Below are 57,671 nucleotides of genomic sequence, written 5' to 3'. Positions count from 1 at the left end.
ATTTCTGATTAATTAGCCATTATCCCTAAAAACTAACCATACGAAAAGCAACTTGTAACTTTAATGCAAGTTGCTTTTTAATTTTTAATAAATTCTTGTATCTCTCTCCCTGCGCATCCTTTATGATGAATGACTGCAGTAACAGTAGCTCCTGGGTTTAATTCCGAAATTGTAAACTTATCCTTTTCAACAGCTCTTAATTCTCCATTTCTGTTCTGAAAGATAAAAAAGTGCTTATCGGCCAATTCTTTCTCTTTTAAAAAGATCAATTCTTCATTGAAAATTTTTCCTCTCATCCTTGTCTGGTAAATAATTCATTTTGACGTCAACAGAAAATATGCCAATTCATCAACCTACTCCCTAAACAACTAGTTACCTGACCACTACCAAATAGTAAATAACCACTTACAATACAAAATAGTAGAATACTGAGCGAGAAGAATTAACAATTGAGTAATTTTTTCCACCGATTAACAAGAGAATCAAATCCTATGTAGGTATTTATACTAATATAAAATTAAAGAAATCTCTTTTTCTTTATGGTAGTTTAAGCTTATGATTCATTAGTTAAACAACTCCCTAATTCACAATTCTTAATCAGGTTAAAATTGTGATTAACCCGTTTGGAAAGATGCCGCCAGATCCCCATTCTGGCGGTTTTTTATTTAGTCTTTTGAGAGTTTCTTCTGAACACGCCATTTGCCCAGCAGAAATCCTAAAGCAAAAGGCAAACCAAAGAAAATAGCAGTTAATACAACCACTAGAATTATAATTACCCACGAAATACTTTTTATCAGTCTGATTAAGTTGTCTGTTGTTTCTTTGATGAGAACCTGTCCTGACTCTTCTAAATCTGCCTTTAATAAAACACGCTGTTCAGCCAGGTACCTTTGCAATTCATCACGCTCCTTAGACAACTGAACAATGCTATTTTGCATACCATAAGTAAAGTCATTGGCCATCGGCTCCAATTCTTCCCTTAAGCGAACAGCTATCATACTAAGCATTTCGGGCGATTCTTTCATTATTACAGCTAAACTGCGCATGGTAGCGGCCATGCTATCAATACGAGCCACATAAGGTGTTATTAATGCCGAATCTTCCATAGTGGTAAGCAAAAGTTGTTTTTGCCATTCTAACTGCGACGAGATTTGCTCATTATATATTCCCAAACGATCAGTAAGATCATTCATTACTTCTGCACTTGTACCAACCGTTTTTGTGTAGAGTGAATCCGGAACATCCAGATGAGCAATTAAATCAGGACGTACATCATGGCGTTCAAAATTCCACTTTTCGGTAATAGGATAAAATTCGTAATTCTCTACAAAGTCTTTAAGCTGATTAAAGTTTTCTTTCTCGCGGGTTCCTTGCGCTAACTTCTCAATCTTCCACACCAGCTCTTCACTTATCTCTGATGCCATATAGGTATATTTATCAAAATAGTCTTTTCCTTCATTCTCGAAGAAATGATTCATTTGACGCGCCACAAGCCAGGTTTCAACCAGCGCAACTTCCACATCTGTTTGATAGGCAGCACGCGAACAGGCAGATGTTGATCCGCTCTTCCAATAGATTGTTTTGGTTTTCAAATTCAAATCGTCGGTTGACTGATAAATAGAATCAGCTATTTGAATAACCTTACCCGAAAAGTCTTTGTAGAATGACCGTACAGCCATACGGGCATTTAAATCCTCAGCTTCTAAGGGAGTAGCAGCATTTTCCATATTGAACTTTACCAGCGAGCAACTGGATAAGATAGCACTGGCTATTAGACCCACTAACAGAACTTTCTTCATTTTTAACGTTTTATCCTCAAGTTAAAGCAAAGGGATGAAATATTAAACTCCCCCGTTAAATTTTATTGCTCCTGCTTTCTTGGAAAAAAACGTTCAGAATAAATCATAAACACTATTGCCACCATCAGGAACACGACTCCGAAAGCAAACGCTGTGCCAAATCCAAACCATTCGTAGAGTTGGATTCCGATAATAGGAGCTGCTGCAGCTCTCAATCCGGTTAAAAATAAGTGCACCGATTGATAATCGGCAGCTTCATCAGGTTGACAAAAATAACTACTGCCTATACCCCAAAGTATGGGCATACTTCCCATAAATATACCATTGAAGAAAACAGCTAACAGAAGTACATAATAGATTTTCACTCCCAGTATCTCAGTATGTACCTGAACATGCTCTGTAAGACCAGTAAAAAAGATAAACAACATTAAAGCACCAAATGTGATAATTGCAAAACGACGGGGATCGCGCGAACCTATCAACTTTCCAAACAATGGCAAAAACATAATGGCTATCAGATTAAATGCATTGTTGTAAAAAGCCACCGATGAGTAATTCAAATCGAGTGCATCCTTATAAAAAATGGTGATTACCGCATGTGTGCTCATCCAGGCAAAGCCATACATCAGAAATCCATATTCCATATGACGAAAAGGCTTGTTGAGCTTTAATATCCTCCAGATTCTGATAAAAGAATCACCTACCGCCGACCATAGAGGTTTGGTTGGGGCTTCAAACTTCTGAATAAAATCCATTTTGGTGAGCTGAAAAACGGAAATAACACCAAATATTCCCACCAAGGGATAAAACCATTTATATGAGTTAGGATCGATATCAAGTAGTAATCCGGTAATAAAAGTAGATATCATGATAGCTATTTTATTAACCGTTGTGGCATACCCAAACAATTTCCCAAAATTATCGTGTTGATAATTACCCTTTAAATATTGATTGATAGATGGGATAACGGTAATTTTTGATGTATAAAACAACAAAAACACCCCTAAAAACAGGTAATGATAAACTGGTGCCAGCCCTTCGCCAGTTACATTCGGAAACAAAGCAAATCCAACCAAAGGTAAACGTGTTATGATACCCGAAATACGCAAGAATTTTTTCCGATTCGAGTAACGGCGCATCACCTCGTTGGCCAACATGGCAAACAAAAACACTACCATGCTAAATTGAAACAGAAAGGCAAGCTGAACGTTTGAACCTTGTAATGACTTAATAAAGATAAACTCGTTAAGCACCAATGCTCCATTCGCCACACCTTCCATTATACTGTAGAAAATATGGTATTTAAAAGCCTTTCGTTCTGTTTGATTTAATTGCCTAAGTGATTGCATGTGTAATTTTGAGGGTGCAAAAATAGATATTTTTAACCCAACAACGATTAAAGAAAGAAGTTTAATATTAGGCAGTATTAAGGAACGGTTCTTTATTTGCAAGATACCAATACAGAACCGTTCCCTACCATGAATATTTTATTTCTCAGAACCCGAAACAGGCACTAGCTGTGCACTTAAATCCGGATCATCCATATCTTTATCCAACGGATACATTGGACGATGAATACGCTTGTGCCCCAAACGTTCTAGATCCTGATCCACACCACCGGGTGTTAAGGCCATAATCCAATCGCCACGCATATTGTATAATTCCGGCACTAAATACCCAATTTTAACAACCACAATATCTGCTTCGCGTGGATACAATCCCAGGTTAGTAAAGTCTTTTTCGTAATGATAGGGTTTACGTCGACCTGTTACAATAACATCAACACTACCTACACGAACAACCACTTCTACATCGGCATTTTTATCGCCTTCAACAATCTTTTTAATGGTTCCTTTTAATCGCACCGGCGGTGCATAACGACTATCCACTTTAGCTCCGGCTACAGCATCAATCTTTCCACCTTCTCCAATTTTAAGCGCTTTAGCAACAAAGTCAGGTCCGGGAATGGAAGCATAAATCAAGTGAGGTCCATTTGCTTTTTTAAATTCGGGCCGTTTTAATATTTCCGTTAATGTCCAGGTTACATCCCCTGCTCCACCGGCTGTTGGATTATCACCAGTATCACTTATGACGAACGGTTTCTTTTGACTTTTTACAGCCATATCCAAACTTTCTTCTAAAGTTGCAACAGGTGCCACAAACTCAAACTGATCACGCACATCCCAAAATGCTTTGGCTAAAAACTCAGCTCCCTCGCTTACTTTTTGCTTATCATCGCCCGTAACCATCACATAAGCACGATTCCGAGGCTCATCAGCCCAGGCATATCCTACCCAGATAGCAGCGTCAATAACACAATCCTGATCAGCAATAGATGGAACTTTAGCATACAAACTTTTACCTGGTTCAATTCGTGTACTTGTTTTCTCTCCAGGTAATAAGATGGGTACAGGTATCCATGCTTTGTAAGCCGGCTTACCTTTTCCACTTTCCAAACGATCCAATAGATGTACCAAGGCTCTTTTCTTCGATTCCAATGCATCTTCGTGGGGCGCCATACGATAACACGTCATTAAATCGGTATTTTCTGCTAATCGCCAAGATACATTTCCATGTAAATCCATCGAAGTAGAAATAATACAATCGTATCCTACCACTTCTCGGACTTTTTCAATAAAATCACCTTCCGGATCATCCAGACCAACCACACTCATGGCTCCATGTATATCAAAGAAAAGTCCATCATAAGGAAGATTCTGCTTAAGAAGCGTTAGTGTTTCGTTTACCAATGTATCATACGTTTCGCGCGTAACAATACCACCCGGAATAGCATGCCCGCGCAATGTTGGAAAATACTCAGCTCGTTTACGTGTTGCCGAATCTGCATCCATAAACGGATAATACGAATAAATATCTTCGCCTCGTCGCGTTCTAAAAGCTTTTACATCGGACTGTGCCGGTGAAAAGGTACTTGATTCAATTGCCAATCCGGCAATAGCTACGCGCGGTAATTTCTTGTCGGCTTTATTGGAAACACCACAGCTTGCCAATAATGCCACAAGGAATAAACCAATCCCTGTTTTCTTCATTTTAAACTATTTTATATATGTAATACTTAAGGTTCCGATTAAGGATCTTTCAACGATGCGGAGTAGGAAGCTGTGTTTTGATTGACTTGAGATGCTAAAATACAAAAAATGGCCGAAGTCATTATAACTCCGACCAAAAGAATATGAAGATCTTAATCTAAAATTCAATTAAAAGTATAGGCTACATTTAAAGCGAAACCATCTCTACCAAACCTTAATACCTCATTAATATTGCTTGATTTTGTTTGTTCATATTGCATCTCAAGAATCAAGTATTTATTACTAATTGGAATAGAACATCCAATTTTTACAATAGGGCCTAACTGAAAAGAAGGAATAGATTGATCAAACGCTTGATAAAACTCATTTAGTTTAAAATCTTTGTTTTGAGAAACAACATACACCATTGATAATCCAGCGCTGATATAGGGTTTAACCGCTCCTTTTGATAAATAATAGTTGGCCAGCAATGGTAATTTAAGCATATGAGCACCCATATCTACATTCAACTCTTTTACCTGATTATTAATAATTGAATTTTGGTCGCTTAGCATATAAAAAACATCATGATAATGAAGTTGAATATTCCTATCTGTTGCTTTGCTTATATTGTAAGATGATAGTTTTTGATATTGTAAGTCTGCTTCCAGAAAGAAGTTATCGGTAGTGGCAAATACATTTTCAATTATTAATTTGATTCCGGCACTATAACTAAGTTGATTATCGGTTTTGGTATATCCTCCAAAATCAAGTTTATTTATTTCGCCACCAACCATAGCAGCCCATCTTACTTTTGCTTTATTAGGAGCCTTTTTGTAGATAATACAAACTTCATCGTTACAAGCTATATCATGGTATTGTTTAACCAAATTGGTTAGCGATTTAGAGGTTAATCGGGTATTATTTATTTCCGATTCCATATTGGCATCTCTAAATAAATACCGTAATATTCCAATATATTCTTTCGCATCAACCTGATAAGTTACATCAAATGAATCCCTATATGTTCTGGTAGTATTTTTCAACTCATAAAAAACACCCTCTTTTTCGATAAAATATCTGTTTAAATGATCTTTATAATAATACAAACTCACCTTACTTTCAGTAAGATATTCAACAAATACTGGTTTATCCGGATTAATAGCTTCTATTTGTTTTGAAACATAGTATTTGCCATTTTGATAACGATACCCATAAATTTCATCGGGATGAAATTGTTGAGCTTCTGAATTTTCATCACTCCTAAAATAGCACTTCCGCGTATCTAACTTACTATTCCAGTTTTCAAGAAAACCATTAAGTGTATCTGTTTCGGATAGGAGAACAAATCCTTTTTTCCAATCATTTTGAGCAACAGAGCTCAAACAAATAAAGAACCATAATAATGGTAGAACAACATTTCTTTTCATTAGGTAAGATTAATAATTAGTGAATTACAATTAACATTATTGCAACTCATCGAAAACATAAAAAAGCCGAAGTCATTACAACCCCGGCCCTAAAGTAAAAACAATATATCTTAGTTTATTTTTTCTTTACTGCATTATAGATAAAGTAAACTCCCGCTAATACAAACGGAATACTTAACCACTGCCCCATATTTAAGGCCATATCTTGTTCAAATTCTTCTTGATTGTTCTTTACAAACTCAATAAAGAAACGTGATGCAAAGATGCCTATCAAAAAGATACCGAAAATCAAGCCTTGCTTTTCTTTTGCTTTTGTTTTCCAATAGGTAAAGAATACAATTACAAAGGTGGCCAGATAGCAAAGTGCCTCATAAATCTGCGTAGGATGTGATGGCGCAGAATAAATTGGTTCCGCTCCATTTGTCCATGCATGCATATTGGTTATAAACTGAAAGGCCCACGGAACATCCGTTGCATGACCATAGATCTCAGAGTTCATCAGGTTACCCAGGCGAATAAACATGGCTGCCAGTGCAACTGGTATAACCAAACGATCCAACGTCCAGATCATGCTTTTCTTGGTAACTTTCTTTGAATAAAAATACAAAGCAACCAAAATACCTATGGCTCCACCATGGCTGGCTAAACCTCCTTCCCAGATTTTGATAATATCGCCTAAATTCTGCGAATAGTAATCCCAACCGTAGAAAAAAACATGTCCCAGTCGTGCACCTACAATGGTAGCAATTACCACATACATAAAAAGCTTCTCTAACCAGTCTTCATTGATATTCTCCGACTTAAACATCTTTTCCAGTATGTAATAGCCCAACATAAATGCAATGGCAAAACACAAACCGTAATATCGCACATGTAAAAAACCCAAGCTGAAAATCTCAGGATCAACGTTCCAATGAATATAGTTTAGTATCATATTTATATTTTCAAGATTTTAGTATCAAGTATAAAGATTTTAGTATCAAGACCATCTTTGTGAGATCTTGATACATATGTCTTTTATCCTGATACTAATTTTACGCTTCGTTTTTACCGTGACACTGTTTGTATTTCTTACCACTTCCGCATGGGCAAGGCTCATTACGTCCCACCTTCTTCTCAACTCTAACAGGTTCAATCTTCTCAGGTTTCTTAGGTGCTCCCTGACCGTTTCCTCCGCCTCCGCGTGAGAATTCGTCTTTACGAGTTTGCATTTTACTATAATCCTGACGCTTGCGCTCCTGCGCTTCGTGAACACCATCGGCATTCTGAATAGGAATATGTCCTTTAGCCAATAACGAAACAACCGATTTATTATTACGCCCAATCATTGCCTTAAACAGGTTAAACGATTCGAACTTATAAATCAATAACGGATCTTTTTGCTCGTAGCTGGCGTTTTGTACAGCCGTGCGCAAATCATCCAACTCACGTAAATGCTCTTTCCAGGCATCATCGATAGTTACCAACATAGATGCTTTTTCGAATGAGCGAACCAGTTCTTTTGATTCTGTTTCGTAAGCCTTTTTCAGATTTGTGGTAATCTGATAAACTTTTTGTCCATCACTGATTGGCACCACAATGTTTTTATACATTTCTGATTTTGTCTCGTAAACATCTTTGATTACTGGATGAGCCTGCTTGGCAATCATTTCGCTCTTACGCATGTAAGCATCCCACATCTTATTAAAAAGTTCATCCGACAAATCATCTGTTTTTCCTTTCAGGAAGTCTTCTTCTGAAAATGGTGGCTGAGCAGAGAATACACGAAGCATTTCCATCTTCATTCCTTCGTAATCACCGTTCTCGTGATATTCTGCAACGATATCAGCACAAGTATCTAACATCATATTTGAAATATCAACCTGTATACGCTCACCATATAAAGCGTGTTTACGTTTAGTGTAGATAACTTCACGTTGCGAGTTCATCACATCATCATACTCCAATAATCGCTTACGAATACCAAAGTTGTTTTCTTCCACTTTCTTCTGAGCACGCTCGATTGATTTGGTGATCATGCTATGCTGAATCATCTCGCCATCTTCCAAACCAAGACGGTCCATATATTTTACAATTCGGTCTGATCCGAATAAACGCATCAAATCATCTTCCAACGAAACAAAGAATTGTGAAGAACCCGGATCTCCCTGACGACCGGCACGACCACGCAACTGACGATCGACACGACGAGATTCGTGACGCTCGGTACCCACAATGGCCAAACCGCCTGCATCTTTTACTTCTTTGGTTAATTTGATATCGGTACCACGACCGGCCATGTTGGTGGCAATGGTTACAATACCTGCCTGACCTGCATCAGCCACGATTTCAGCCTCACGCTGGTGCATTTTCGCATTCAGTACATTGTGCTTAATACCACGCATCTTTAAGGCACGGCTTAACAACTCCGAAATCTCAACCGATGTGGTACCCACCAATACCGGACGTCCGTCGTTAACTAACTTAACAACTTCTTCAATTACGGCATTGTATTTTTCACGTTTTGTTTTGTAAACAATATCTTCACGGTCATCACGTTGAATAGGACGATTGGTAGGAATTACCACCACATCCAATTCGTAGATGTCCCAAAGCTCGCCTGCTTCCGTTTCTGCAGTACCTGTCATACCCGACAGCTTGTGATACATACGGAAGTAGTTCTGTAAAGTGATGGTTGCATAGGTTTGTGTTGCCGCCTCAACCGTTACACGCTCTTTAGCTTCGATAGCCTGGTGTAAGCCATCAGAGTAACGACGACCTTCCATAATACGACCTGTTTGCTCATCCACAATTTTTACCTTGCTGTCCATCACAACATACTCTACATCTTTTTCGAATAAAGTATAGGCTTTTAACAACTGGTTGATGGTATGAACACGTTCCGACTTAATGGAGAAGTTCTGAAGAATCTCATCCTTTTTAGTCGTTTTTTCTTCCTCAGGAAGATCTGATTTTTCTAACGCTGCAATATCTGAACCTACATCCGGCAATACAAAGAATTCAGGATCTTCGGATGAACCGGTAATCATATCCAGACCTTTTTCCGTAAGCTCTATCGAATTGTTTTTCTCATCAATAACAAAAAATAAAGGATCGGTTACTATATGCATGTTTTTATTGTTCTCCTGCATATAGTAATTTTCGGTTTTCAGCATACCAGCCTTGATACCCTGCTCACTCAAAAACTTGATTATAGCCTTATTCTTAGGCAATCCTTTGAAAGCACGTAATAATAGTAACGAGCCTTCTTCAACCTCTTTTTTGTCTGATGATTTCAGTTTTTGCTTAGCCTCAGCTAAAACATGCGTAACCAGTTTCTTTTGAGCATCTACAACCTGCTCAATTCTTGGTTTTAACTCTCCAAACAACTGATCATCACCCTTAGGCACAGGACCTGAGATAATCAGCGGAGTACGGGCATCATCAATCAGTACCGAGTCAACCTCATCGACAATGGCATAATGATGCACGCGCTGTACCAAATCATCAGGCGAGATTGCCATGTTATCGCGCAAATAATCGAAACCAAACTCGTTGTTGGTACCAAAGGTGATATCTGCCTTGTAAGCTGCACGACGCTCTGATGAATTCGGACGGTGCTTATCGATGCAATCAACCGATAAACCGTGGAATTGATAGATAGGACCCATCCACTCCGAGTCACGTTTTGCCAGGTAGTCGTTAACGGTTACCACATGTACACCACGGCCTGCTAATGCATTCAGGAACACAGGCAACGTAGCCACCAATGTTTTACCTTCACCCGTTGCCATCTCAGCAATTTTACCGTTATGCAATACCACACCACCAATTAGCTGCACATCGTAGTGCACCATGTCCCAGGTGATTTCGTTACCTCCTGCCAGCCATGAGTTAAAATAAGTAGCTTTATCGCCGTTAATCTCAACAAAATCTTTACTGGCAGCCAAATCGCGGTCGAAATCGTTGGCTGTTACTTCAATGGTCTCGTTTTCTTTTAAACGACGAGCTGTATCTTTTACAATAGAAAAGGCGGTTGGCAAGGCTTCTTTTAAGGCATCTTCCAACTTCACTAAGATATCCTTCTCTATCTTATCAATTTCGTTATATATTTTTTCGCGCTCCGAAACAGCAATCTTTCCTTCTTCAATCTGTTTCTTGTAATCAGCTATTTTATCTTCATCAGCTTTGATAGCGCCTTGAATCTGAGCTTTCAGTTCTTGTGATTTCTGACGTAACTCATCATGAGTTAACTTCTCAATTTGTGGATACACCTCTTTGATTTGCTTCACAATCGGTGCCACTTCTTTCATATCTCTGTCTGACTTATTACCCATAATCTTAGACAGAAACTTAGCTATTGCCATTTGTATAGTATTTAATTGTTTTTTGAAATAAAATAATGAATCATATGGCGCTCAAACATAGCTTGAGCACAAAGGAAGTTATGCACCAGGGCCTGCACGTACAGGACGAATTGCATCGTATACCAAAAGTTGAGAATGATGATTTACATCTTTAAATTCAATTGGTTGATAACAAACTTGCTGCTGTGCATAACAAACAGAAGCTGTAATCAATTGATTTGTCGGTAATTTTTTCTTTACTGATAATACCTCAAGGATGAAGTTTTGTACCTCGGGCAATTGATATAAAACGGATGTTTGATTCAGATTAGAAGTAACCTCCAAAGCCATCTCCCACTCAATACCTTCTTCAACCGAAGATGGATTGATCTGATGAATCTGATCTAGTATGATTTCCCGAACATCATAAAATGCCTGCGTGCGACTCTCCTGCCCTTCGGCATCGGTCACGTATGCAGCTGTAAGCATCATGGTAACGCTTAGCAGCCTCAGATAATTTATTTCTATGTTTGATCGGTTTATCATTCCGTTTTTAAAAGCCGTGTAAAGATGCAAAAAAGATTTTGATTGAAGCAAATTATAAGGTGCCTTATCTATTAAATAATTATTTCATCCGATGATCTCCATTCAGAGTTACTAAGGAACGGTTGTTTATTTACATCTCGTAAATAAATAACCGTTCCCAGTCAACCTTATCATGAATCCAATTCCTTATTTTTCTCTTCCACTTCCCAAAACGGATATTCATATTCCTCTTCGGGCCATTCTTTAATAACTCGCTGCGGTCCCTGCTTACGATAAATAACTGCTAAAGCCGCTCCAGCAACCGATCCCCATAAGTGCGACTCCCACGAGTAAGGTACATTCATTTGTAATGGAAAGATACCCCATATCATGCTGCCATACAAAAACACAACCATCAACGAAATAGCCATTAAAGGAATGTAACGTCGTAAAAAGCCACTGGCAAATAGAAAAGCTGCCAAACCGTAAATCACTCCGCTGGCGCCAATGTGCCATGCATCGCGCGCTCCCATCCATACCCATAAGCCCGTCATCAGATAGATATAAATAAACACCTTAACAGAAATTCCACGATAGAAATAAAACAGTGACACCCCCAAAACAAACAGCGGAACTGCATTGGCAAAAAAGTGATCCCAATCGGAATGAATCAACGGAGCCAATAATATACCAGGTAAACCTTCGAGAGAAAGTGGCCTTACGCCCCACTCCACAAAGCTAAAGCCTTCGAGAGTTTCAATCAGTTTTAAGCTAAAGGTGATGATCAGAAAGAATAGTGGAATAACCAAAGCCGTCTTTAGTTTCTTCAGTTCTATATCTGATGGTTTGGTCATATGTTTGATTTTAGTATGAATAGCTTTCCGTAACTGATCAATTATTAAACCAAACATAAAGATAAGCCAGAATGGCAAGAAATGGGATGTTTTAATGACAATTTGGCTAGGAAAAAGCTAATAGCTATTAACAAAAAAGGAACGATTCTTTATTTGCATAATAGCGATAGAGAACCATTCCTTATTGCATTTTTTAAAGGCTAACAGCCAGAAGCCAGTAGCTTTTTCTAACCCACTTCTCTCTTCAACACTTCTAAAAACCCTTCAATATCTTCTTCCTGCGTATCAAACGAAGTCATCCAGCGTACTTCCGAGCGATTTTCGTCCCACACATAAAAGAAATATTCCTGCTGCAGCTTTTCAATCGAATCGTTGGGTACAATGGCAAAGATTCCATTTGAATCGACAGGCTGAGTCAGCTGAACATTTTTGAGTTGTTTTATGCCTTCTTCCAGCTTTTTTGCCATTTTATTGGAATGCAATGCATTCTCCCGCCACAAATCATCGGTTAATAAAGCTTCGAACTGAGCAGCAGTATATCGCATCTTCGAATGCAGCTGTGTACTTTGTTTACGAATGTATTTAACGTTTTCGGCCAGTTTAGCATTGGCAAAAACTACCGCTTCGCCAAACATCAAACCGTTTTTAGTTCCGCCAAAAGAAAGCACATCCACTCCTGCTTTGAATGTAATATCAGCCATAGAGCAATTAAGGGCAGCCGCTGCATTTGCTAAACGGGCTCCATCCATATGCAAATACAGTCCCAGGCCATGCACATAATCAGCTATTTCTTTTACCTCATCAATAGTATAAACAGTGCCTAATTCAGTAGCCTGTGTTATTGAAATTAACTTTGGTTGTGCATGATGTTCAAACCCGAAACCATGCATGTATTGTTTAATTTGCTCAACCGTAACTTTTCCGTTATTAGTTTCAATAGGCAGCAATTTACAACCCGATAATTTCTCCGGAGCTCCACATTCATCCACATTAATATGAGCCGTGCAGGCACACACCACGGCATTAAACGAGTTTGTTAATGCCTGAATGGATATTACATTAGCCCCTGTTCCGTTATACACAAAAAAGGTTTCCACCTCATCACCGAAAACCTTTTTAAATAATAGTTGTGTTCTTTCTGTTATTATATCACCTCCATAACCAATTGCATGTCCTTCGTTGGCCTTTAACAAAGCCTCCATTATTTTTGGATGAACACTTGCATTGTTGTCACTGGCAAATCCTCTAATGTGTTTCATTTATTCTTTTTATCTAAACTTTGGGTTGCTAACAAATTTTCATACGCCTCAAAAGAAATACACCGATAACCTAAATCGGCCTGATCAATAAAGTAGAATACTCCTCCCCAGTCGTGATGAACGGCTAAATATATTTTTCTAATATTTCCAGTCATAAAGATAGTTCTTTCAACAGTACGACCATCCAATTCAAAAATTTCATCGGTTCTACCTTGTGGATACCTCTCTTTTAACGGCGGTAAGTCAATGGTTGACTTTTCTTCTTTCTTATCAATAGTCTGTGATGGTTGCTTTACTATCTCTTCTTTTTTAACAAGCACTATTTCTTGTTTTGGATAATCTCTTTTATCTTTGCGAACCACTGTTTTTTTCTCCGGCTTTTTTTTCTTTTGACGCATTTTATCAATACGATACTTCACTTTCAGAGAGTAATCACGATCATCGGCAAAATCTGACAATGTTTTATCAAACTTTATTTTAGCAACCGGTTGATTAAAAAACACAGTATCTACTCCTTCAAATGTTTTAAAGAGGCGAACTGGGAGATAGTAAGGCTGAATAGTTTCGAAATGAACTTCATCAGGTATAATAGTTGAAAACTCTATGATCTTAGAAACATATCCAGGTTTAGAAAAATTAAACAGATAGGTTTTATTGGCTTCTAAATAAGTCTCAAAATTGCCAATGGGAGTTAATTTCAACTCTTTCTTAGAGCCATTACATTCTATTGCAACAGATACATCATCATAATCTGAACCGACCTCAACGATTCGACCTTCAACTTTGTATTGTGCTTTAACTGTATGCAGTCCCCAAATGATAAGAATAAATAAAAAGCCGGTTTTTGCGCCGGCTCTTAAACTCTTCATACGGCATCAATTTGCCTCTAAAAATAATAAAATCAATCATTAAAAACCAATAGCAATGTATTAGAGTGGAATAACATTTTTTTGGCAATATTGGGATTGAATAATTTACTTATCAGACTTCTTCTTTTTCTTGTAAATGAAAGGACATCAATATTTTTTTCCTGCACATAACTTTCCAGAGCTATATATAAATCCTCATGTTCAATTAAATCGCAATCTACTTTGCTTTCGCCATAAATCTTTTTAAAATGCTCTTTTAAGCCTTTTAGCCTCACATCGTCCCATTTTAAATCTTCTTTTGAGCTAACATGACCACAGACAACATTCATCTCCAAAGGTTTTGCAATTTTTTCCAGTATTTTAATTGCCTTGAAGTCACCATCCATAAAATCGGTAGCATATAAAATATTCTTTAGCTGATCTATCCCTTTGTACTCAAAATTTTCGGGCACTGCTAAAACAGGTACTTTAGCTCTTTCCACCACTTCGGCCGTAACACTACCAATCAGATCCACCACTTTCTTATCTCTTCCTCTTGTACCCATTACAATAACCAATGGCTTATATACCTTACTGTAGCTGATTATTTCTTCTTCAGCCACACCTTTAACCAACTCTGTTTTAATGGTTAGTTTTTTATCACCCAACTTTTCATTTTCCTGATCTAACCATTCCTGCATCTCTTTCATTCCAACCCTAGCCTTATCTTCCAAATCAGAAGCTAAATCTTCCAGATTCATTTCATAGGCAAAAGTATCGGAGAAAGGCATTGTGCTTAATATTGGATTGAAATAAGTATGTAGTATCGTTAGTTCAGCCCCCAGCACAGCAGCCCAATCCAAAGCTATTTTAGCGGCCTTCTTTGAATATTCTGAAAAATCGACCGGCAATAAGATACGTGGAGGAACATTTTCGCGTTCAGGTAATTTAAACTCTTCCTGCATCATACTTTCCAATACTTTCAAGGCTCCTTCAAGGCTCTCCTCAGGCACTCTAACTTTTACACCTGATGAAATGGCTCCCTGAATAAGGTTTGCATTTTCAAGAAAGCATTCAATATCTTCCGATTCAAGAAGCGACTTAAGAATATGAGCCCTTTCGAAAGACAGTACAGCTAATGTGATGATTTTTCCTTCCATTGTGGCATATTTAATAGGTTAGACCTTAAACATTCAAAATTCATCTCTTAAGAGAGACTTTGTATAAAAGGTAAGCCTTTAGAAGGAAAAAATCAAGCTTGTACACTATGAAGCACCAATCCTTGATACAGAATGCACCCCTTTTACATTCTTCACCTTCTTAACTAGAAGATTAAGACTTTCGATATTATCCACAAAAATGGTTAATGTACCCTCAAAAGTACCTTCATGAGAATCGATGGCTAATGAACGAATTTTAACCTTAGGCTCTTTTGATATAACCTGAGAAATATTTGTTACAATACCAATATCATCATTTCCAATTATTTTAAGTGTTGCCTGATAAACACTATCTGCAGCGCTTGTCCATTCTGCTCTTACTACCCGATAACCAAACTTGGTTTTCATATCGTAGGCATTTGGGCAGGTATGACGATGAATTCGAATTCCTCCGGATGAGGCCACGAAACCAAAGATATCATCACCAAATATAGGATTACAGCATTTAGCCAATTTATAATCTACATTAGTCAGGTTACGGTCAATCATCAACACATCATCATCGGGCAAATCCTCTTCTTCAGCCACAAAGTTTTTTGCACTTCGTTCCCGATCATCTTCCTGCTCCTTCTTATCCTCTTTTTCAAGAAACTCTTTGATGCGAACTAAATCCAACTCTTCCATGGCTATAGCACGCATAAAATCGTGATTGGTTTTAAAGCCAAAGAACTTCACCAATTGATTCAAAAGCTGATCTGTCAGTTCATGCTTCCAGTTCTTTAATCGGCGGATCAGCATTTCACGGCCCAGCTCAGCCTCTTTATATTGCATCTCACGCAGCGACTGCTTCAGCTTGCTTTTTGCTTTAGAGGTAACCACAATATTCAACCAGTCTTTTTTAGGTTCCTGAGTACTGCTGGTCATTATCTCAACATGATCACCATTCTTTAAAACATGCTTAATAGGAACATTTTTATTGCCAATTCTTCCCCCAACACATTTCTTACCCACTTCTGAGTGAATCTCAAATGCAAAATCCAATACAGTTGCACCTTTCTTCAAACGACGTAAATCGCCTTTAGGAGTAAAAACAAATACCTCTTCGTCGTATAAATCGAGTTTAAAATCTTCAATAAAATCAATGGCATTCAATTCCGGGTTTTCCAATATTTCACGAACATTGGCCAACCACTCATCCATACCCTTTTCTCCTTTAACCCCTTTGTACTTCCAGTGCGCAGCCAGTCCTTTCTCAGCCACCTCATTCATTCGCTCCGTTCTGATCTGCACTTCCACCCATTTATTTTCAGGTCCCAGCACAGTTGTATGCAACGACTCGTAACCATTTGACTTAGGAACTGATATCCAATCGCGTAAACGACTTGGGTTAGGTTGATACTTATCTGTAACAACCGAATAAACCTGCCAGCATTCTGCTTTTTCATTCTTGGGTTCACTATCCAGAATTACGCGAATAGCAAATAAATCAAATACCTGCTCAAATTCTGTTTCCTGGTTCTTAATCTTATTCCAGATAGAATGAATGGTTTTCGTACGGCCTTTTATTTCAAACTTCAGCCCTAAATCTGATAATTCTTCTTTTAAAGGTTTTATAAATGAATAGATATATTGATCACGATCTCGTTTTGTTTCATTTAGTTTTTTAGCAATAAAGCTGTACATCTCACGATTGGTAAACTTCATTACTAAATCTTCCATCTCTGATTTAACAGCATATAAGCCCAAACGATGCGCCATTGGGGCATATAAATACCCAACTTCACTACTAATACGTTGCTGATCCTCGCGACTATATAAATTAAGGTTTCGCATTAACCGTAAGCGATCGGCCAGAATAATTAAGACCACCCTGATATCTTGAGCAAAAGTCAACATCAGCTTCCGGAAGTTCTCATTTTGAATAGAAGTGTTTTTAGCATACAATTCTGCAACCTTAACCATACCCGTTGTAATGGTTGCCACTTGTTCATCAAAATTACTCCTTACCTCCTCTTCTGTAATCTCTTTTTGCAGAACTGGTTGATATAACAAAGCACATATAACGGCTGTACGCCCCAAACCAATTTCTTTGGCAAGAAGAAGAGCAACTTCAAGTGATTCTATCAGATATAGTTCATTTGCATTATTTCTACTTAATTGTTTTTCTTCATTCACAAGGACATTTAATGCTTTACGTATTAAACGTGCATCCTGCGTATGCCTGAACGAAGAAGTTGCCCGTAACAACTCTTTATACAAATTCAGAATTTGCTCTCTCTCACTCTTCTCGATGATATTACTGGTTGGTTTCATTACTTTAAATGATACTTAGTGGTTAATGGTGCGTAAAGGTACAATTTATCGTGTTTGATTTTTACATTAAAGCGCTATTTTAAAGGATCAATTTGTTTGACATACTCAGGAAGAATGATTATATTATATTCATTATTAATCCATAAATATTAAACACCATGAAAAATACAGGATTATTTCTAGGAGGCTTATTTACAGGAGCGGCTTTAGGTGCCTCAATTGCGTTACTTTATGCTCCACAAAAGGGTTCTGAAACTCGCGATCAGTTAAAAACAAAACTGAAAGAAATGGAAGCTGAGTTAGAAACTCTACGAAACAAAATTAAAGTAAAAGGCGGTGAATTAAAGGATGAAATGAAAAAGAAAATGCATGACCTTGAAAACCGCATTGAAACTTTAATTAAGGAATACAAAAATACATTGGAACCAACTCATGGAGCAAATTAAATTTTCAGCCGTCAAATCACTATGTACACTTTTAACCTAAGAATCCCGGATATGAATTACTCCGGGGTTCTTTCTTACAACACACATCTATGAAAGAACAACTGAGCGATGAAATAAAAGAGGCAAAAGACGATTTTGAGGAATACGTCAAAGCCCAAATCGACCTGATAAAACTTCATTCAGCCGAAAGCATTTCCCGCTTTTTTTCAGGTTTATTAATCAAAATGGTATTATTCTACCTTTTCTTTTTTGTTCTGTTATTTGGTTCTTTAGCTATAGCCTTTTGGCTCAATAAATTACTTAACAGCGAAGGATTAGGTTTTGTTATTGTTGCTGCTTTCTATTTAGTAATAGGACTTGTCTTTATGGCTGTTCGAAAGAAAATGGTTGAAAAACCAGTGATTCAATCAGTAATTCAATTATTCTTTCCAAATTACATTGATTATGACGAATAATACCAATAATAAATACCGACATATTGAATCTTTTGAAGATTTTGAAGCAGAAAAAATGAAACTTTACTATCAGGTAAAGTTCAGTGAGAAAAAACTGCAACTAAAATACTTAGAATTAACCATGTTACTTAGCCCGGCTAAGCTGATTCCGTTATTGGTTTCTGAATGGTTAAGTCCAATTATGGCTTTTATAAAGAATTTTATCGGACAGTTTTTTCATCGAAAAAGAACAACGGAGTCAGATATTAAAGAAGATGAGTGAAATTTTACCTGCAATTGTTTCATTAATTGATTATAATACACTATTTTTGCAGCCGATTTCACGTAATCTCTTACTGAACGAGGGAGTCATGTAATATTGCGTGGGAAAGTTTCATCCTATAAAAAACGGAAAAATGGATTTGATTAAAGTAGCTGAAGCAGCTTTTGAAACTGGCGTTGAAATGCCAAACTTCGGCCCTGGTGATAACATCGCGGTATCTTACAAGATTAAGGAAGGTAACAAGGAACGTATCCAGATTTTCAAAGGCGTTGTAATTCAGATTAAAGGAGAAGGTAAAAACAGAAGATTTACTGTTAGAAAAATGTCTAACAACGTGGGTGTTGAAAGAATTTTTCCATTTAACTCTCCATTCATTGAGAAAGTTGAATTATTGCGTCAGGGTAAAGTACGTAGAGCTAAATTATTTTACTTACGCGGTCTTACCGGTAAGAAAGCTCGTATCAAAGAGAAAAGAAGCTAAGCCATTATATAACAATGGTGAAAATAAAAACCGGCTATTGGCCGGTTTTTTTTTATGTCTGTACTCTTGATTAACCTTATTTATCTTCCAATTCCCTGAAGAAAGCGTCCATAAAAGTAAAGTGCGATAACCAATACGAACATGTACTATCAGTTCCTTTATGCGGGTTAACTCCTCTTTGACCTAAAGCCTGATAACAACCTCCTTCTTTTTGATCATACACCGACTTTCTTAAGTTATTTTCTCCCAAATACCACAAATGCGTTTTTGATAACTGACTTAAATAAAGTGGTTCTCGTGTAATCCGATAAAGCTTTGCATAACATGCCACCATCATAAAAGCTTCATCTGAAGATTGCTCATTATTACCTCTTACAATCTTTACATCCTCTTTTTTGTAGCCTTGAATAGCAGGATTAAAAACACCATCAATAAACAATAGTCTCTCAATAAATCTGCAAGTTCTTCGGGATGCTGATAAATACCTGTTATCACCTGTAACATTGTGAGCATAAGCTAATGCCAATGGCACCAATCCATATTTATTACTTAACCTCTCTTCATACCACTGCCATTTTATACCTATCTCATCAGGAATTAACTTCAGAATAGAATTGGCATACCTTTTCACCTTTTCAATTAATTCTTCATCCGGAAAACCACCTTCTAACACATGGGAAATACCAATAATCATGGCTGCTTTTGAAAGAACTTCCTTAGGCTCATCTTTCTGATTTATCAATTTATTAAAAAGAGAATAAGCTACATCTCTAATTTCTGCCGACTTGCTCCTTTTGAACAAACTCCCTAAAGACCATACAGCTCTTGCTTCTCCAAACTTACAGAAACCTTCTTTTTTTGCTCTATTAAACTCCATTCCCTTACTCCAGCTACCGTCCTCATTCTCCATATATTTAATAAAAGATAAACTTCCTTTTAATATTTCGTCTTCAACACCACCTTCAGTAGCCATAGCAAGCACCTGAACCCCCATAGCATTTTCTCGCAATGAATATCCTTTATTATAATCTACAATATCATTAAAGCAACTGGATAACAATGCCGTACCATCATACATCTTAAGTAAATGATTAGGAGTCCATTCTGGTAATAACTCAGGTAAAATCACTCTTTTCTTTGGTGGATCAACCGTTGTCTCTCCACTAACCGAAGTCTCAATAATTTTTAAAAGTCGAGTACCAACATTCTCCCATGAAAATTGTGAACCAAATAAAGCTGTCATTTCTTTATAAGTCGACCTCTCAGATTTACTACGCATGGTATTAACTACCAATTGCGCTAACTCTGATGATGATTTAAAAGCAAAGAACTGCCCCCTATCATCTTCCAGAAATGATTTAGCAAACCATGTGGGAGTTGATAAAATAACACTTCCAGCCCCAACTGCTAATGACAAAGCATCGTTTGAAAGTTTTTGCTCATTAATATCGGCATTTACATATATTTCAGCTTCTTTAATCATCCGCACGAGCTCTTCATCGGATAAGGAACGATCATCGAAAATAACTTTATCAAAAACTCCCCTTGATTTAGCCTGCATCTGCAACGATTTTCGATACTCTTCTCCATGTATTTCCTTTTCTACATGACTGGTAACACCCTGAATTACATATACAAAATCTGGATAGTGATTAAGAATGGCCGGTAAAGCATTAATAACTGTTTCATAACCATTTTCAGGTTTTAAATATCCTGTTGAAAGAAGAACCTTCTTCCCTTTGATATTCAAATCATTAAACTTTGATAATTTCTCATCATCAAAAATAGCCGGAACTCCATATTCCAATCTAATTAATTGATCGGGATTTACCTTGTAAAAATGCTCCATAAAATCGATGGATAACTGACTCTTAACAAAAACTTTTAAAGACCTTGATGCCAAGGATAGCACCACTGATCGCTCGTTATGAGATGGATCATTAATAACTGAATGACAAAAAGTTAATAAAGGAATATTCAACTTATTAACGAAGCCCAGAATATAACGAGAATCATACCCATAATAAGCATTGGAATGATACTGCAATAAACAAACATCAGCCGATTCGTTTACAGTACGGGCTAAACTAGTGAAATGCTCAAATGTGGTAGCTTCATTTCTACCATCATCGCATTTATATTTATGAATTTCAATTACTTTAATTTCATTACCAACCTGCATGCGCAGAGCATCGGCCATTAAATAAGTATGATTAGCAATAGCTTCATTCACCTCTTTTGAAGGACTTACAATAACTATTCTCATAGAATCGATTATAAAACGAATTAGTTAAAACACCTTGTTTTCAATAATTATAAAATTACGGATTTTACCCTTAATAAAAACAAAAGGGCCACATATTTGCAGCCCTTTTGATATATGGTTATTTTCTTTACTTAAATATATTCTTTAACTTCTTAGTTATATCTTCAACCTTCTTTTGAGTATCCGGATCCTCTAATAGCTTTTTCACTGCCTTTTCAGCTTCTTTCTCCAGTTCCTTACCAACTTCCTTTTGAGCTTTTTCAAGGTTTAACGAAAGCTGTGGATCTTTAACCGTTCCTTTAACAATCACATCAACCAAGAGATCTTCGCCTGAAGTAGGCAGACTAAATCCCATTAATCCAGCCATATTAGCAACTTCGGCTCGAGCCACGGGCATGGTTATTCTATAATCTATTGATTGATCAACACCTTGCTTACCTTCCACTTCAATGGTCTTGCCATAAATTTTAGTGGTAAAAGGCTCAACTATAATATTTCCTTTGTCTATTTTAAATTTAATATTGAAGTCTTCCGCCTTCATTACTTTATACCTATCATCACGAACCAGAGCTGCAATCCCATTCTGTATTTTTGAACCGGAAACCTGAACTCCTTCCGATTTTATATTACCTCCTCCATCAATACTTGATATAACAGGCATAAAATCCTGTGCTAAAACACTGTAATATTCAAATTTAGGTGAAACCATGCCGGCTGCATTTTTTGCAATAGGCATCATCGAATCAACCACACTAAATGAATTAGCAGCTTTGTTGATATCAATATTACTACCCACAAAAGCAAAATCAACAAAGGGACGATTCAAATCAGCTGTATTGTATTGACCATTCACATTCAAACTTCCACCCAGCGTATTCATGTCCAAGTCATCCAATACCACTGCTCCTTCTTTAATCACAATTTTACCTTTAGCATTTCTAACATCAAGTTTATCATACTTTAGTAACTTAATATTTGAAGTTAGAATTAAATCAAGATTCTTAGGCACTTCAATTATTTGCAACCCACTTGTATCTTCTACTGCCACCAAACTATCTTCTGCTGGTTCATACAAAAACTCATTAGTATTAATATAACCGGAAGAATGCCCTAACTTTCCTTTTAATACACCATCGCTCATAGCATAGGACAAGTAATTCTCTAACTTACCTTTTAACGAAAAATCACTTTGCCCAATTTTGGAATCAAAAGATTTCAACTCCATATATTCTGGGGTAAATTCCATTAATGCTTCTTTAATTTCAACCTGATAAGGTAATTCATTATCGCTATAACTAAAGCCCGACATAGATAAATTACCGTTTGACTGAATTTCATCATATCGTCCTTCCTCAATCAAAGCATTATTCCCGTCTAATGTCATATGTGCTTCAATTAATCCACTCATACTAACACTATCCATAGGAATAGCATCTTCCAATGATGCCAGATCAATTTTACCATTAACCAAACCTTTAAAAGTTAAGTTACTCACCGGAGTTGTAATTAACAAAGAAGCGTCAAAAGGATTACCACCCAACTCAAAGTGAAATTTCTCCAGATCAGTTACCGTATTATCTGCTTCACCACCAGGGTTCGTTACATTAAGTGCTACATTAATATTATCAATAGACTTTGGAAGATCGGGATATTGTATCATTCCTTTATTTACAGCTAAGTTTAAATTAAAAGAGGGTAAATGATCCTCATCAATATAATCGCCTTTAACCGTTCCATTAAGAATTAATTCACCATCAGTTTTAAGATTTTCAAAATCCTTTAAATATACCTCGGGAACAAGTGCTAATAGGGATTTAAAGTCGGTATTTTTTGTACCTAAAGAGAGATCGATACTATACATATTCTCCGAAACACCAACTGAACCATCCAATTGAAGTGCCATCTTATTTATCCTAAGCTCATTCTCCATAAGAGCAAAAACCATCTTTTCTAAATCAGCACTTATAGTACCATCCAATCCCAGTTTGGTGCTATTTAAATATTTAATACCATCATAGCTCACCGTAACTCCTTCAATTTCTGTCACTACATCAATATTGGTAACAACATCAGACATATCACCAGAAAGATTCATATCAAATCCTTCAACCTCACTGACAAGTCCCATTGTATTATCGACAAAACGAACAGATGCATCTTTTACCTGAAAAGAGTTTAATAAAACTTTAAAGCTCCCACCATCACTATTCTCATCTTTTTCTTCCACTACTTCGCCATCACTTTCTTTCAGAATATTCCAATTAGCAGTTGAATCAGCTAAAACAATTGCATTCACCTTCATCTGATCCAATAAAATTGACTTCACTTCCACTTCACCCGAAATAGCACTCCAAACATCCACCTTCACCGACAGTTCCTTAAACGACAACAAAGTATCTTTATCAAAAGGTTGAATACCTGTCACCTTCAATCCATTTAATCCAATATACATATTTGGAAACCCCTTCAAAAAAGAAAGCGATAAAGATTCATAATCAACCTTGGCATTTACCTGTTTATTAATTTCTGTTTTAACAAATCCCTCTATTTTACCTTTAAATACCATAGGTAGTATTAAAAGCAACAGGAATAACCCAAGTATAATTCCAAATGTAATTTTCAGTAATCGACTCATATTATAAATAATTATTTTATATCTGTTTGCAATCATTCAAATTTATAAAAACCAAACGTTTTGATGGTATATTATATTTTAAAAGCCGTAAAAAGATGTTGTACCATGAACATTTTTTATTTTTGTTTTCTTGATTGAAATCTTAAACTCATAAAACAAATGTATATGCAAGCTAAAATAGCCTTACTATCATTGTTTATTATTCACCAGTTAACCTGTTCATCACAAATCAAAGGCGATTGGGAAGCAGGCGTACCGGAAGGTTGCACAACCATTACTGTGGGTAAAAATGCTACTTACGATGGCTCTGTAATGACTTCACATACCGATGACAGCCACAGAACACGGTCGTGGGTTAATATTGTACCGGAAGAGAGACACGGAAGAAGAGATAAAGTAACAATGTATAAGCGTGAGAATGATGACTCACGAAAAATGCCGGCTTATAAACATACAGAAGTTGGAAAGATACCTCAGGTTAGAGAAACCTATGGCTATATTAACTCTGCCTACCCCTGTATGAACACCAAACAATTAGCTATTGGAGAATCCACCTTTGGGGGAAGGGAAAGTTTAGTATCTGATAAAGGCTTGATAGACTGTCAGCGTCTTATAAAATTAATGCTGGAAAGATGCTCAACCGCCCGCGAGGCCATAAAAATGTCAGGTGAACTAACTAAAAAATATGGCTATAGCGATTATGGGGAATGTCTTACTATTGCTGATAAAAAAGAAGTATGGCATCTGGAAATCGTTGGTCCCGGTACAAATAATGTGGGATCAATTTGGGTTGCTCAGCGGGTGCCTGATAACCATATTAGTGTAAATGCCAATGCAGCACGTATTCAGGAGATTGACACTACCAATACCGATTATTTTATGTATTCGGATAATATATTTGATATGGCTCGTGATAGTGCCTGGTATAATCCCGATGAGCCATTCAGGTTTGCTGACGCATACGCACCCGAAGGTAGAGAATCAATGGCCGCTACCAGACGCGAATGGAGAGTGTTAAGTTTAGCTGCTCCTTCTTTAAAACTTGACCCTGAAGCCAGAGATTTTCCTTTTTCAGTAAAGCCAGATAGCAAAATTTCCTTAGAGAAAATGGTTGAGATGTTTAAGGATTATTACGAAGGCACACCCTACGACATGGTTGGTCATCTAAAAAAGGTAACAGAAGATGGTGATACTATCCCACACCCTTATGCCAATCCATTTATGCCATACGATAAATATGATTTACATGATATCAGCGGTGGCTGGGGCAAACTAGGCGAAAGAACTATAGCCAGATGGTATACCATGTACGGAACAATTACACAAAGTCGTGATTGGTTGCCAGATGAAATCGGAGGAATAGTTTGGTTTGCACAAGATAATATTGCTACATCGGTATACATTCCTATTTACTGTAGTGTAACTGATTTACCGGAATCATACAAAACACCTGGTCGAAACGGATTCAATCGCAACTCAGCATGGTGGGCATTTAATAGAATGAGTACTTTGGCTGCTTTACGATGGAATGATGCCAGACATGATGTGGATAAAGTATTATTGCCGTTGCAGAAAGAAATCTTTTCAAAACAAACCGAAACAGAGCGAAAAGCCATGAGCATGAACTCAAAACAAACCAAGGCTTATCTAACCAGATATACAATTGATTGGGGAAATAAAGTAGTTAGTAAAGCCTGGCAGATTGGCGATGATTTGTGGACTAAATACGATGAGAAATTTTAAATAGATATTACCTATATAGAATAAGCTGCGGTTTAGATTAATCTGAATCGCAGTTTTTTTTATGACTTGGGGAGGTATACTTTAAATACCGTTCCCACTCCTACCTCACTCTCAACCTCTATTTTACCGCCATTTTTCTCAATTAATTCACGCGATAAATTAAGACCAATTCCGGTTCCTTTTTCCTGAGCAGTTCCTGATGTGGCCATAAATTCACCAATATCAAAAAGCGTATCTAACTTTTTAGCATTAATTCCAACCCCTGTATCTCTTATTGAAACAATCTCATATTTGCCATTAGAGAAACAAGAACAATTTACTTGCCCTGCGGCATTCGTAAATTTAATACCATTATGAATCAGATTTCGAATCACAAAACGCATCATCTCCATGTCAGCATCAATAATAACATCATTACCAATATTATTTACCAGTTCCACACCTTTTTCATTTGCCTGAATAGCAAAACTATCAAACGCTTCGTGTATTAATGATGATAAAGTCAAATGCTGCTTTGCTACTACCATATGACCTAACTGCGACTTGGCCCATACCAACAAATCATCCAGCAACTTATAAACATTTTCGCTGGCAGATAGTATTCTTTCAACATACTCCTTTATCTGATCTTTGCTGTAATGATCCATATTATTCTTCAGCAAATTAGAGAAACCCAGGATGATATTAAAAGGATTTTTTACATCATGCGCTATAATCGAGAAAAGCTTGTCTTTTGTATTATTTAGTCGCTTCAGATGATCTTCGGTTTGCTTAACAGTGGTTATATCCATCGACACCGATTGAAACTCAAATATTTTATTATTCGAATCCAACAAGGCCCTATCTAATCGATGCATCCATCTGATTGAACCATCTTTTAACACAACTCGTAAATCTATTTCACTAAAAGGATATTCCGGTGTAAGCTTTTTAATACTACTCCATACTTTATCCCTTTCCTCTTCTGGTATATGGTTCAAAAAACTGGTTCCAACCAATTCACTTTGTTCAGCATCAAAAAATTTGCAGTATTGATTATTAACATACCGCAGAGTACCTTCTTCATCAAACCTACTAATTAATGCAGGCGAATCCTCAACCACTCTAAAATACCTTTCTTCACTGGTTTCCAATGCCTTAATAGAAGACAAATAGTGACTCACATCATAGAAGAAAATACAGACGTAATCTTTCCCAAAGGGAAAAGATCTGAATCGAAGATATTTACCTATATCATTTAAATGTGTCTCGAACGAAAACTTACGATCGGTCATTATTTTTAACCGATCGAGGGTAACCACTTCTTCAGGTAAAAAATCTTTGATAGTTAACCCAACCAAGCCCAATTTATCAGTTATTCTTCCGGCTGAAGGGTTGGCTTTAATAATAAGAAAATCATCAAGTGTATTAGCTGATGAGTAGATAGGTTCTACAATGGCAATTCCAATGGGTGAGTTTGAAAATAACTCTTCAAGGAAATAATGATCTTTCTCAAGCTGATCGGCTATGGCCCTCTCATTTGTTACATCTTCTTTTACAGCCAAGAAGTAAGTAATTTTTCCATCGTCATTTTTAACAGGACTAATATTGGCCTTCTCCCAAATGTAATCACCTTGCTTGGTTCTGTTTCGAAAGACACCTTCCCAACTCTCACCATTTCGTATTGTATTCCATAAATCTTTATAGAATTGTTTATCGTGATAACCTGTGTTAAATATCCTAGGGTTTTTCCCAAGCGCTTCTTCCTTTGTATAACCATATCGCTTTTCAAACGCTCTATTTACATACAAAATGGTCCCATAATAATCAGTAAGAACAATAATTCTTGCAGACTGGTCCAACGCATTCTTTAACTCACCCGTTATCCCCATATACCTCTTCTCGATTTGGATTACCTAACCAGATAAAAAATACCGCATCAAAACCATCTATGAAAATTTGGTATTCAAACGAGTACTTTCCCTTTCTTAATCAAGTATTACAACAATAATAAATAAGTTTGAAAGTGGCAAGTTTAAAATGATAAGAATTAGTTAATATTAATAAAACCGGCTAAAACTCATTTATGGCTGACAAAACAGGCAGTACAGTTTCTTAACAATGAATAGCACAATAGGCTGATATTTTAGAATTCTTATATTTGCCATCTATTGAACCAATCAAAAAAAAAATTGAATATGAAAAAACTAACGGCCCTTGCAAGTGCATTGGCAATAGCATTAATAATTTCGTTACCGGGAAATGCCTGCACCAATGTGCTGATTACAAAAAATGCATCGGTTGACGGATCTACAATGGTATCATATGCAGCCGATTCGCATGATTTATATGGAGAGTTGTACTATTGGCCTGCAGCAACTTACGAAACTGGCTCATTGTTAAAAGTATATGAATGGGATACAGGAAAATATCTGGGAGAAATAGCACAGGCAAAACAGACTTATACAGTAATTGGCAATATGAACGAACACCAGGTTACCATAGCCGAAACAACATTTGGAGGCCGTTCTGAATTACACAATCCTGACGGACTTATTGATTATGGTAGTTTAATTTACATTGCTCTTCAACGCTCTAAAAGTGCACGAGAAGCGATTCAAATAATGACAAGTCTGGTTGAAGAATATGGATATTACAGCTCAGGTGAGTCATTCTCTATTGCCGATAAAGATGAAGTTTGGATTATGGAGTTAATTGGTAAAGGCCAAGGTTATAAAGGTGCCAATTGGGTAGCCATTCAAATTCCTGACGGTTATGTTTCGGCGCATGCAAATCAATCAAGAATTACCACTTTTGATTATCAAAAAGAAAACAGATTTGATGATCCAACTGCAAATGTTTTTAACTCCAAAGATGTTATTGATTTTGCCAAAGAAAAAGGGTATTTCGATGGTAAGAAAAAGGATTTTAGTTTTGCTGATGCCTATGCTCCTCTTGATTTTGGTGCTGTACGATTTTGCGAAGCGCGTGTTTGGAGTGCATTTAATATTATGAATCCGGCTGAAATGGGAGAATATGTGGAGTATGCGCAAGGTAATTCAACTAATCGCATGCCTTTATTCATCAAACCTAATCGCAAAATTTCACATCGTGATGTGATGAATATTATGCGCGACCATTATGAAGATACACCACTGGATATGACAAAAGATGCCGGTGCAGGTCCTTACAATATCCCTTATCGTTTTCGTCCGTTAACATGGGAAGTAGATGATGCTACTTACTTCAACGAACGTGCAATTGCCACGCAGCAAACCGGCTTTTCATTTGTAGCTCAAATGCGCAATTGGTTACCCTCTCACATCGGTGGGATTTTATGGTTTGGTGTGGATGATGCCGCTTCAACTGTATATATGCCTATGTATGCTGGTATAGTTGATGTTCCGTATTGTTTAGCTCAAGGAAACGGTGATTTACTTAACTTCACCTGGGATTCTTCCTTTTGGGTATTTACTTTTGTAAGCAACCAGGCATATGGTCGTTATAGCTATATGATTGAAGACATCAAAAAAGTGCAAAAAGAATTGGAAGATAACTTAACTACTTACACGGTGGCCATTGATCAATCAGCAAAAGCATTATATGATCAAAACCCGGAATTAGCTCGTCAGTTCTTAACTGATTTTTGCTGTAATCAGGCTGAAATAGTAACTGAAAGATGGCGTCAGCTTGGTGAATTTTTGATGGTAAAATATAATGATGGTAATCTCCACGAAGAAGAAAACGGAGAATTTAAGCGTAACGAACATGGAAATCCGGCTCATGCAAAGTTCCCGGGATATTCAGAAGAATATTACCGAAATGTGGTGAAAGATGCAGGAAACAAGTTAAAAATGCGTGAATTACCTAAAGATGAATAATCTTACTAATGTTAAAATATAAAAAATGGCCGGTGAATCATCTCCGGCCATTTTTTTATATGCTTACTCGTTAAAAAAATTACAAACTTACTTTAATGGTTCTTTTACCATCAACTACAATAAGAAACAAACCATGTTTGTTTAACGGCAAATCCATCGCTTTACTTCCATTAGCTTTATTTGATAATACCTTTTGTCCGGTAATATTATAAACATCTACTTTATAAAATACGGTTGATGATGTTATATGCATAACACCACCAGTGTAAAGGCAATCTAATTCGTCATTCGAAATGGTGTTAACAGCAGTTGCATTCCCCCAAATCAAATCAACAAATTCCGGATGATCAACAAATGGATTTCTATTTTCTTGAAAAGTATAAACAACATTATTCCGGTTAACTTCAAAATCATCAACCGGATCTTCCTTATGCCACTTAAGTAGAACCGATTGAATACCATGTATTGGTTGCTTATCAGTTGAAGGCAGCACCATTTCAGTCAAATCCAAATCAGGTTCTCCATCATCACCGTTATAGCGCGTTGCCATATAAAAGATAATCCGTGCAACGTCGCCTTTTACTTCATCTCGTGGCTCAAAAGTATAATCCGTCCCTTTGTAACATCCTGTAAAATAATTGTTATACCACACTTCACTACCTCCTTCTCCAAAGGCACGATTACTTCTGGTACTATTTACCGAAGCAGAGCAAGCTTTCAGGTTATGACAATCAGTTCCGGCTCCTTTATCGGTTCCAAAATCGCCCCGCGACTTAGCCCATACATGCTCTCGGGTCCAACCATTTCCACTGTTGTATTCCTGTTCCCCATTTACACTCTCTCCTGAATAAATCAAAATCACATTTTCATGATTACTTTCATCAGCATCAGCTTCTTTTAAAATATCCCAGGTATCAGTAGAGCTGGAGGTGTAATAATACTCTTTGTGTCCTTTAATCAGGTTATATAAGGCATCTTTCAGTTCAATACCTTCTAATCCAATTGTTGAGGAATAATATCCCTCTGGTATCTGGCCATAGGAATTCACCCCTACCAGACACAGTAGTCCTAAAATTATTCTTTTCATAGTTTCCCAATTCTGAGAAACAAAAGTAACAGTTTTACAACTTCACCCCACTCTTTATGTTTAATAAACAATTGATTGAAAATAATTTAACATCGAACATTAGGCTATTTATAAACACTTGTAAAATTATATGAAAATCAGAACCTCTAGACTATTTAGTCTAATATCAATCAGTATAGAAAAATATTTTCATTGATAAATAAAAAGCCTTATAAGTTAATGGCGAACTCATAAGGCTTTGTAATAATAACCAATAGTATTTTTTATCATGTAATAAGGTTACGAAAATAGGCTACTCAATATAGATAAACAATCCCCATTTCTTGGTATATTTATATCCACCCTTTAATATCTATCATGAGTGATTTAAAAACATACGGTTACAATACTTTTTCAGAAATATTTGTAAGTGTTTCTACTGAAAATATAGGTCGCGTCACCACTGTAAACAAAACCAATTATAAAATAATTACTGAAAGTGGATTTAAAACCGGAGAACTAACGGGGCAAATGCTCTACTCCTTATCTCCATCTGAATTACCTCAAACAGGAGATTGGGTAGAAATAATTAATTACGCCGAAAGTTGTATTATAACAAAAGTGCTGCCCAGAAAAACAACTCTTTTAAGAAAAACAGCAGGACGAACAAGCGATGTTCAAATACTGGCCACTAATATTGATACTGCATTAATTGTGCAAGGTTTAGATAGAGATTTTAATATTAATCGACTGGAAAGAATAACCGTTGCTCTATTAGATGCCAAAATTAAATGCATAATTGTAATGAATAAAATCGACCTTGATCCAGATTGGCAAAGTAAAGTTGAGAAAGTTCAAAACAGACTTCCGGATATTACAATCATTGCAATTAGTGCATTAAACAACACCGCTATCGATACAATTCAAAAGCAACTTATTCCTCAACAAACCTATATAATGATTGGATCATCCGGTGCAGGAAAGAGTACTTTATTAAATCAGTTGGTGAAGAAAGAAATACAACAAACTCAAACCATTAGCACAAGTGTTGGTAAAGGGCGACATACTACTACGCATCGCGAAATGTTTGTTCTTTCAAATGGAAGCTTATTAATTGATTCACCAGGCGTAAGAGAATTTGGACTTGCTCTCTCCGATTCCGATTCTGTTACTACTTCTTTTAGCGATATTAAATACCTTTCGGAAAAATGCAAATATAAAAATTGCACTCATACTAACGAACCGGGTTGTGCTATATTAAGTGCCTTGGAAGATGGTAGTTTACTTATTGAAGAATATAACAGTTATCTAAAGCTAAGAAACGAAGCCATTCATTATCAACAGACAGTGCAAGAGAAGAAGAAAAAAGGTAAAAACTTAGCTAAACTGATTAAAGACATGAAAAATAAAAATATGAAAAAAAGGTATGACTAATCACTCTATGACCTTCATCCATCTCTTGAATACTTAAAATGAGATACAACCCAAAATTAATTAAGAATTCTTAACCATAATTCAGTTAAAAATAAAGACATTATCATAACCGTATAGTTACATATACAAATATTCTCTATTCATTCAACTAGTTAAAACATACATTCATAACAATCTATTCCATCTTCGTCAATCAATATTAACATACAATATTAATTTACTTAATTTTAATAACGAAGCATTAATATCAAAACACCCAATTATTTGTATTGAATGTGGAATAGTAAGTTACAATCAATTTACCAGGCAGTTATACCTGCAGAAATGCATTTTCGAAACCGTTTTGCACTTAAAACTATTGCTTTAGGTGTAATACTGGGGTTTATTGCTACACTCTTTAATCTCATTATTGGTTTACAAACGAGTCTAACTATATTTACTTTTGCCATTACCCTATTCTTTTCCTGGTTATATTGGGTGGCACGCTTTAAAAACAAATACCTGATAGTTAGAAAGTCATTCACCATTTTTATGTTATTCACCTTAAATGGACTCTGGCTTTTAAACGGAGGATCAAATGGACCGACCTTGTTAATTTTTCAGGCCGTATTTGCTTTGGGATTATTTATTATACCTGCCAAAAGCTTTTTAAAAACGAGTATAATTTTTGCTATTAACATCACAGCTCTGTTTATTTTTGAATATTATTTTCCCAATGTTATTCTGGGTTATAAAAGTGAATTTCATCGCTTACTCGACATCTACCATATCTCTATTATATTTTTAATAAGTGAAATACCATTAATTTACTACGCCAATAAAAACTATAAAGCTGAACAGATTAAAGCAGAAAAATCAGAACAGGTGAAATCAGCCTTTTTAGCTAATATGAGTCACGAAATACGAACACCAATGAATGTACTTCTTGGTTTTTCTGAGTTATTACGTGATAAGGAAATTAATGAAGATGAAAAGAATCAATATCTCGATATTATTCAGCAAAACGGAACTTTGCTCCTACGAATATTAGACAATATACTGGATCTATCGAAGCTGGATGCAAGAACCGTTTTAGTAAAAGAAAATTCAATTAATTTAGACTCATTTCTTGAGAATGTGAGAATATCTCACTCCAATAAAGCTATTCAGAAAGATCTGGATATTAAGGTAAAAAACAATTCACTACTACAGAATTCTTTAATAATAAGTGATGACAACATACTTCTTCAAATCTTTAATAACCTCGTAAATAACGCAATTAAATTCACTGATAAAGGAGCTGTTACAATTGGTTATACAATTAATGAGAACGGATCCAAGATACAGTTTTTTGTAAAAGATAGCGGCATTGGAATTCATCCATCTATCCTACCTTTTGTATTTGAACGTTTTCGCCAGGGCGATGAACGTTTAAAAAGAGAATATTCCGGTGCTGGATTAGGTTTAACTATATCCAAAGCCTTGGTTGAACTTTTAAATGGTAAAATTTGGATTAAAACAGCTGTTAATGTGGGAACAACAGTGTATTTTTCTATTGATTTAAATATTGCTAAACAATTAGATAACAATCAAGTTTTAAGTTCAGCAATGGCGTTATAAAATCTATTTTATCAAAGAATTGAAATTTCCCAAATTCTCCTCTTCTGTTTTAGGCAAACTAAAGTAGAAGGTTGTTCCTTTTCCTTCTTGAGAATCAAACCATATTTTACCTCCGAGTGACTCTACCAGGCTTTTACTAATTGATAATCCCAGGCCAGAACCTCCTTTCAACTGATCTACCTTAACAAAGCGTCGAAAAATATTCTTTCTATTTTCCTCAGAAATACCAATACCTGTATCCTTCACATAAAACAATAATGTATCATTGGCATCTTCATATCCCACTTCAATTGAACCAATAAAAGTAAACTTATAAGCGTTATTTATGAGGTTAATTAAAATTTGCTTTATCCGCTTACGATCACTATTTAATGCAAATTCAGCACATGAAAAGAGATTCTCAACAAAACGTAATGAAACAGTTTCACTATTCTTTTTTGATTCATAAAGATGTTTTAACTCTGAAATCAAATCACTTAACTGAAAGAAATTAGAATGAGTAGTAAGTTGATGACTTTCTATAAGAGAAGCATCCACCAGGTTATCCATCATTTCCAATAAATACTGGCCATTTTGAAACACTATTTGATAATACCTTTCTTTTTCATCTTCATCTTCTACCATGTTGTGCATCAACAATTCGGTATATCCCATTACAGCATTTAAAGGAGTGCGTACTTCATGACTAATATTGGCCAGGAACATTGATTTTAACTGGTCAGATTCCTCAGCTTTCTCTTTTGCTTTATGCAACTGCTCAATGTTAATTTCTAATGATCTTTGCAAAGCTTTTAAACTATCTATAATCTGTTTTAATCCCTTTACCACCAATGCCAACGGAATTGATGCTACAGCTGACATTGGTAGAATATTAAAACTTAACACATACCAATGCCCGGGTTCAATTAGGCTAATTCGGTAATTATTGAAAATACCATACCACAACCCAATACCAATCAAAACAATAACAAGTAAATTAACTATTACACTAAGAACAGCACCTCTTAATCCGAAAAGTAAAGCTGCCAAAATAGAATAACCTATTAAATAGATAAAACCGGCCCCATCTGTACCCAATGATATTAATAATGAAACACCCAGAAAAAGTGCCATATAGGTTACAACATAGTACTTTATTTGAAGCGGAATTGTATTAAATACGATTACAAAAACTATTGAACTATAGGCAATAGATACAACAGATGCAACCAAATAATAATTAGCCTGAATACACCAGGTTACTCCAAATATATATGCGAGACTACCGAGAATAAGAAACAGAAACAACACTCTGAGGAAGATGTATTCTTTCCAATATTCGATTCCCTCACTTAAATTATGATTTATTGGAGATAATCTATTTATTATCCATTTTTTCATAAACCATGCATGCTTGGATTATATATGTTAATACCCAACACATGCTAATCGTAACACCTTTTTTGTATATTTATTTTCTGTGGTTGATAAACAAAACAATTACAGAGATAAACGCAGCAAAAAGGCAGACTAACAGCTTATGATTCTAAAACTATAAGAAAGAATATCAGCAATATAAAAGAATATAAGGTTTCTCTTAAAAATAAGTTAGTTACACAAGGAAGAAAACCTAATTTATTTTAATCACCTCTCATCCCCTATTAAAACTCCGGAAACACACCAATGACTAAAACTATTACCTTCCTGATCTCCTTGATCAATAATCACTTTCACCTCGTGCTTTCCTTTTGTCAGGTTCTCTAAAGGAATAATATAAGGTAGTGTGACACTTGCCGGACACCAATTTGAACGACTCAAATCACTTGATGACATTCCGTTAGAGAAATTGCCTGATGATGGATTATATAAACGATACGTAGCACAATCGGTACGCCATGGAGTAACCGAATAAACAAGTTCTCCATCCAATAGAATTTGATTTAGTTTGGGATTGAACTCATCACCTCCTCCCCAGCCACCATGGCCAGTTGAAGTGTAGATAAGCTGCGTATGGTCCACATCATTATCCAATTCGAAGTGAACCGTTAGAGTATCATTATTAAAAAAACGTCCGTAATTCTGACCTGACATTTCCATGACATTTACGGTATAAAATAGTGGTTTGACAATTTGTTTCTCTGACTTTGATTCATCTTCATCCGGATAAAAATCTAATTGCAGATTTATCTTATGCCCACCTTTATCGTAATTTCCAACAAAAACTCCTAAGGTAATTTCATCTTGATTTTTAGGCACAACTTGACTGATCTCTTCTTTGTATATAGCCTTATCAAACCATGGATAGTTATTAATCTCGCGTCGCATATTAAAATGCCCTACACCAAACGAAGATGCAAATCGCATTAGCTCTACAGGCGTTTCATAACTTGCCTCACTAATCATTCCCTGGTATTGTTGCCCATCATTATCAGTAAAAGATGGAACAACATCCAGCCCTTTGGTAAATGCATCCAGCATTGATTGTGCCTTTGAATTATCTTTTATCATAAATACAGATCCTACCCGATCGTAAGCATCACCGTTTGAAGCACAAGATAGTTGAGCAAATACTTTAGCACCTTTATGCCATACTTCTGGTAATGTAATTCGTTTTAAAATAACACTTCCATTTGAGAAATGATAAACACTATCTTTTACCAATTCGGGACTTTTTGCGGTTGGTTTGGATGGTTCAAAATTTATAATTTCATCTTCAAAAACGGGTATCGTAATATAACGCGATCGAATCATCAGTTCTTCCATCCTCGATTGTTTAACTTCCATAGCTGCAGCTACAGGATAATCTGGAATTTTGGATAGCTTTACTTTATCGATGGATTCGATTTGATACATGTAACTATTATTGATTCTAACTTTTAGTACCAAGGCATCCTTTTCGGGCAAAAAAGATTTATAAGGAGATCCCTTTGCCTGAGCTTTGGTTGTGTACCAAACTTCTATCGTATTCGAAAAAGAAGAAAAAGTAGCGTATTTACAGTCGAAGTCAAGAATTACATCATTTGTTTCTTTAAATTGAGGCTGAGGCAAAGAATCAAATGAAGTAGTTACTTTGAAAAGTTCATTGTTGTAATTCAAAATTGAGACTATTGCATCATTATTAAAATCTATGTAGTTGCGAACTTTATCAGAGTCATTTGAAAGATAAGTAACACCATCTAAATAGGTTAATATTCTTTCTGCATTATCGATCTTTTTATCATTATTATAAAATGAATATTTTAACTGATAAGCCTTTTTATTAGCACCTGAAACGTTTATAATCAAGAAACAAAACAAGAAAGACACAAATATTTTCCTTACCATTTGCAATACATACATAGATTTAAAGTTTAAAAGTAGAAATGAAGGAGAGTTTTCCTCTATACACTATTAAAAAAATAGTTAGCTCTATAAACAAATGTCAAAACATCCAATTACAACATAAAGAAAGTAAAAAATAAAGAAAGAACAATCAATATCACTTTCGTTTAATTACATATTAAACTACAACCTACTGTTGAATAATTAAGTGTTACTCTGCTTTTTTATCTTCTGTTGTTTCTTTTGAACTTCCATTTAACTCTCCAATAACTGTTGAAACCGTTGCATCACCTGTTACATTCACAACTGTACGAACCATATCCAGAATTCTATCAACGGGAAGAATAATACCAATCCAAGCAGGATTCAATCCTACAGAGCTTAATACGATCATCAACATAACCAATCCTGCACTTGGGATGGCTGCAGAACCAATACTTGCCAAGGTCGCTGTAAGAACAATTGTTAATTGTTCTCCAAGATCGAGATCAATCATATGCCATTGAGCCAGAAAAACTACAGCAATTGCCTGATACATACTCGTTCCGTCCATATTAACGGTTGCTCCTATGGGCAAAACAAAACTAGATACTTTGGGATCAACTTTTAAGTTTTCCTCCACACATTCTAAGGTAACAGGCAAAGTAGCAGCGCTTGAACTGGTTGAGAATGCCAACATTTGAGCAGGACTAATTCCTTTTAAAAAGCTCTTATACGATAACCTTTTAACGAAGAATTTCATGATGGTTGGATAAATAACAAAAGCCATTAATAATAAACCCGCCAATACAGTTAAAGAGTACCATGTTAAGCCTTTAAACATCTCAAATACTTTTGCCGGGTCATCACCAGCCATTTCGGAAACCAAACCAGCCAGTAAGGCAAATACAAAGAAAGGAGCTGCTTTCATTATCAGATCAACCATTTTTAAAAAAACTTCGGTTAATCCATTGATAACATTAATAACAGGTTTTGATTGTTTATCAGGAACAAAAAGAAGAGAAATTCCAAAGAAAATGGCAAAGAAAATAATCTTTAGCATATGTGCATTATCACTCATTGCCCAAAACACATTTTCGGGAACCATATCTTCCAGAAATTGCAATGGTCCGCTTTCCTTTTGCTCACTGACTTGTTTTAATCGCTTGGCTACATTTTCATCCTGATCGTAACCTCGACGCTTAGCAACCTCATCAATTAATGATTGATTGGAATCGTCGCATAGTAAACAAGTATTATCATGTGCAGGATGCCCTTCTTGCTGAGCCCATAATTCATAGGCAATACGATTTTCGGTTCGCACACTTTTATCCATCCAAACACCCGGTTTAACAGCATTCACTAATATCAATCCAATTGAAACCGCTAAAATGGTGGTTACCAAATAAAGTAATAACGTACGAAGTCCTAGCTTACCCAAATGTTTAGGATCACCCAAGCCAACAATACCTCCAATGATAGAAAACAACACCAAAGGAATAGCAATTAATTTTAGTAAACTAATGAAGATACGTCCCCAGGGTGCTATCCAATTAATAGTAAACTCGCTCCAGCCAAAAAAGCCGGATAAAACAGCCCAGACAATTCCTAATAATAATCCGATAATTATTTTCCAGTGCAGTGCGAGATTCTTCATTTAGTTGTTCTTCTTTTATTACAACACAGACAGCCCTCCGGGCCTAAAATAAACATAAATTCAAAAAACATAGCACTTACGTACTATGCTTTCACAGTCGTCCCTACCGGGACTATTATTTACAATTAATAAGATGATCTAGTTAAGAGGCAAAAACAAATATTCGTTGAATTGTACAAACAATATTCCTACAAAACTTTTGCCTTTAACCTTTTAAATTTTCCCTTTACTATTGATACATCTTATTCATTAAAATAGCATCGATTAAAACCATTGCCGTCATAGCTTCAACAATAGGCACTGCCCGTGGTAACACACATGGATCGTGACGACCTTTGGTAGTCGACTTAATTTCCTCACCACTTCTGTTTACTGTAGTTTGTTCCTTTAAAACAGTTGCGATGGGCTTAAAAGCAACATTAAAATAGATATCTTCGCCGTTAGAGATACCTCCCTGAATTCCTCCGGAACGGTTGGTACGCGTACGAACCCTATCGCCATCCATATAAAACTCATCATTATGTTGAGATCCCATCAAATGAGTAGCATCAAAGCCCAATCCATACTCAAATCCTTTAACTGCATTGATGCTTAACATGGCACTACCTAACATAGCATGAAGTTTACTAAAAACAGGTTCTCCCAATCCAACAGGAACCTGACCAACGACACAACTAATTACACCTCCAACAGAATCTTTATCACGACGAACCTGATCGATATACTCAATCATTTTGGCCGCCATTTCCTGATCGGGGCAACGAACAATATTTTCTTCAGTTTGATTTAAGTCCAATTCTTTATAGGACTTCTCTAACTTTAAATTTCCAACTTTAGAGGTATACGCATTAATGGTAATACCCCATTGCTTAAGCATAAGTTTAGCAATAGAACCTGCCACCACACGAGCAATAGTTTCGCGTGCAGAAGAACGACCTCCACCTCGATAATCGCGAATACCATATTTGCTTTGATAGGTATAATCGGCATGAGAAGGACGATAAACCTCCTTTATGTTACCATAATCTTTCGACCGTTGATCTTTATTCCAAATCACAAAACCAATTGGTGTTCCGGTTGCTTTACCTTCAAAAATACCCGATAGAAACTCCACACGGTCTTTCTCGTCTCGAGGCGTAGTAATAGCCGATTGCCCCGGACGACGACGATCCAATTCGCTTTGAACATACTCTTCGTCAATAACAGTTCCGGGTAACACTCCCTCGATGACACCACCAACAGCTTTACCGTGCGATTCACCAAAAGAAGTTAATTTATATAAGGTTCCAAATGAATTTCCAGCCATATGTTTGTATTTGTAACAATTTGAAATTATTCCGATCGTAAAAATAATATTTTAGAAGCTGTATGCCAACTACCATCAATTTTTTAGTATAAAAAAAGGGAAGCAGAAGCTTCCCTTTTATAATTTCTTTGGTTTGATTATCCACAAGAACAACCGCTTCCGCAGCCACCGTCACCACAGCTATCACCACAACCTGAACCACATGATACAGCTAATTCTTCATCAGTAGCTTCACGTACTTCAATAACTTGTCCTTTAAAGAAAAGATTGTCGCCAGCCAATGGGTGGTTAAAGTCCATTTTAACTTTATCGTCGGTTACTTCCAAAACGATACCGTTTAAACGGTTACCATGAGCATCCTGCATAGGAACCTGGTTACCTACAGTAAGAAGATCTTCATCAATCTTACCTTCAACTTCAAATATATTCTTTGGAATTTCAACAACTGCATTTGGATTTACTTCGCCGTAAGCTTCTGCTGCTTTAAGCTCGAAATCAAAATCAGAACCTTTGGCAAGACCTTCTAATTTGTTTTCGAACATTTCCAACATTTTGCCGGCACCAAATACAAACTCCAATGGGGCATTCGCCTCAGTTTTTTCAACCACTTCACCATCAGTGCCATTCAGGCGTAATTCGTAGGAAAGTGTCACAAATTTATTTCTTCCTATTTCCATTTTAAAGATATTTTTGCGTATTAAATTGCTTACAAAGAAAATCAGATTTTTCGGAACCATATAATGATTCTCCTAAAAAAGACGTTTGTTTGAAGAAAAAGTTCATTAAATACTTAAAAAAATACTAAAAGTATGTGAACTACCCCATTATCTCTCCAGCCATTCCTTGAATATCTTCACTTTATCGCGGCTCACAATTATTTCATCATCCTTATCCATTCCTGATAGTTTTAACTTAAGTCGGCTGTTGCCATAAGTCAACATATCGGCTATGGCATTGATATTGACCAAAAATTTGCGACTGATTCGAAAGAAAACTTCCGGATCGAGTTGCAGTTCCATTTGCTCCAGACTTTGATCGACATTATAGGTTCGGCCTTCAAAAGTGCGAATGTAATTGGCTTTATCCATACTGTAAGCAAAAGAAATAGATGATGTTTCCACCATCTTAAGATGCTCTCCCACTTTAATCAGATAACGTGTTTTAAAGTCATTCCTTTTCAACTGTCCTGCGGCATTCATCAAGGCCACCTTTAAAGCATCATTCAATTTATTCTGGCCGCTCTTAAACTTATCCAATGCCCTTTGCAGATGCTCCTCTTCAATAGGTTTTAACAGATAATCCAAGCCATTTACTTCAAAAGCCTTTACAGCATAATGATCATAGGCAGTGGTAAAGACCACCGGAAAAGTGACTTCTGCCTGGTTGAATATCTCAAAACTTAATCCATCAGACAATTGAATATCAAAAAAAGCAAGATCGGGCTTATTACCAGACAACAACCATTTTACCGCTTGTTTTACTGAATCACAAACAGAAACAATTTCAAAATTGGGCTGCAAGCTCTTCAGTAAAGATTCTAATCGTTTGACTGCCAAATGCTCGTCTTCAACCAACAGTATTTTCATCATCTAAATAAATTAAAGGCAGTTTTACTATGTATTGATCTTGATCGATCCCAAAAAGCATTTTTTTACCCGTCAAATACAAAATACGCTCATATAAATTACTCAAGCCCAATCCTGTCGAAGATTCCTTAGTTTGCTTGGGGATGTATGTATTGCTTACAATCAAATCTGTATCCTTAGTTTCAATACTAATTTGTAATAGCTGATCGCCCGAAATTACGTTGTGCTTGAAAACATTTTCCATTAACATTTGCACCGAAAGAGGTATCACCATCGCATGAGATGAAGCATCCACATCAAAGGTAAAACGAAATTTCTCGCCAAAACGGATTTGCTGCAAATACAAGTATCGTTTTAAAATTTCCAATTCTTCATTTAAAGAAATCAGCTCCTTATCCTTCAATTGCAAAATATCGCGATAAAATCGAGATAATTCAGTAGTAAACTTTTTAGCCGAAGTTGTGTCCATATCAATCAAGGCCGATAAGGCATTTAAACTATTAAAAAGAAAATGAGGATTCACCTGTGTTTTCAATGATTCGTACTGTAGCTGCAAAGCTTCGCGCTTCATCAATTCTTTATTCTGAACTTCGGCGCGCCACTCGAAAAAGAACGATCGGGCATAAAACCACAATGCGATAAAGTAAAAGATGATGAATTCAATCCACATAATATAGCCAAATTGATTGGTAAATAAGATGAAATCCATTTTACCAATGAGGCTATGCCAAATGTAATTGACACCAAAAATAATGAGACTACTATAAAAGGCCGAAAACAGAAAAACTATAAAAAGACTCTTAACAGGTTTAGCTATCCATGATACATATCGGTTTTCGATCCACCCAAACACAAACCCAAAACTAAACAGGCCATAGCCCAGAAATAAGCTATATCCACCATTATAAATAACATTGGTTAGTTTAATTGAACACGATGGGCACGCCATAAACATAAAGACAAAGCCGATAAAAAAGGAAATAATACCTGCATTAACCAGGCTCAGGATTATTTTTTTACGATTTATGTTTGAATTTCTTTTATAGTACGACATTAGGTTTGTATTTGCGATGAAGATATAAATTATTTTTCAGCCAGACATTTTTGCAACATCACTTCATTATGATAGCTTCCCCAATGAGGTAAAAGTTCATTTTTCTGCGATTGAGCTTCGAACAACAATTTTGCCTTTTCAAATAATGCTTGTGCTTTTTCTGCTCCACCGCCAAACATTGCGGGAGTATGATAAACATTGTTGCCTTTACAATAATATATACGAGGATTATCAGCATTTAACTGTTCTGCCTTCTCCAGGCTTTGATTCGATAATGATGAATATTTATATCCACTCATAGCGCCAGTTATCCGCAATTGGTAAATAAATGCCTGTAAAACATGTAATTCAGATTCATCAGGTTTAGCTTTTAATAAATCATCTAAAAGAACCTGAGCTTGATCAAGAGCCGTATCAATCGAATCTGCATCATGCATAAAATGTGTCGTCCTAACATAAGCATAACTGGCATAATACGATGGCAGCCATTCATTTTTTTCAACATCTGAAATTCGCATAAACAAAGCTGCTAATTGATTCATTTCATTCAATGATGTACTCTTTTCGAGTTTAGCTACGTTAATCTTCATCGTTTCCTCATAGTCATTTGCCATGGTTAATACGCTTACAAAAAGGGCTGCTAATAATACAATTGTTTTCATCTGTATAAATTTTAATGTAATTAATATTCATTTTTATCTACTGACCACTGACTAATATCTACTCTCTACTTAATTGATATAAACACACCCAGGAACACAAACTGCTTGATATCAGGTAGTAAAGGCATCAGATAATCCTGTCCTCCATCATAATTGGCAATAGTTTGATAACCTACCAATTGCTTACTGCCCAAAACATTTGATATTGAGAAATGTACAATAGTTGAGTATCCTGCAATCTGTGTTAGATAACTAAGGTTAAGATTCAGATTATTGTAAATAGCTGCTTTACGACTCATAAAATCAGTATCTCCCGGTTGATGATAAGGTCTGCCTGATGCTGTTGTCCAGGCAGCACCCACCTGCGTATGAATAGCTCCTATAAAATATTTAGCAACAGCCGATACAGTATGGTTTGCAACAAAATCAGGAGTAGCTTCAACCGGATAATCTTCAAATAATCGTTTGGTATCGATGTACGAATAGGATATCCAATAATCTGTACCAATAAAGGTTTTGCGATCGCGAAAGAAGACATCAATACCTTTAGCATAACCGAAACCATCGTTTTTATAGCTACCATCGTAAGGATGAGAACCTCTGGTATAAGTCACCAAATGATAGTAATCTTTATAATAGGCTTCCATTCGCAACAAACGTTCTCTTAAACTTCCCGTTTGAAAACTCATAATGTAATGCGAAGCTTTTTCGTATTGAAAATCAGACCCAAATTTCAAATAGTCAGCAACCGGATTTTGAAAATACTGCCCATAAGCCAACGATAATTGCGATTCTTTTCCCAATCGATAAGCTGTTGCCAAACGTGGTGATAAATTCTGTTTTTCCAGATAAGTGGAATATTCATAACGCACTCCAGGTCGGACGGCAAATCGGGAAGTTATTTTTATTTCCGGTTCAGCAAAAGCACCAATAATATGATCTTTATACCGACCATTCCAGTTTGTTTCGCCTTGAATTTGATTGTAATGATCTTCGTAATTGGTAAATGCATCAGATATACCTGTTTTCAGCTCAATTCCATCACTTAGTTGTGTTACAAAAGTCACTCTACCTTCAACATTTACCTCGTTTTCTTGGGTTCGATGAATGCCAGCCAATTGTCGATCGTTATTATAGGTTGTTGCAACACCACTCTTTAGCAAACTTTTATCACCTAAAGGCAATGAGTAATTTACATTCAAATAAATATTTCCATTTTGATTTTCGATGCTGGCTTTTTCATCATTCAGAATAGTATTAAAAGCTCTGTTTCCATATTCGGCATTCGAAAATATATTTAAAAGACCACCGTTCTCAAATTTCTTACGATGCATAAAATTCAGGCTTTCCGACTCTCCTGGTTTCGTCCAATCTAATCGATTATTAACCAATGCATAATACGGAGCCAGATTCATATAACCCACACTCAATGAAGTAGATCTGTTTTTTGTACACCATGTTTTTGACAAATCACCACCAACTGTCATTAAAGAAACACCTGTAACTTCCTCAACAGCTACATCATTCGACTCAAGAACTAAAACAGAAGACAAGGCCTGACCATATTCAGCACTATAACCTCCGGTACTAAACACCGTTCCACTGAATAAACTAGGTGAGAATCGGCCTCTCGAAGGCAAATCAGGCACTTTGGAGGTAAATGGTTTGGCGGCTAATAAACCATCAACATAAACACTGGTTTCTGAAGCAGCTCCTCCCCTTACCAATAGTCGTCCGTCGTCAGAAGCAGATTGAGTTCCTGGTAAGGTTTTTAAAGCTCCATTAATATCACCTAATGAACCTGCCGTGGTATAAATATCCAAAGGCTCCAATACCGATGCACGTTGCTTATCGTCTGCCGCAAAAGAACCTGCTGTGATAGTAACTGCATTTAAGCTGGCAACACTTTCAGATAATTTTATTAAAAGATACTTGTGCTTACCATCTAAACCAATTACCTGTGTTTTATAGCCAATATAGCTAGCCGCAAGCTCTTTTCCATTCAAATCATCAACTTCCAAATCAAACAGCCCATTCTCATCAGTTATGGTCCCATTGTAAGTACCCACAATTGAAATATTTACTCCAATCAATGCTTCACCGACATTAGACGTTACCTTGCCTGAAACACTGGTTTGACCATACAGCCATTGCCCCGATATCAATAAAACTGTAATTATTAATACTATTTGAATCCTCATCTTTGTGCTTCTTTTAATTTGATGACTCAAAGATGAAGCACTCAACGCGCCTATCGAAAAAAAGCACGACGAACGGTTGATTTGTTAAGATGAATCGTTAATCAGGTATAAATACTCGTATTTAAACACAAAAAAAGGACTGCTCAGATGAACAGTCCTCAAAATATTGTAATTATAAATTGTACTACTTATTTTCTTTTGTTTGAAAAAAGGCTATCGCCTCGGTTAAACTAACTGCTTGCGAAGCTAATTCTTCAGACGATGATGCCAACTCTTCTGATGCAACTGAGTTTTGTTGTGTTACATTATTCAATTCCTGAATAGCACCATTCACTTGATTAACACCATTATTCTGCTCTTGGCTAGCAGCTGCAATTTCCTGAACCAAATCAGATGTTTTTTCAATCTGTGGCATTAATTCCGTTAATCTGTCTAATGAGCTTTGCGACAAATGATAACTTTGATTAGCGAGATCAACAATTTCTTTGGCTGCTCCATTACTTAGTTCTGCCAATTTTCGTACTTCAACAGCAACCACAGCAAATCCTTTTCCGTGCTCTCCTGCCCTGGCAGCTTCAACGGCAGCATTCAATGCCAATATATTAGTTTGTGCTGCAATGTCTGATATAATTTTAATCTTTTCCGAAATGGCTTGATTAGCTTCCACAGCCTTGGCTGATTCTTCTTTCACTCCAGCCATTTCGATAGCTGCATTGCGCGATATTTTATCTGTATTAACCGAGTTATCTGTATTTTGCCCAATAGAGCCTGTAATTTCTTCTACAACCGATGATATTTCTTCCAATGATGACGCTTGTTCTGTAGCACCTTGAGAAATTCCCATAGAACTCTTAGCTATTTCTGAAGTACCATTTTCAATTTGTCCGGCACTATTCTGAATACCATCTACAATCTCGGTAAGTTTATCTACCATCACATTATATGCTTTAGATAAATCACCTAACTCATCTTTAGTATCAACATCTGACTTCCCAGACAGGTCTCCTTTTGACATTCTATTGATAAGGTCATTCAGTTTTAAGATTGGACGAGTTACACGAGCGGATAGAAAATAGGCGTAAGTACTACCTAGCAGAATAAATATAAGCAACGATACAATTGATCCAATAATATTAATTCTAATGGGTTTCTGGTAAACTTCAATTGGAGAATAGGTTATAGCATATAAGTTATTTTCCATTTTATTAAATACGCCTATATACTCTTCATCTTGTAAACTAAAAAAAGCATCTCCGCTATTTTTTACTTTCATTTTTTCAGTTAAACTTCCAACCTCCTCCTCACTCAGATTTATATTAAGTTTAAATATCATTGAGGTATCACGTGATGCAATCACATTACCTTTTTGATCAACAATAATAGTTTGGTAACTTTTATTGTTCATATTATCTAAAATATCTAGTGAAAAACCATTTAGTTTTACTGCTATTGCAAAAAGCGATAATAGTTCATCGTTTTCATTTACCAACGGATTACTAACTAAAACAACTGGATCTCCGGTGATTGGAGACATAGTTATATCTCCTAATGATGCCTGTCGTTTTTGATATGTATCTTTATACCATGTATTATTTTCATCCTCCTTGGCATTATATCCAACGGTTGCTCCTTTCAAACCATCGATAGTTACAATCCCATCAAATGTAAAAAAGATGTTTTCCATTATTTTACTTTGCATCTGCAATTCATGATGCAACATATCACTAATCATCAAACGTTTGTTTTCATCAACTTCTCCTGTACTGCGCTCTTTAAAATATTGATGAATATATAAATCATCTGAAATAGACTGAGCTAACAATTTTAAATCATCCAACTTAGAATCGAAATGTTTACTCCTTTCATATGAAATTGACGCTAACTCGTTAATTGTATTTTCTTTTATCTCGGTATAATTAAAGTATGTTGATAATACAATTAATATGGATACAGAAATTGTAATTGAGATAGTAACTGATAGATAAATTCTACGTGCTAACCTGGATTTAAGAATACTTTTTTCCATTTTCCCCTATTAAAAATTACGTAATTCTTTTTGTAATTAAGTATAATTATCAGATTTGAATGCGATATAACAGCCCCCCTTTGATAATCCAAACATATACTTGTATCTGTTTTATAAGTTACGCATTTGTCTCATTATTAGCAATATTTAAACTTTCTACATTTATGTTCAAATAATTTAATAATCGCAAAACCCATTTAAATATCTGTATATTAACACATAATTCAACCAAACTCTTAAATCTTAAAAGAACACTAACTCAAAACACGTATGAGCACAATGTCTATCCTCTATTTTTTCATAAAAAACCGAAAACGAAATCAGCTTTTCCGTATCATTTGATTAATTTCACAACCTATAATAGAATTAACAATGCAGAATAAGGTCATTATCATAACAGGGGCTTCTTCCGGAATAGGTTTAGCATGTGCTCGTGAATTTGCTAAACGAGGAGCAAAACTTACTTTGGCAGCCCGCAGTGCTGATAAATTAGACGAGATCAAATCTGAATTACAATCTAAAGGTTCTGATGTTATCACCGTTAAAACGGATGTTAGTATTGAGGAGGATTGTAAGAATATGGTTGACGAAACGATAAAACACTTTGGAAAGATTGATATCCTTTTTAATAATGCTGGCATCTCCATGCGCGCCACTTTTAAAGACGTTGATTTAAAAGTAATAAAGCAAATAATGGATGTTAATTTTTGGGGAACAGTTTATTCTACCAAATATGCATTACCTTATATATTAGAACAAAAAGGATCGGTTGTAGGAGTATCATCCATTGCTGGTTATGTTGGTTTACCTGGCCGTACAGGCTATTCTTCATCCAAATTTGCTATTCATGGATTTTTAGAAGCTCTTCGGGTAGAAAATTTAAAAGCCGGGTTACATGTTTTGATAGCTGCTCCAGGTTTTACCGCATCCAATGTTAGAAAAGTTGCTTTAACAGCAAATGGAAGCAGTCAGGGAAATACTCCAAGAAAAGAGGATAAGATGATGAAAGCTGAAGATGTAGCGGTTCATATGGCTAATGCTATAATCAAGCGTAAATCTACCTTGGTATTAACATTTCTTGAAGGGAAGTTCACTGTTTTTCTGAAGAAATTTGCGCCTGCTCTACTCCGAAAATTAACCTTCTATCATATGGCAAAAGAACCTAATTCTCCTTTTAAATGATAGAATGTACCAGTATCATACAAGTTAGGTATGGCGAAACAGATCAAATGGGTATTGTAAACAATGCTAATTATCCAAGTTACTACGAAATTGGTCGTACTGATTGGCTAAGAAAGTTAGGCATGTCATACAGCCTCCTGGAGGAGCAAGGAATTATGATGCCGCTGGTTGATCTTTATTCGAGATATTTTAAGCCAGCACACTTCGAAGATACCCTTACCATACATTCAGTAGTTAAAGAAATGCCCACAGCAAAAATCCGTTTCGATCACACAATTCACAATCAACACGGCGAATTAATAAACCAAGGATATTGTCAGCTTGCTTTTATGAATGCTGACACAAGAAAACCAACAAGAATACCGGTTGTTTTGAAAACGTTAATGGAGAAATTCTTTTAAGGGTTTACCCAAATATACTCTTTGCTCACCCACACCATAAATGCCACGCAAACAAGTATTATAATCACGCTCCCGGCAATTTTATTCAACCAAAACAGCCTGCGTAGATTAATTCTGGAACGTAGTGTGTTTATTAACGAACTCAAACTAAACCACCAAGTGCTGGCTCCAACAAACACCCCTAAAATCAATAGAAACCTATCAAACAATTCTTGTTTGGCTTCTACCACCCGAAATCCTGCAAAAAAAGCCAAAAACAAAAATACAGCCAAAGGATTGGCTATGGTTAATATAAATGTTGAGGCAAAATCCTGAAACAAACTAGAGCTACGTTTCTTTTGTCTGCGTAACTGAACTGCCGGATTATTAAAAAAGATTTTTAAACCGAGACCTATTAATACCAATGCACCAATAATTTGAATCCACAACATCTGTGTTTCAATAAAACCGACAATAAACGACAGGCTAAAACCAGCAATAATAGCATAGATAGTATCGGATAAAGCAGCTCCCAACCCAGAGAAAAAACCCGACAACCTTCCTTTATTAAGTGTACGTTGAATAACTAAAACTCCAATCGGCCCTAAAGGTATCGATGCTGAAATTCCAATTATTATACCATCTATTATATATTTTAAACTCATTTATTCCAATCTGTTAATGCCTAATTTAATCAATTTCCGCAGGATATCCCCTCTGCAAGTTCGGCAAAAAGTCTGGCAAAAGTATAAAAACCTTTTAAGAATCTAAGAACAGTATTAGGTTAAATATGTGTAATTTCTGATTTAAGCTGATCTTGTTTACTCCATATTTATTGCCTAAATTCATCGAGTTAACACAAAATTAACATTCGTTTAATTTTAATTCAACCTTAGAATTAACAACACTAACTATGTTTGCCCCGCGAAAAAGAATTCTAAATACATTATTTGATGGAAAATATCTATTTAATTCTGGTTATTGTATTATTTGCATTAGCCATATCTGACTTAATCGTTGGTGTTAGCAACGATGCTGTTAATTTTCTAAATTCAGCTATTGGTGCTAAAGCAGCCCCATACACTATTATTATGGTGGTCGCCGCGTTAGGTATTCTGTTTGGTGCCACTTTCTCAAGTGGTATGATGGAGGTAGCCCGAAAAGGGATCTTTAATCCCCAGTTCTTCTTCTTTGATGAGATAATGATCATCTTTTTAGCAGTAATGATTACTGATGTTATTCTGCTCGATTTATTTAACACCTTTGGAATGCCCACTTCCACTACAGTATCTATTGTATTCGAAATTTTGGGTGCGGCAGTTGCAGTATCTATAATTAAGGTAAGCAATGATCCTAGTATGAATGTGAGTCAGTACATTAATACTGCCAAAGCCTTAGCAATTATCTCAGGAATATTGCTTTCGGTGGTGATCTCATTCTCGGTTGGAGCAATTGTGCAGTATATCACCCGTTTGATTTTTTCGTTTGATTACGATAAGCGAATCAGTTATTTCGGAGCAATATACGGAGGTATTGCCATTACAGCTATTACCTACTTTATTTTGGTAAAAGGTGCTAAAAGTGCCTCTTTCATGGATGCCGCCTCTAAAGATTGGATTAAAGCAAATGGCATGACCATTATTGCAGCCAGCTTTGTGGGATGGACCGTTTTACTTCAAATTCTGAAATTAATATTCAAGTTAGACATACTTAAAGTAATTGTATTAGCAGGTACTTTTGCTTTAGCAATGGCATTTGCCGGTAACGACTTGGTTAATTTTATTGGTGTACCATTAGCAGGTTTTGAATCGTTCCATGTATTTCAAAAGGCAGGTATGGAACCCGGAAGTGTTAGTATGGAAGCTTTAGCAGGTAAAGTAGCTACCCCTACTTATATGCTTTTGATTGCCGGTATAATAATGGTTATAACACTGTGGACTTCTAAAAAAGCCAGAGCTGTTGTTAAAACATCATTAGACTTAAGTCGCCAGCAAGAAGGTGACGAACGTTTTGGATCATCAATGTTGGCTCGTTCAATTGTTCGTAGTTCAATCAACACTTCCAAGGCAATTGAAAATGTATTACCTAAAGGTTTAAGCACAAGAATTAACAAGCAGTTCGATTCTACTAACTACGAAGAAAGACGTAAAAAACTTGGTAAAGAAGCTCCTGCTTTTGATATGCTAAGAGCTTCTGTTAATCTGGTGGTAGCAAGTATACTTATTTCACTGGCAACCAATATGAAATTACCTTTGTCAACTACCTATGTAACTTTTATGGTAGCTATGGGTAGTTCATTGGCAGACCGTGCCTGGGGCCGCGAAAGTGCTGTCTACCGTATCACCGGAGTTCTTTCAGTAATTGGTGGATGGTTCTTTACTGCCTTCTCAGCCTTTACTGCAGCGTTTGTTATGGCAATGCTTATTTCGGTAGCCGGACTATGGATTATTGCAGTTTTGATACTATTTGCTCTGTTTATGGTATTCAGAACTCATTTAATGCCTAAAAAAGCAACTACCGAAACCGAAGTGTCTGAATACGAAATTGAAGAAGTTGAAGAGGAAATACCAGCTGAAAAAGTATTAGCTAAATGTACCAGCAGTGTTACCAAAACTTTACAAAGTATTTCTGATTTATATTCAAAAACAATACATGACTTTGAAGCTGAAAGTAGAAAGAAATTAAAGAACACAAATAAAGAGGTTATAGGAATCAACAAAAAAGCTAAGAAGCTAAAAGACAACGTGTATCCAACCGTAATGAAGCTTCAGGAGCAATCGATCGACTCAAGCCTTTATTATGTACAAGTAATTGATTATTTGCGAGAAACAGCTCATTGTTTGTCATATATATCTGAACCATGCTATATGCATTTGGATAATAACCACAATGTATTCAAACCAGAACAATTTGAAGACCTTAATAATTTAAATGTGGCTGTTCAGGATTTTATTAGTGACAGCATTTCAATGATAAAAAAGGGTAATTACGAAAAATTATCAAAATTAACAGATAAACAAGAAACAGTACTTTCTTCTATCCGTGATTACCGTAAAGCGCAATTAAAACGTATAAAAGGAGCAAAAGCTGGAACAAAAACCAGTTTATTATACCTTAACATCTTACATGAGACACAAACCCTGTTGCTTCATTTGATCAACCTGGTAAAAGCTCAGCGCGATTTTGTAGATTTTCAGAAAAACTAATAACACTATCTTTTCAGGATGAAGTTCGCACAAACTTCATCCTGATATTACTCGTAACAGTTAATTTATTCAGTCTTTTGGGAATTGGGCTAATAAGTTAAATCACAATTTATCAGGAGGAAAAATGAAAAAATCAATGCTTATCATGGCTGCAATGGTCATGTGGGTTAGCTGTGTGTTTGCCCAGCAGAATGAAGAATTCAAGCCTAGTGGCCGAATTGAAGGAAGAATCTTTACCGATTTCAGTACCGATGTTATTGGTGACAGCAATGAAAAAGCTTTTGAGCTTAAAAGAGCTTACATGGGTTATCGCTATCAGATAACCGAAGAATTCAGAGCACATGTTAGAATTGACGTAGGTGGTAGTGAATTTGTTATTGAAGACGCACTATCGCAATATGTTTTCTTTAAAACAGCAGCCTTGTACTACGAAAAAGGTCCTTGGTTTGCGGCATTTGGTCTGCACGACACCTATCAGTTTAAAGTACAAGAGCGTTTGTGGGGAAAGCGTTATATCCTGCCATCGATGCTAGACAGACAAAAATTCGACTTTAGTGCTGATGTGGGTGCCTCAGGCCAATACAGAAACGATAATTTCTCAGTTGACTTAGCCCTGTTTAATGGTGAGGGTTACAAGCAACTACAACAAGACGATGCTTTTCGTGGAAGTTTAGGTGTTACAGGTTGGTTTGCTGACCGTAAAATTATTGGACGTTTGTATTCTGATTATTCAAGTCTGGATATCCACCTGGCATCCTTAACCGGTTTTATAGGATTCGATTTGGATGAATTCACTCTTGGACTGGAATATACTCATCAAGAGAATTATGCTTATTTCGAGGGACATGACAGAAATGCCTATTCCATTTTCTCACAATACAATTTTACCAATAGATTTGGTGTATGGGCACGTATTGATGGTATGGATTCGAAATTTAGTTATGAAGAAAATCCGGATGAAGAACAAGCCTCTCATATCGAGAACTGGAACAGTAGAGATGGCGAAGATATCTTTGCAGGTATCGAGTATGCCCTTGTTCCCAGAAAGATAAATACTTCGATAAACTATCAACACCATCATTCTAATAATGATGATCCAGTGGATACCGGAAGAATTTTCTTTAACTTAGAAGTTCGGTTTTAATTAATTTAAACTACCGGTAACAATTCAGTTACCAACCTTTTTGCACAAAAAAAGAAATAAGATGAAAGCAAAGTTATGGCTAATTGTTATTAGCACTTTACTTATCCAAATTACCCATGCTCAGGAAGAGCAACAGAATACCCTAGATACCCAAAGGGCTAAAGAATGGTTTGAAAAAGTTAAAATAAGTGGTTACATGCAGCTGCGTAACAACGACTTGTTTAAAACGAATCCAGACATGGAAAATCCACAAGGTGACCGAACATACGGTGGTTTTGATGGCTTCTCGTTACGTCGAATGCGCATGAAGATAAGCGGGCAAATACATCCCAGACTGTATTTCTATTTTCAAGCTGATTTTGCAGCTGATGGCAAAAACCTGGGACAATTAAGAGATGCCTATTTCGATTATTTTCTTGATGAAGCAGGAAAGTGGAGAGTACGAGGTGGTCAAAGTAAAATTCCTTTTGGCTTTGAAAACCTGCAATCATCACAAAATCGTTTGGCACTGGATCGTAACGATCCCTTAAACAGTGCAGTTAAAGATGAGCGTGATATGGGTATTGGTATCCACTATGCCCCTGTAGAAATTCGTAAGCGATTTAGCGATTTAAAAAAGAAAGGATTGAAAGGATCGGGTGACTATGGTATGTTTTATACTATGATATACAACGGTCAAAGAGGAAATAGCATTGTACCTAATGCTAAAAAGATACCACATATTGCTATGCGTTTTACTTATCCTATGGAGTTCGAATCAGGACAATACCTTGAGTTGGGTATACAAGGATATACAGGTCAGTATGTAACCACCTCTGTTTCTGATGGAGTTAAAGTAAGAAATAATGATGGAAGTATTTCGGAAAAAGATGCTTACGATCAACTCTTCAGAGATCAACGTATAGCAGCCAGTATTATCTACTACCCTCAGCCTTTTGGTTTTCAGGCAGAGTATAATGTTGGTAAAGGTCCGGAATTTGCTTTTGACGCAACTAACAACTCAGGTTCAATAGGAATTGAACAACTTCATGGTGGCTATGCACAGGTGATGTATCGCATTCAGCATAAAAAACAAGAAATTTTACCATTTGTAAAAGCCATGTATTACGATGGCGGTAAGAAATTTGAGTTAGATGCCAGAAGCTACACTGTTAAGGAATTAGAATTGGGAATAGAATGGCAACCTATTAAAGCCTTTGAAGTAGTGGGAATCTACACTATTGCCGACAGACGTTACGAAGATATGGCTAATCCTATTAACCAACAAAGCGGACGATTGCTTCGAATACAATTACAAGTAAATTATTAAACAAGCACCAATAAAACGATACAGATAAAAATGTATTCATTGGATTAAATACAAATAACCACTCTTTTTAAAGGGTGGTTATTTTATTTAAAGTGAATAATATCTAAATATTTAAAATCCCCATTAATGGGGATTTGTGGTATTAAAGAATTTTTTCATTTTTGTAATGTGAAAAAAGAGTATATTAAATACCAGAATATATTAAAGCGAATTAGCTTCTTACTTGCATTGTGTTTTCTCATGCAAGTGGCTAATAACGCTCTGTTCTTTCACACACATAAAACTGCTGATGGAAAAATTCTTCATCATGCCCACCCCAATGCTGGTAATCATTCGCATAACGATTATCAATTCAGTTTTTACGAACAACTCCAATTATTAACCGGATTTGATATACCAAAACTGATTCAGGATAGTCCGTTATTTCTCACATTTACTTACGATACTTTTGTCGTAAGATTTAATGCGTCCATTGATTCCAACAATCAATCTGGAAGAGCCCCTCCTATTGGTTATTTCATTTTTATTGAATTGATCCCCGATTACCAAAAAAAATAACAAATTAAAAAATAACCAGATGAATAAGAATCGTTTGTATGTCATTCTTATGGCTTTACTATGTATTTTTACAACCCATATTGAAACTTTATACAGTCAGACTGCTCCGCCAGAACCAGTTTGTCGCCTTGAAGGAACTGTTAATGCCGACGGAGAAGCATTACCCTTCGCAACTATTACCATTGACAATACCACCTTAGGTGCTGCTTCAGATTTAGAAGGAGCTTTTGAATTAGGTCATATCCCTGAAGGAGAATTCATAGTAAAAGCTCAAGCCATCGGATTTAAACCGGTAGAAAAAGTAATTCGTTTTGAAGCAGGAAAAATTGCCAACATCAAATTTGATTTAGAAAGTGACGTGTTGGGACTAGAACAAGTTGTTGTTACAGCAGACAGAAAAGAAACCAAACGTACCGATGCATCAGTAATTGTCAATACTGTTACCCCAAAGTTATTACAAAACTCAGAGTCAATTTCCATTGGTGAAGGCCTGAATTACGTACCCGGATTGCGTTTAGAAAACAATTGCCAGAACTGTGGTTTCACACAGGTTCGCATGAACGGAATGGATGGTGCTCATTCGCAGGTTTTAATTAATAACAGAGCCATTTTTAGTAACCTGGCCGGTGTGTATGGTTTAGAGCTGATGCCTGCCAGTATGATTGAGCGCATTGAAGTAATCAGAGGTGGCGGATCAGCCTTGTACGGTAGTAATGCAGTAGCTGGAACTATTAACTTAATAACGAAAGATCCGATTTCTAATTCATACGATATCAGCACACAGTATAGTTCGATTGGAGTTGGCACAGGTGATGCAACCGCTTCAGATTATTCTGCCAATATGAACGCAACCATTGTTAGCGAGGATAAAAAAACAGGATTGGCTTTGTTTGGTTTTATGAGAAGCAGAGATCCGTATGATGCTAATAATGATTCCTACTCTGAAATATCTGCAATAGATAATTTAACCTTGGGAGCACGTTTAAATCATCGTATTGATTACAGAAGTAAAATAACACTCGATTTTATTCGTATGAATGAAGAGCGTCGCGGAGGTGATAAATTCGAGTATCCTAAACACGAAGCTAATATTGCTGAGGCAGTAGATCATAAAATCACAACCACTGCATTAACTTACGAACGATTTGTTGGTACAGGAAGCATGTGGTCGGTTTACGGATCAGCACAAAATGTCGACAGAGCATCCTATTATGGAGCGAATCAAAGCCTTGCCGATTATGGCCAAACCGACGGTCTTACTTACAACATAGGTACGCAGTTCAAATCAGATTTTGGTGATAACTCTATCATTACAGGTATTGAGGCTGTTAATGACGTTCTAGAAGATAACAAATTAGGTTATTACGATATTGAAACAGGCGAACACATACCTAATACACTTATAACAGATCAAAAAAAGAGTGTTTATGGTGTTTTTGCTCAATACGACCGTAAATTAGGTAAAGTAAAAGTATCGTTAGGCGCTCGTTTTGACAGATACGAAATAACTGATTTGGAACATAAAGAAGGTAACAATAGTGGTAATGTATTCAGCCCGCGCGCCAATGTTCTTTGGGATATACTTCCTGAATTGCAATGGCGAGCCAGTTATTCTCAAGGATATCGCGCACCACAGGTGTTTGATGAAGATTTACATATTGAAACATCCGGATCGAGAAAAGTGGTACATGCTAACGATGCCAACCTTAAACAAGAAACCAGCCATAGCTACATGTCTTCACTGGATTTTAATAAACAGTTAGGTACCTGGAACATAGGATTACTAGCCGAAGGTTTTTATACTAAACTAAGTGATGCCTTTGCTTCAACACCGGAATATGATGAATCAACTGGAGTTACTACCTACATAAGAAGTAATGATGAAAACGGAGCTACGGTAAAAGGAGTTAACTTTGAGGCAACTGTATCTCCTATAAATAAAATTTACTTTAAAGCAGGCTTCACCAAGCAAACAAGCACTTTTGGATCTGCTCAGGAGTTAGGTGAGAAAGATTTTTTAAGAACGCCTAATGACTATGGTTTCTTTTCATTTGATTATGATGTTATCCCAAATTTGTGTCTTATTGCTACAGGTACCTACACCGGTAAGATGAAAATTGCTTACTACGGAAATAATTTCACTGAGGATGACAACATAATTGTTGAGGATGATATTGAAGGAGCCATCCGTACCACTCCTTCCTTTTTTGATCTAGGCCTGAAAGCTGAATATCAGATGAAAATAGGAGGATTACCTTTTAAATTCTTCGGTGGTGTGAAAAACATTTTCAATTCATATCAGAATGATTTTGATAATGGAGTTGACAGAGAT

General features: G+C 36.2%; 44 protein-coding genes (2 of these 44 cut by a window edge). 16 read left to right on the top strand and 28 right to left on the bottom strand.

Annotated elements, in window-relative coordinates:
- Positions 1–16 carry the final stretch of a hypothetical protein gene (locus KEM10_RS03835; RefSeq protein WP_212213730.1) on the top strand. The gene continues 434 nt to the left of window position 1, outside the view, so the window shows 16 of its 450 coding nt (coding positions 435–450); its start codon lies beyond the left edge, outside the window; its stop codon occupies positions 14–16.
- A 61-nt stretch (positions 17–77) separates the two neighbouring features.
- On the opposite strand, the gene KEM10_RS03830 is transcribed toward KEM10_RS03835, so the two are convergent.
- From KEM10_RS03830 to KEM10_RS03770, 13 genes are all read right to left on the bottom strand, one after another.
- Positions 78–296: a hypothetical protein gene (locus KEM10_RS03830; RefSeq protein ID WP_212213728.1), complete on the bottom strand. Its 219-nt coding sequence runs from the start codon at positions 294–296 to the stop codon at positions 78–80.
- Between the two features lie 369 nt (positions 297–665).
- The gene (locus KEM10_RS03825; RefSeq protein ID WP_212213726.1) at positions 666–1,799 is read right to left on the bottom strand and encodes a hypothetical protein; all 1,134 of its coding nucleotides are present in this window, start codon (positions 1,797–1,799) and stop codon (positions 666–668) included.
- A 62-nt stretch (positions 1,800–1,861) separates the two neighbouring features.
- Positions 1,862–3,148, bottom strand: a complete 1,287-nt coding sequence (locus KEM10_RS03820) for an MFS transporter (protein WP_212213725.1) — start codon at positions 3,146–3,148, stop codon at positions 1,862–1,864.
- 138 nt (positions 3,149–3,286) lie between these two features.
- The gene (locus KEM10_RS03815; RefSeq protein ID WP_212213723.1) at positions 3,287–4,849 is read right to left on the bottom strand and encodes a M81 family metallopeptidase; all 1,563 of its coding nucleotides are present in this window, start codon (positions 4,847–4,849) and stop codon (positions 3,287–3,289) included.
- Positions 4,850–5,013: 164 nt separating this feature from the next.
- Positions 5,014–6,258 (bottom strand): hypothetical protein, encoded by a 1,245-nt coding sequence (locus tag KEM10_RS03810; RefSeq protein ID WP_212213722.1) that lies wholly within the window; start codon positions 6,256–6,258, stop codon positions 5,014–5,016.
- Between the two features lie 115 nt (positions 6,259–6,373).
- Complete coding sequence (gene lgt, locus KEM10_RS03805) at positions 6,374–7,192, bottom strand: prolipoprotein diacylglyceryl transferase (protein ID WP_212213721.1); 819 nt, start codon at positions 7,190–7,192, stop codon at positions 6,374–6,376.
- A gap of 100 nt (positions 7,193–7,292) precedes the next feature.
- Positions 7,293–10,604: a preprotein translocase subunit SecA gene (gene secA / locus KEM10_RS03800; RefSeq protein WP_212213720.1), complete on the bottom strand. Its 3,312-nt coding sequence runs from the start codon at positions 10,602–10,604 to the stop codon at positions 7,293–7,295.
- 78 nt (positions 10,605–10,682) lie between these two features.
- Positions 10,683–11,129 carry a hypothetical protein gene (locus KEM10_RS03795; RefSeq protein ID WP_212213719.1) on the bottom strand — a complete coding sequence of 149 codons (447 nt, stop codon included), beginning with the start codon at positions 11,127–11,129 and terminating at the stop codon, positions 10,683–10,685.
- A gap of 170 nt (positions 11,130–11,299) precedes the next feature.
- Entirely contained in the window at positions 11,300–11,962 is a 663-nt protein-coding gene (locus tag KEM10_RS03790) for a rhomboid family intramembrane serine protease (RefSeq protein ID WP_212213718.1), read from the bottom strand.
- A gap of 227 nt (positions 11,963–12,189) precedes the next feature.
- Entirely contained in the window at positions 12,190–13,221 is a 1,032-nt protein-coding gene (locus KEM10_RS03785; RefSeq protein WP_244825541.1) for a threonine aldolase family protein, read from the bottom strand.
- Complete coding sequence (locus KEM10_RS03780; protein WP_212213717.1) at positions 13,218–14,090, bottom strand: hypothetical protein; 873 nt, start codon at positions 14,088–14,090, stop codon at positions 13,218–13,220. The genes KEM10_RS03785 and KEM10_RS03780 overlap by 4 nt, the downstream gene beginning before the upstream one ends.
- Before the next feature lie 32 nt (positions 14,091–14,122).
- Positions 14,123–15,229: a universal stress protein gene (locus tag KEM10_RS03775; RefSeq protein ID WP_212213715.1), complete on the bottom strand. Its 1,107-nt coding sequence runs from the start codon at positions 15,227–15,229 to the stop codon at positions 14,123–14,125.
- 105 nt (positions 15,230–15,334) lie between these two features.
- A complete protein-coding gene (locus tag KEM10_RS03770) occupies positions 15,335–17,542 on the bottom strand; it encodes a RelA/SpoT family protein (RefSeq protein WP_212213714.1) in 2,208 nt (735 codons plus the stop codon).
- Between the two features lie 158 nt (positions 17,543–17,700).
- Here KEM10_RS03770 and KEM10_RS03765 point away from each other — a divergent pair, with 158 nt between their 5' ends.
- The 4 genes from KEM10_RS03765 to rplS all read left to right on the top strand — a co-directional run bounded on the left by KEM10_RS03765 (position 17,701) and on the right by rplS (position 19,186).
- Positions 17,701–17,988: a YtxH domain-containing protein gene (locus tag KEM10_RS03765; protein ID WP_212213712.1), complete on the top strand. Its 288-nt coding sequence runs from the start codon at positions 17,701–17,703 to the stop codon at positions 17,986–17,988.
- A gap of 89 nt (positions 17,989–18,077) precedes the next feature.
- On the top strand, positions 18,078–18,443 hold the full coding sequence (locus tag KEM10_RS03760; RefSeq protein ID WP_212213710.1) for a phage holin family protein: 366 nt from the start codon (positions 18,078–18,080) through the stop codon (positions 18,441–18,443).
- Positions 18,433–18,705: a hypothetical protein gene (locus KEM10_RS03755; RefSeq protein WP_212213708.1), complete on the top strand. Its 273-nt coding sequence runs from the start codon at positions 18,433–18,435 to the stop codon at positions 18,703–18,705. The genes KEM10_RS03760 and KEM10_RS03755 overlap by 11 nt, the downstream gene beginning before the upstream one ends.
- A gap of 133 nt (positions 18,706–18,838) precedes the next feature.
- Positions 18,839–19,186, top strand: a complete 348-nt coding sequence (rplS, locus tag KEM10_RS03750) for a 50S ribosomal protein L19 (protein ID WP_212213706.1) — start codon at positions 18,839–18,841, stop codon at positions 19,184–19,186.
- A 76-nt stretch (positions 19,187–19,262) separates the two neighbouring features.
- Here the strand turns inward: rplS and KEM10_RS03745 are convergent, their stop codons facing one another.
- A complete protein-coding gene (locus KEM10_RS03745; protein WP_212213704.1) occupies positions 19,263–21,452 on the bottom strand; it encodes a glycosyltransferase in 2,190 nt (729 codons plus the stop codon).
- 127 nt (positions 21,453–21,579) lie between these two features.
- Positions 21,580–24,087 (bottom strand): AsmA family protein, encoded by a 2,508-nt coding sequence (locus KEM10_RS03740; RefSeq protein WP_212213702.1) that lies wholly within the window; start codon positions 24,085–24,087, stop codon positions 21,580–21,582.
- A 165-nt stretch (positions 24,088–24,252) separates the two neighbouring features.
- Here KEM10_RS03740 and KEM10_RS03735 point away from each other — a divergent pair, with 165 nt between their 5' ends.
- Positions 24,253–25,830, top strand: coding sequence for a dipeptidase (locus tag KEM10_RS03735; RefSeq protein WP_244825539.1), 1,578 nt, complete (start codon positions 24,253–24,255; stop codon positions 25,828–25,830).
- Between the two features lie 59 nt (positions 25,831–25,889).
- Here KEM10_RS03735 and KEM10_RS03730 read toward each other — a convergent pair whose 3' ends face one another.
- Positions 25,890–27,701, bottom strand: a complete 1,812-nt coding sequence (locus KEM10_RS03730) for a PAS domain-containing sensor histidine kinase (RefSeq protein WP_212213696.1) — start codon at positions 27,699–27,701, stop codon at positions 25,890–25,892.
- Between the two features lie 306 nt (positions 27,702–28,007).
- On the opposite strand from KEM10_RS03730, the gene KEM10_RS03725 reads away from it, so the two are divergent.
- Complete coding sequence (locus KEM10_RS03725; protein ID WP_212213694.1) at positions 28,008–29,690, top strand: dipeptidase; 1,683 nt, start codon at positions 28,008–28,010, stop codon at positions 29,688–29,690.
- A 79-nt stretch (positions 29,691–29,769) separates the two neighbouring features.
- On the opposite strand, the gene KEM10_RS03720 is transcribed toward KEM10_RS03725, so the two are convergent.
- Complete coding sequence (locus tag KEM10_RS03720) at positions 29,770–30,777, bottom strand: endonuclease I family protein (protein ID WP_212213692.1); 1,008 nt, start codon at positions 30,775–30,777, stop codon at positions 29,770–29,772.
- Between the two features lie 357 nt (positions 30,778–31,134).
- Here KEM10_RS03720 and rsgA point away from each other — a divergent pair, with 357 nt between their 5' ends.
- Positions 31,135–32,190, top strand: coding sequence for a ribosome small subunit-dependent GTPase A (rsgA, locus tag KEM10_RS03715; protein ID WP_212213689.1), 1,056 nt, complete (start codon positions 31,135–31,137; stop codon positions 32,188–32,190).
- Positions 32,191–32,463: 273 nt separating this feature from the next.
- Complete coding sequence (locus KEM10_RS03710) at positions 32,464–33,789, top strand: sensor histidine kinase (protein ID WP_212213686.1); 1,326 nt, start codon at positions 32,464–32,466, stop codon at positions 33,787–33,789.
- Between the two features lie 3 nt (positions 33,790–33,792).
- Here the strand turns inward: KEM10_RS03710 and KEM10_RS03705 are convergent, their stop codons facing one another.
- From KEM10_RS03705 to KEM10_RS03660, 10 genes are all read right to left on the bottom strand, one after another.
- On the bottom strand, positions 33,793–35,169 hold the full coding sequence (locus KEM10_RS03705) for a sensor histidine kinase (protein WP_212213683.1): 1,377 nt from the start codon (positions 35,167–35,169) through the stop codon (positions 33,793–33,795).
- A gap of 243 nt (positions 35,170–35,412) precedes the next feature.
- On the bottom strand, positions 35,413–37,107 hold the full coding sequence (locus tag KEM10_RS03700; protein WP_212213680.1) for a PNGase F N-terminal domain-containing protein: 1,695 nt from the start codon (positions 37,105–37,107) through the stop codon (positions 35,413–35,415).
- A gap of 193 nt (positions 37,108–37,300) precedes the next feature.
- Positions 37,301–38,725, bottom strand: coding sequence for a dicarboxylate/amino acid:cation symporter (locus KEM10_RS03695; protein ID WP_212213677.1), 1,425 nt, complete (start codon positions 38,723–38,725; stop codon positions 37,301–37,303).
- A 229-nt stretch (positions 38,726–38,954) separates the two neighbouring features.
- Entirely contained in the window at positions 38,955–40,031 is a 1,077-nt protein-coding gene (gene aroC / locus KEM10_RS03690) for a chorismate synthase (protein WP_212213674.1), read from the bottom strand.
- A 137-nt stretch (positions 40,032–40,168) separates the two neighbouring features.
- On the bottom strand, positions 40,169–40,708 hold the full coding sequence (locus KEM10_RS03685) for an FKBP-type peptidyl-prolyl cis-trans isomerase (RefSeq protein ID WP_212213672.1): 540 nt from the start codon (positions 40,706–40,708) through the stop codon (positions 40,169–40,171).
- 147 nt (positions 40,709–40,855) lie between these two features.
- Positions 40,856–41,620: a LytR/AlgR family response regulator transcription factor gene (locus KEM10_RS03680; protein WP_212213670.1), complete on the bottom strand. Its 765-nt coding sequence runs from the start codon at positions 41,618–41,620 to the stop codon at positions 40,856–40,858.
- On the bottom strand, positions 41,598–42,671 hold the full coding sequence (locus KEM10_RS03675) for a sensor histidine kinase (protein ID WP_212213668.1): 1,074 nt from the start codon (positions 42,669–42,671) through the stop codon (positions 41,598–41,600). Before KEM10_RS03675 ends, KEM10_RS03680 begins: the two co-directional genes overlap by 23 nt.
- Before the next feature lie 29 nt (positions 42,672–42,700).
- Positions 42,701–43,333, bottom strand: a complete 633-nt coding sequence (locus KEM10_RS03670) for a hypothetical protein (RefSeq protein WP_212213666.1) — start codon at positions 43,331–43,333, stop codon at positions 42,701–42,703.
- A gap of 65 nt (positions 43,334–43,398) precedes the next feature.
- Complete coding sequence (locus tag KEM10_RS03665) at positions 43,399–45,534, bottom strand: TonB-dependent receptor plug domain-containing protein (protein WP_212213664.1); 2,136 nt, start codon at positions 45,532–45,534, stop codon at positions 43,399–43,401.
- 184 nt (positions 45,535–45,718) lie between these two features.
- The gene (locus KEM10_RS03660) at positions 45,719–47,560 is read right to left on the bottom strand and encodes a methyl-accepting chemotaxis protein (protein WP_212213662.1); all 1,842 of its coding nucleotides are present in this window, start codon (positions 47,558–47,560) and stop codon (positions 45,719–45,721) included.
- Positions 47,561–47,932: 372 nt separating this feature from the next.
- Between KEM10_RS03660 and KEM10_RS03655 the strand changes: the two genes are divergently transcribed.
- Complete coding sequence (locus KEM10_RS03655; protein WP_212213659.1) at positions 47,933–48,742, top strand: SDR family oxidoreductase; 810 nt, start codon at positions 47,933–47,935, stop codon at positions 48,740–48,742.
- Positions 48,739–49,143, top strand: coding sequence for an acyl-CoA thioesterase (locus tag KEM10_RS03650; protein WP_212213657.1), 405 nt, complete (start codon positions 48,739–48,741; stop codon positions 49,141–49,143). The genes KEM10_RS03655 and KEM10_RS03650 overlap by 4 nt, the downstream gene beginning before the upstream one ends.
- On the opposite strand, the gene KEM10_RS03645 is transcribed toward KEM10_RS03650, so the two are convergent.
- A complete protein-coding gene (locus KEM10_RS03645; RefSeq protein WP_212213655.1) occupies positions 49,140–49,787 on the bottom strand; it encodes a LysE family translocator in 648 nt (215 codons plus the stop codon). The two genes, KEM10_RS03650 and KEM10_RS03645, sit on opposite strands and share 4 nt — an antisense overlap.
- Positions 49,788–50,075: 288 nt before the next feature.
- Here KEM10_RS03645 and KEM10_RS03640 point away from each other — a divergent pair, with 288 nt between their 5' ends.
- From KEM10_RS03640 to KEM10_RS03620, 5 genes are all read left to right on the top strand, one after another.
- The gene (locus KEM10_RS03640; protein WP_212213653.1) at positions 50,076–52,328 is read left to right on the top strand and encodes an inorganic phosphate transporter; all 2,253 of its coding nucleotides are present in this window, start codon (positions 50,076–50,078) and stop codon (positions 52,326–52,328) included.
- 124 nt (positions 52,329–52,452) lie between these two features.
- The gene (locus tag KEM10_RS03635) at positions 52,453–53,472 is read left to right on the top strand and encodes a hypothetical protein (RefSeq protein WP_212213651.1); all 1,020 of its coding nucleotides are present in this window, start codon (positions 52,453–52,455) and stop codon (positions 53,470–53,472) included.
- Between the two features lie 61 nt (positions 53,473–53,533).
- Entirely contained in the window at positions 53,534–54,781 is a 1,248-nt protein-coding gene (locus KEM10_RS03630) for a porin (protein ID WP_212213649.1), read from the top strand.
- Positions 54,782–54,907: 126 nt separating this feature from the next.
- On the top strand, positions 54,908–55,339 hold the full coding sequence (locus KEM10_RS03625; protein WP_212213647.1) for a hypothetical protein: 432 nt from the start codon (positions 54,908–54,910) through the stop codon (positions 55,337–55,339).
- A 19-nt stretch (positions 55,340–55,358) separates the two neighbouring features.
- On the top strand, positions 55,359–57,671 hold the 5' portion of the coding sequence (locus KEM10_RS03620) for a TonB-dependent receptor (protein WP_212213645.1). The gene runs 72 nt beyond the window's last position; the window shows 2,313 of its 2,385 coding nt (coding positions 1–2,313); it begins with the start codon at positions 55,359–55,361; its stop codon lies off the right edge, out of view.

Origin of the sequence: Carboxylicivirga linearis, assembly GCF_018271995.1 — a bacterium.
GTDB lineage: Bacteria > Bacteroidota > Bacteroidia > Bacteroidales > Marinilabiliaceae > Carboxylicivirga > Carboxylicivirga linearis.
This window is presented reverse-complemented; position numbering and strand designations above follow the sequence as displayed.

Excerpts from the sequence above, each read along its gene's own strand:
- KEM10_RS03830 (WP_212213728.1), bottom strand. The coding sequence starts at position 296 with ATGAGAGGAAAAATTTTCAATGAAGAATTGATCTTTTTAAAAGAGAAA.
- KEM10_RS03825 (WP_212213726.1), bottom strand. The coding sequence starts at position 1,799 with ATGAAGAAAGTTCTGTTAGTGGGTCTAATAGCCAGTGCTATCTTATCC.
- KEM10_RS03820 (WP_212213725.1), bottom strand. The coding sequence starts at position 3,148 with ATGCAATCACTTAGGCAATTAAATCAAACAGAACGAAAGGCTTTTAAA.
- KEM10_RS03815 (WP_212213723.1), bottom strand. The coding sequence starts at position 4,849 with ATGAAGAAAACAGGGATTGGTTTATTCCTTGTGGCATTATTGGCAAGC.
- KEM10_RS03810 (WP_212213722.1), bottom strand. The coding sequence starts at position 6,258 with ATGAAAAGAAATGTTGTTCTACCATTATTATGGTTCTTTATTTGTTTG.
- lgt (WP_212213721.1), bottom strand. The coding sequence starts at position 7,192 with ATGATACTAAACTATATTCATTGGAACGTTGATCCTGAGATTTTCAGC.
- secA (WP_212213720.1), bottom strand. The coding sequence starts at position 10,604 with ATGGCAATAGCTAAGTTTCTGTCTAAGATTATGGGTAATAAGTCAGAC.
- KEM10_RS03795 (WP_212213719.1), bottom strand. The coding sequence starts at position 11,129 with ATGATAAACCGATCAAACATAGAAATAAATTATCTGAGGCTGCTAAGC.
- KEM10_RS03790 (WP_212213718.1), bottom strand. The coding sequence starts at position 11,962 with ATGACCAAACCATCAGATATAGAACTGAAGAAACTAAAGACGGCTTTG.
- KEM10_RS03785 (WP_244825541.1), bottom strand. The coding sequence starts at position 13,221 with ATGAAACACATTAGAGGATTTGCCAGTGACAACAATGCAAGTGTTCAT.
- KEM10_RS03780 (WP_212213717.1), bottom strand. The coding sequence starts at position 14,090 with ATGAAGAGTTTAAGAGCCGGCGCAAAAACCGGCTTTTTATTTATTCTT.
- KEM10_RS03775 (WP_212213715.1), bottom strand. The coding sequence starts at position 15,229 with ATGGAAGGAAAAATCATCACATTAGCTGTACTGTCTTTCGAAAGGGCT.
- KEM10_RS03770 (WP_212213714.1), bottom strand. The coding sequence starts at position 17,542 with ATGAAACCAACCAGTAATATCATCGAGAAGAGTGAGAGAGAGCAAATT.
- KEM10_RS03765 (WP_212213712.1), top strand. The coding sequence starts at position 17,701 with ATGAAAAATACAGGATTATTTCTAGGAGGCTTATTTACAGGAGCGGCT.
- KEM10_RS03760 (WP_212213710.1), top strand. The coding sequence starts at position 18,078 with ATGAAAGAACAACTGAGCGATGAAATAAAAGAGGCAAAAGACGATTTT.
- KEM10_RS03755 (WP_212213708.1), top strand. The coding sequence starts at position 18,433 with ATGACGAATAATACCAATAATAAATACCGACATATTGAATCTTTTGAA.
- rplS (WP_212213706.1), top strand. The coding sequence starts at position 18,839 with ATGGATTTGATTAAAGTAGCTGAAGCAGCTTTTGAAACTGGCGTTGAA.
- KEM10_RS03745 (WP_212213704.1), bottom strand. The coding sequence starts at position 21,452 with ATGAGAATAGTTATTGTAAGTCCTTCAAAAGAGGTGAATGAAGCTATT.
- KEM10_RS03740 (WP_212213702.1), bottom strand. The coding sequence starts at position 24,087 with ATGAGTCGATTACTGAAAATTACATTTGGAATTATACTTGGGTTATTC.
- KEM10_RS03735 (WP_244825539.1), top strand. The coding sequence starts at position 24,253 with ATGCAAGCTAAAATAGCCTTACTATCATTGTTTATTATTCACCAGTTA.
- KEM10_RS03730 (WP_212213696.1), bottom strand. The coding sequence starts at position 27,701 with ATGGGGATAACGGGTGAGTTAAAGAATGCGTTGGACCAGTCTGCAAGA.
- KEM10_RS03725 (WP_212213694.1), top strand. The coding sequence starts at position 28,008 with ATGAAAAAACTAACGGCCCTTGCAAGTGCATTGGCAATAGCATTAATA.
- KEM10_RS03720 (WP_212213692.1), bottom strand. The coding sequence starts at position 30,777 with ATGAAAAGAATAATTTTAGGACTACTGTGTCTGGTAGGGGTGAATTCC.
- rsgA (WP_212213689.1), top strand. The coding sequence starts at position 31,135 with ATGAGTGATTTAAAAACATACGGTTACAATACTTTTTCAGAAATATTT.
- KEM10_RS03710 (WP_212213686.1), top strand. The coding sequence starts at position 32,464 with ATGTGGAATAGTAAGTTACAATCAATTTACCAGGCAGTTATACCTGCA.
- KEM10_RS03705 (WP_212213683.1), bottom strand. The coding sequence starts at position 35,169 with ATGAAAAAATGGATAATAAATAGATTATCTCCAATAAATCATAATTTA.
- KEM10_RS03700 (WP_212213680.1), bottom strand. The coding sequence starts at position 37,107 with ATGTATGTATTGCAAATGGTAAGGAAAATATTTGTGTCTTTCTTGTTT.
- KEM10_RS03695 (WP_212213677.1), bottom strand. The coding sequence starts at position 38,725 with ATGAAGAATCTCGCACTGCACTGGAAAATAATTATCGGATTATTATTA.
- aroC (WP_212213674.1), bottom strand. The coding sequence starts at position 40,031 with ATGGCTGGAAATTCATTTGGAACCTTATATAAATTAACTTCTTTTGGT.
- KEM10_RS03685 (WP_212213672.1), bottom strand. The coding sequence starts at position 40,708 with ATGGAAATAGGAAGAAATAAATTTGTGACACTTTCCTACGAATTACGC.
- KEM10_RS03680 (WP_212213670.1), bottom strand. The coding sequence starts at position 41,620 with ATGATGAAAATACTGTTGGTTGAAGACGAGCATTTGGCAGTCAAACGA.
- KEM10_RS03675 (WP_212213668.1), bottom strand. The coding sequence starts at position 42,671 with ATGTCGTACTATAAAAGAAATTCAAACATAAATCGTAAAAAAATAATC.
- KEM10_RS03670 (WP_212213666.1), bottom strand. The coding sequence starts at position 43,333 with ATGAAAACAATTGTATTATTAGCAGCCCTTTTTGTAAGCGTATTAACC.
- KEM10_RS03665 (WP_212213664.1), bottom strand. The coding sequence starts at position 45,534 with ATGAGGATTCAAATAGTATTAATAATTACAGTTTTATTGATATCGGGG.
- KEM10_RS03660 (WP_212213662.1), bottom strand. The coding sequence starts at position 47,560 with ATGGAAAAAAGTATTCTTAAATCCAGGTTAGCACGTAGAATTTATCTA.
- KEM10_RS03655 (WP_212213659.1), top strand. The coding sequence starts at position 47,933 with ATGCAGAATAAGGTCATTATCATAACAGGGGCTTCTTCCGGAATAGGT.
- KEM10_RS03650 (WP_212213657.1), top strand. The coding sequence starts at position 48,739 with ATGATAGAATGTACCAGTATCATACAAGTTAGGTATGGCGAAACAGAT.
- KEM10_RS03645 (WP_212213655.1), bottom strand. The coding sequence starts at position 49,787 with ATGAGTTTAAAATATATAATAGATGGTATAATAATTGGAATTTCAGCA.
- KEM10_RS03640 (WP_212213653.1), top strand. The coding sequence starts at position 50,076 with ATGGAAAATATCTATTTAATTCTGGTTATTGTATTATTTGCATTAGCC.
- KEM10_RS03635 (WP_212213651.1), top strand. The coding sequence starts at position 52,453 with ATGAAAAAATCAATGCTTATCATGGCTGCAATGGTCATGTGGGTTAGC.
- KEM10_RS03630 (WP_212213649.1), top strand. The coding sequence starts at position 53,534 with ATGAAAGCAAAGTTATGGCTAATTGTTATTAGCACTTTACTTATCCAA.
- KEM10_RS03625 (WP_212213647.1), top strand. The coding sequence starts at position 54,908 with ATGGGGATTTGTGGTATTAAAGAATTTTTTCATTTTTGTAATGTGAAA.